Genomic DNA, 48349 nt, shown 5'->3' on the forward strand with positions numbered 1-48349 from the left:
ATTGGGACTAGGCCCCTTCTCCGCCAGTCTGGTCGAGCTGTATTGGGAGTGGGAACAAGACCCGAGTGTATTGGTCGGATACGGTCGTCAGACTCCGGACTCACTCGAAAACCGGCGAGAAGGAGTCCAGCATCAGGCACGAGGTACCGACGATCAACTACGATTCACCGTCTACGACATAACGACAACCCCGCCAACCMCTGTGGGGACCACTGCCGTACTCATCGATCATCACGTACGGACCGGCGAGTTTATAATCCAGCTCAACCCGTCCAGCCGAGGCAAAGGTATAGGAACCGAAGCTACCCGCCTAACACTCGATTACGCCTTTCATATTTCCAATCTTCGATGCGTCTACCTGTCGGTGCTGACCCCGAACACAGGAGCAATCCGCGCCTACGAGAAGGCCGGATTCCGGAAGATCGGGGAACGGCKACAGTCCGGGTATTGGCTCGGCCAGTCTGCCGATGAGACCCTCATGGACGCTATACCGGCAGAATTTCCCGGACCCTCCCTCGTGCGACAACTAGTCAATCCGGATTCGTAACAATCGCGCCGTTTCCGATCTAGCTTCGCTGCGCGTCCGACTGGCCGCGACGTCGACCGTTCTCGCCGTACCCGCCCGGAACCTTGAGGACTTCGGGCGGAGGTACGGCGTTGTCCAGTTGCAGGATGCTTACAACCGGTGAAGACTCTCGAAAGTGTGGGACGGCTGATCTCGAATCGTTGCGACCAGGGATATTGTCATGGTCGGAGGTCCATGAAGTCGGCCATCTCGCTAAGGCCACTACTCTTTGCGGTGCGGACGCCGGTAGCATCCAACAATGTGCCGACCAATGAATGCGCCGTCCGTTGATTTCTCAGCCATTCGGGAGCAGACTTTCGGATGCTCACCAGAGTTCTCGTTGCACCCGGGTAATTATGCGTAGAGACCTGCGCTTCGGCCACGGTCAGTAGATGGCGAGACCACCTACCCGAAGACATCTTCTTCGATGGTCGGACGGACCGAGCCAGGTGGAGTGCTAGAGACGGATCGCCACCTATAAGAGTGTTTTCAACGGATGCCGTCTCGACCACAGTCGGCCCGAAAGAGATCCATGCATGCGGCCCGTAATCTATCCTGTCGGTCTCGACCCGAACAGCCGCCATGCGAGCAAGTTGGATCAGTTCGTGCGATGTATCAGGCCGGTTATTTCGGGATGCCGCGCTACTACCTCGAAGAAGCAATGTTCCCCACACCGAGAGATGCTGAGGTGTGGCCTTGGTCATCGAAGGTTCGATGTTTTCGGCAGCGCGTACCGCGATTTCTTCCGCTTCATCGAAGCGCCTTTGTCTTAGTAGATACCATGACAGCACGCCGGTGGCGGTCGCATCTAGGATTTCGCTACCCGCACGGGATGACGTCTCCTTTGCCTTCATCACAGACCAATAGCCGAGGTCTTCGTGTCGAAGGTAGATGAGTACGGCCCCTGCAAGGCGGTACGCCTGAGYCAGATAGCGCAATGCGGTTAGTTCATCGTCGCCGTCATAGTGCGACACTGCTACTTGTGCCGCATCGAGTATCCCGGGCAGCTCTGTAGCGGCGAGCTGATAGCGAGAACTGTTGTAAGCGCGCCCCGCCCGAGCCAAGGTTTTGCCAATTTCGTCTAGCGCGGGTGGTTCGCTGGCGGGGGCAGAATTCAGGCTATCCGACGAAGGCATTAGCGTCTTCCGCAGTGCCCAGAGACTAGGTTCCTGAAGAGAGTCCCGCGGCGCCACAGATTCGCCGTTATCGAAAAGCTCAGAGGTCTTAACGTTCAGACCACGGGCCAACGCATGAAGCGTTTCTATTCGAGCCCCCGCCCGTCGATTCTGCTCTAGCTTTCTGATTACGGCGACGCTGACACCAGAGCGTGCGGCTAGCTCTTCCTGTGAGAGAGAGCGCCTACRCCGTATCTGGGCAATCCTGTCACCAGGCATTATGTCGGGCATGCCGTCACCTCCGATGCGGAGCGTAGCAGAGGCCCGCAAGAATTCCCACCGACTGCTCAGGACGTCCCGCAAGTTCGTAGGCCCGGGATTGACTTTCTGAGGCCCGAAATCGKCCAGACCCCATGACGACTTTCGGAGCCGCGCGAGAGACACGACACATGGCCCCCGGCTCCCGTCATGCTGACGGGCTAGATCCACTGGAGGCTGACTCCCGGTGCTCCGCGCGTAGGGGACCGCCCGGCGGTAGATCAAATAGAGCAATCAGCTACTTCAGTTGCGGGCTTGCCGGCCCCGTTGGGCCCGACGAATCCGGCGACGACCCCCTCGGGAATCGTGAGGTCGAGACCGGTGACGACGGTCCGGCGCCCGTAACGCTTGGTCAGACCCTGGACGTCGACGGCGGCCGGCCGGTCTGTCTCAGGTACCGGCCGGGYGGTGCCGGGCCGGGTGGCGCCGGGTGATGGCGAACCGGGCCCGCCAGTGGTTGTCATCATGGGAATCAGACTGGTGTGGCCGCCCCCTCACGTCGTCCGTCCAGCGGCGGCATCGTCGTACGCAATGTGACGCAGCACCGGGTACGCCCAGCCGGCTCAGACGAGGCCGGCCTGGTGGGCCAGGACGGCGAGCTGGGCCCGGTCCCGCGCCGCCAGTTTCACCATCACCCGGCTCACGTGGGTGCGGGCCGTCGCCGGACTGATCACCAGTCGGGCGGCGATCTCGTCGTTGGACAGCCCGTGGCCGACGAGGCTCATCACCTCGCGTTCCCGCACGGTCAGCCCGCGCAGGTCCGGGGCGGCGACGGCGGCTGGCCGGCGGGCGAAGGTCTCGATGACGAGTCGGGTCACCGTCGGGGAGAGCAGAGACTCGCCCGCGGCGACGACCCGGATCGCTCGCAGCAGGTCGGCGGCCTCGGTGTCCTTGAGCACGAAGCCCGAGGCGCCGCCCCGCAACGCCTCGAAGACGTATTCGTCCAGCTCAAAGGTGGTGACCATGACGACCCGGGTAGCGGCCAGGTCGGGATCCTCGACGATCGTCCGCAGCGCCGCCAGCCCGTCGAGGACCGGCATGCGGATGTCGAGCAGCACGACGTCGGGTCGGGTGGCGCGGACGAGTTCGACCGCGGCCCGACCGTCCTCGGCCTCGCCGACGAGCTCCAGATCGTCCTCGGTCTCGATGAGTACCCGCAGCCCGAGCCGCACCAGCGGCTGGTCGTCGGCCACCGCCACCCGGATCACGAGCGGGTCACCCAGCTGGGGAACGTCCGGCCGCCGCCGGTATGCACCGGAAGCTCGGCCCGGACCTGCCAACCGCCGGCCCGGACCGGTCCGGCGGTGAGGCTTCCGCCGAGCTCCGCGGCCGTGCCCGGCTGGTCGGTGACGTCGACGACGAGCCGGCCGTCGATGATCCCCATGGTGACGCGCACCCGTACTCCGTTCGGCTCCCCGTGCCGGAGCACGTTGGTCAGCGACTCCTGAATGATGCGGTAGGCCGCCAGATCGAGGTCCGCCGGCAGGCCCGTGAGATCCTGGGAGTCTCCCTGCGTGACGAGCTCGACGGGCACCCCGCAGAGCCGGACCTCGCGCAGCAGGCTCGGGAGTCGGCCGAGTCCCGTCAACGGGGTCCTGGGCGGCTCGTCAGGCGCCTCGCGGGCCCTGCCGGTCCCCCCTCCCGGGTATCCGTCGAGGACGCGGCGGCGGCGCTGGTGGTGGCGGCGGCGCTGGCGGCGGCGGTGACGGAGTCCGCGGCCGCCGCCGGGTCCGCCCGCCGGCCGGCCCGGGTGAGCGCCAGGGTGGCCCGCAGCTCGTCCAGCGCGTCGACGCTCGTCCGGCGGATGGCCTCCAGGGCCACCTGGGCCTGCTCGGGACGCCGGTCCAGCACATGCAGCGCCACCGCGGCCTGTAGGGAGATAATGGACCGGCTGTGGCCCACGACGTCGTGGACCTCGCGAGCCATCCGCAGCCGTTCCTGTTCGATCCGGCGGCGGGTCGCCTCCTCCTTGGCCTGCGCAGAGGCGATGCGGTTGAGTCTGATCAGGGCGCCCACGAAGGCGGGGACGGTGCAGGACGCGACCGTCCCGATCATCGTGATGCCGAACTTCCAGCCGCCGTCGGCATATCMCCGCAGTAGCGCGACGACCGAGCCGAGGAAGATCAGCAGAACGCAGACCCCCACGGCTCGGCTCGTCGTCCGCTGGTCGTGGCGCAGCCCGACCGCGAGCCCGGACACGATCACGGGAAAGAAGGCGGGGCCGTGCGGGTAGCCGGTGCCGAGGTAGCCGCCGAGGAGCAGGCTCGTGGCCATCAGCATGGCCAACGGAGCCCGGCGGCGCAGGGGGATGGCGGCGGCCAGCAGGGCGAGCAGCACGTAGGCGAAGGCATCCAACGGCCGGGAGGGGGGCACCTGGTCGGCACCAACCTCCCCGGAACCGCGGAGCAACGCCGCCGCGGTGAACGCGGTGAACAGGAGGTCACCGATCACCGGGAAGATGCCGCGCCTGGCCTCTACCATCTCTCCGACGGTAGCGAGCCGCCGTCGTGCCGACATCCGCCACTGGACGTATCCGGCGTACGGGCCGGGACGCAGCCGGGAGCCGGGACGCAGCCGGGAGGAGGAAGCGCCCGGCCGGTGGTCGACCGGTTTCGACGTGTCCTTGCGATGCCCTTGTTACGGATTGTCTCCTTGTTACGGTTACGCTGCGGCCTGAGGGTGGCCGTCGCGGCCCGAGGGCTCACGACGGCCGGTGGCGGGGAGGTGCCAGGAGGATGATCCTCGCGATCGAAGGCGTTGACGGCGCGGGCAAGAACACGCTGACCGGGCGGCTGGTCGCCCGCCTCACCGCCGCCGGCCGCAGCGTCGCGACGCTCGCCTATCCCCGCTATGCGACCGAGCCCCTCGGCCCGGCGGTGCGTGGCCTGCTGGCCGGCGATCCGCGGCTTGCGCCGCTCGCGGCCTCCCCCCGGGCGAGCGCGATGATGTTCGCGCTCGACCGGGCCAACTCCCGTCCCGAACTCGACGCTCTCGTCCGTACGCACGATCTGATGATCATCGATCGTTACGTGGCGTCGAACGCGGCGTACGGCGCGGCGCGGCTGCCGGCCACCGAGCGGGAGAGCTTTCCCGCCTGGATCGCCGAGCTGGAACTCGGCGCGCTCGCGCTGCCGGTGCCCGATCTCCAGGTCCTGCTGCGGATCCCGGTGGGGACGGCGCGGGCGGGTACGCTCGCCCGCGCCGGGGCCGACCGGGGGCGGGCGCTGGACACCTTCGAATCCGACGACGGGCTGCAGGAGCGGTGCGCGCGGATGTACGAGGAGCTGGCGGCCCGGAGTTGGGTCTCCCCGTGGCTGGTGGTGGACCGGGAGACTGGTGTCGACACGATCTGCGAACACCTCGCCACCCGGTAGGGACGCTACGGACAGTGAGACCATCCCGGGTTTTCCGGGTTTTCCGGGTTATGCAGGTTATGCGTTAGGCCGAGGCCAGCGCCTTGGCTCGCCGGGTGGCACGTTCCGTGGTCCGCRCCAGCTTCGCTTCCTGCTGCGTCGCGAGGGCGTCGAGCCCGGTGACGAAGGCGGAGACCTCCTCGCGGGCCTTCTCAGCCTCGCCATTCAGGCCCTCCAGGTCGAAGAACCGCCAGTGACGCAGGACCGGCAACACCACGTCGTCGTGGTGGATGCGCAGGTTGTAGATGCCGGCCCGGGCGATCTGGATCGCCTTGCGGCCGAAGTCACGGATGCCGGTGCCGGGCATCTGGAAGTTGACGAGCTCGTCGCGGATGGCCACCACAGTACGCGAGGGGTCGAGCTCCAGCGCCCCCGCGATCACGTTCCGATAGAAGATCATGTGCAGGTTCTCGTCCGTCGCCACCCGCGTGAGCAGCTTCTCGGCGATCGGTTCCCCGCAGAAACGGCCGGTGTTGCGGTGGCTCACCMGGGTCGCCAGTTCCTGGAAGGAGACGTACACCGTTGCCTCCAGCGGGGACTTGTTCCGGCTGTCGTAGCCCTTGCCCATCTGGTACATGCGGTTGCGTTCGAGGGCGATCGGGTCCACCGCCCGGGTGACCAGGAGGTAGTCGCGCATTGCTATGGAGTGGCGCCCCTCTTCGGCGGTCCACCGGTGCACCCAGCTTCCCCAGGCGCCGTCCTGGCCGAACGCGTCCGCGATCTCTCGGTGGTAGCTGGGCAGGTTGTCCTCGGTCAGCAGGTTGACCTCGAACGCGATCTGCGCGATCTGCGAAAGCTTCGACTGCCCGGGCTCCCAGGGGAGGCTGTCGAAGTCGCKGCCCTCGCCCCAGGGTACGTACTCGTGCGGCATCCATTCGGCAGCGACGCCGAGATGCCGGTTCAGGTTGGCCTCGGCGACGGGCTCCAGATCGCGTATCAGGTCGATGTCCGTGAGYGATTTCATTGGGGAACTGTTCCAGAGGGATCATGTGTTAACCATGTCCCGCGGGTGTGGATTACCGAGCGTGGAACTGTTCCGCCGAGGCAGTCCCGCTGCGGGACCGGGCCTCCTCGCCAGGCCCGGCGAGGAGGCCCGGGCGGACAGTCCCGGCGCGCCCGGTCGGCATCCGGCTCACACCGAACTCTCATGATGCTCGGATGAACTCGATGCGGACGATGCCGGCATCGCCGTTCGCATCGCCGTCCACCCGCCGCATCGAGGTCGCGTCCAGGGAGCCGGACATGTCCACTGCCCCGCGTGTGCTGGTCGTCGACGATGAGCCGAACATCGTCGATCTGCTGCGGATGGCGTTACGTTTCCATGGTTTCGACGTCCTGACCGCGACCACCGGTCGGGCGGCGCTTGAGTTGGCCGTCGCGGCCCGGCCGGATCTGATGATCCTTGATGTGATGCTGCCCGACATCGACGGCTTCGAGATCTGCCGGAGGTTGCGCGCGGACGGGCACCCGGTACCCGTCGTCTACCTGAGCGCGCGCAACGCTCACCGGGACAAGATCGCCGGCCTCACCTACGGCGGCGACGACTACGTCACCAAGCCGTTTGCCGTCGACGAGCTCCTCGCCCGGGTCCGGGCCGTGCTGCGCCGGACGTCACCTCCGCCGGCCGAACCGGCACCCGCGCCGCCGTCCCCGCTGCGGTTCGCCGACGTGGAACTTGACCCGGACGCCCATCTCGTCCGCCGCGCCGGGGAGCCGATCGACCTGTCGCCGACGGAGTTCTCCCTGCTGCGGTACTTCCTGACCAACCCTAACCGGGTGCTGTCCAGGACCCAGATCCTCGACGCGGTGTGGAGCTACGACTACGGGGGCGAGTCGACCATCGTGGACCAGTACGTCAGCTACCTGCGGCGCAAGCTCGGCCGGCACGGCCCGTCCCTCATCCACACCCAGCGCGGTTTTGGCTACGTGCTGCGCCTTCCGGTGGCGGGGTCCAACCGGTGACGCTCCGCCTGAAGCTGATGTCCGGCCTGATCGCGCTGACCGCACTGGGACTGGTCATCGTGGGTGGGGCGAGCGTGTTCGCGCTGCGTGCCTACCTGGACGACCGGATCGAYCAGCAGCTCACCCGCGCGCGGGTGCTGGGCGGCCTGCCGGCCGCTGTCTATCTGTCCCGGTGGGAGGCGCTGGGCCGGGCCGGGGTGGAGCGGGCCGTGGCGCCGACCGACTACCTGGTGGAGATCCGGCGGACGGACGGGACGGTGCTGCRCATCGCGGGTTCGGTGACTCCCACGCCGCCGGCCACGCCCCTGCTGGACGCCGCCGGGGACCGGGGTGCCACACCGTTCACCGTCATCGCCGACCGGGAGCGGTACCGAGCGGTCGTCCGGGACAGTCCGCGCGGGCCGCGGGTCCTCGTCGCGCTGCCGCTGAAGCCGGTCACGGAGACGGTCCACCGACTGGTGATGATCGAAGTTGCGGTGGGTCTCACGGTGCTTGCCGCGATCGCCGTGCTCGCCTGGGTGTGGCTGACCCGTGGCCTGCGCCCACTGCGTCAGATGATCTCCACCGCGTCGGCGATCGCCGGGGGGGATCTCGACCGGCGGGTGCCGGCGGGGTCGGCCCGTTCGGAGACCGGTCAGCTCGCCACGGCCCTCAACACGATGCTCGGCCAGATCCAGGCCGCGTTCGCCGCCCGGGTCACATCCCAGGAGCAGCTCCGCCGCTTCGCCGCCGACGCCTCCCACGAGCTGCGGACGCCGTTGACCTCGATCCGCGGCTACGCCGATCTGCTGCGCGGCGGAATGGTGACGGCGGTCGACGCGGATGACGCGCTACGCCGGGTCCAGGAGGAGGCCGCCCGAATGAGCACCCTTGTCGACGACCTGCTGTACCTGGCCCACCTCGACGAGCAGCGACCGATGCGGCGGGCCGGGATCGACCTCGCCGGGCTCGTCCGCGACGCCGTCGCCGACCTGCGGGTCGCGGCCCCCGAGCGCCCGGTGAGCGCCGAGCTCCCGGCGAGCTGCGTCGTCCTCGGCGACGAGAACGCGCTGCGCCAGCTCGCCGGCAACCTCCTGACCAACGCCCGCGTCCACACCCCGCCCGAGACGCCGATCGAGGTGTGGCTGCAGGCGCTGCCAGCGGACGCCGCGCCGACCGGCCCCGCCGGCCCCGGGACCCCCGGGGGCGCGGAGCTTCACGTCATCGACCACGGGCCGGGCATACCACCGGAGGTCGCCGAGCACGTGTTCGACCGCTTCTACCGGGCCGCGGACAGCCGGGCCCGGGGGCATGGTGGCAACGGATTGGGGCTGTCCATCGTCGCGGCGACCGCCRCCGCCCACGGCGGCCGGGTCGAGGTGTCCAGTGCCGTCGGCGCCGGCACGGTCTTCCGGTTCCTGCTGCCGGTGCCGGTGCCGGAGGCGGCATCGTGGAGCCGGTAACGGACATCATCTTCGTGTGCCGTAGTACTACAGTCGTAGTGATCTCTATGTGGTCTCTTTCCGGCGAATCGGTCTTCAGCACTGATACGGCCAGGGAGCAGGCCCGCGCCTATCTGGAGGGCATGCTGTCGCGTAYAGAGCGTACAGTCAGGGTGCCGGCAGGTTGTGGTTCCCGGCGACGGGCCTGCGACTTCCGTCGTTGCCCGGCGCCGGTGCGCCGTATAGCGCGGCGAGCGCGCCCACGGCGCGCGTCACCGCCTCGCGTAGCTCCGGGGGGTGGAGCACCTCCAGATCCGGGCCGAGTACGAGCAGCTCGCGCTCGGCGTGCCGGACGGACTCGATCGGCACGACCGCGCGTACCCAGCCGTCCTCCTCCGGTGCGCTCGCCGTCTCCCGGACGGCGCGGGCGACCGMCGGGGGTAGCCGGAAGGGGGCCATCGTCACGCCGGTCGGGGAAAGCCGCACGGTCGCCCGCGTCCGGTAGACCTCGGATTCGTAGCGGGCCGTCCAGCCGGCCCAGTAGGCGCCGAGGTCGAAGCTATGCGGCCGTTCGAACGTCTCGGTGGTCGTCTCAAGGCTGAGGATCTTCGCGACCCGGTACACCCGGGGCAGAGTGGCCGGCCCGCCCGCCGGTTCCGTGCCTCCGCTGCCGTCCGCACTCTCGGTGGCGCCTGCGGCTCGGGTGCCGTCAGGGTCTCGGGTGCTGCCAGCGTCCTCGGCCAGGCCTACGCCCTGGGTGCCGTGTGCGACGTTGGCGACCAGGTACCAGGTGCCGCCTTTGAGGACCACGCCGAGCGGTTCGAGGTGGCGGATGATCTCGCGGGGGGCCCGCCAACGCCGGTAGGTGACCCGGACGCGGCGCTGCTCCCACACCGCCGCTGCCACCTCGGTCAGCAGCGGCGTGTCCTCGGTGGCCCGGAACCAGCCGGGCGCGTCGAGATGGAAGCGCTCCCGCACCCGGCCGGCCCGTTCGCGCAGCTGCTCGGGCAGCGCCGCCATCAGCTTCAGTTCCGCCGCCGCGAGCATCGTGCCGAGCCCCAGCTCGCCGGCGGCCGCCGGCATGCCGGCGAGGAACAGGGAGTCGGCCTCGCCGGAGGTCAACCCGGTCAGCCGGGTGCGGAAGCCGTCGAGCAGCCGGTACCCGCCGGTGGCACCGCGGTCTGCCAGCACCGGAACCCCGGCCTCGGCGAGGGACTCCAGATCCCGGTAGACCGTCCGCACGGAGACCTCGAGCTCGTCGGCGATCTCACGCGCCGTGAGCCGCCCACGGGTCTGCAACAGCAGCAGGACGGAGAGGAGCCGGCTGGCACGCATGCCCGATTCTCCCCGGGCCATACCTGCCAGGAGAAGTCAGGTATGGCTTCGAGGATGGGATCCGACGCATCGACACCGGAACGCGAAGGAGATCGCCATGGCGGGAACGGACCCGGCTCGGGAGACGGGTGTGGACAGGACCGGGGACACGGCCGCTACCGGTGCGGCGGCTGGGTCCGCAAGTGCTGGCTTCGCGAGTGACGCGGCGGTGACCTGGGCCGGACTGATGCTCGACTGTCCGGACGCGAAGGAGCTCGCGACCTTCTACGGCACGTTGACCGGCTGGGGCGTCGCCGGCGCCGACGACGAGGGGGCCTGGGCATACCTCACCCCACCGGGGACCGAGATCATGATCGGTTTCCAGCGGGTGGCGGGCTACCAGCCGCCGCGCTGGCCGGACCAGGACGCCCCGCAGCAGTTCCACCTGGATTTCCGGGTCGCCGGCCTGACGGCCGCCATCGCCCTGGCGGAAGGCCTCGGGGCGAGGCAGGCCGAGTTCCAGCCGGGCGGGGACCGGTGGCGGGTGCTTCTCGACCCGGTCGGTCACCCGTTCTGCCTCTGCCCGCCGGCCGCCGCAGGCTGACCGCCTAGCCGCCCGTGCTGGTCAGGGCGGGTTGTACAGGTTGTAGACGCGGCGGGCGTTGTCCGCGCAGATGAGCCGGGCGACCCGCTTGGCGTCCGCCGCGGTCCAGGCGTCGTCGGCGACGCCCGCCGCGAGGAACGCCGACAGCCCACGCCGGAACAGGACGGCCCCGAGCAGGTACAGCTCGCCGAGCGCGAAGGCGTCGGTGGAGAAGAGGAACTTGCCGAACGGGGCGAGTTCGAGTGCCTGCGCGAGCAGGCCGGCCGAGCCGCGGCCGCAGTTGTGGATGGCGAGCCCGAGGTCAAGGTAGATGTTCGGGAACACCTGGGCCAGGTAGCCAGCCTCCCGGTGGAACGGGTAGCAATGCAGCAGCAGCACACTGACCTCGGTCGGTGCTATCGCCCGCAGCAGGCCGGTGAGTAGCAGTGGGTTGCCCCGGCGCAGGTCGATGTCGCTGTCCCCGTATCCGACGTGGATCTGGATGGGGAGCCGCGCGTCGACCCCGCACCAGATGAGGAAGGCATGCAGGGTGGGGTCGGTCAGCCGGATCGGGGCGCCGGCGCGGATCTCGTGGATCCAGCCGCGAKCGGCGGCGGCGACCTCGCGGTCGGTCGGTCGCTGTGCGGGCAGCTCCAGGCCGCCGCGGTAGGCCGCGACCGACTTCACCGCGACCATGGTGGGGCGGGTGGACTCGAGCCGGGCCCGCACGGTGTCGGCGAGGTGGGTCATGCCGATCTGCCCGGTGATGACGTCGACCGCGGCCTGCTCGGCGACCCGCTCCAACCGCACCACGTCCACGCCGCGTCCGCCGGCGAGCTCGGCCAGCTCCGCGGCGCTGGTCAGCGGCTCCGGTTGGAATCCGGCGTCAACGCAGAACGTGGTGATCCCGCAGGCACGCAGCAGCCGCCGGTGCACCTCGGCGTGGCCAAGCTCCGCCCGGCGTTCGAGGTAGTCTTCCGGCGCGGCATGCGCCGGCAGGTCGAGCACCGGCGCGCACCAGCGCCGCAGGGCGAAGCCGATCTGGCTGTCGAACAGCGTCGTCCCCGGTGGTCCGGGGTGTTCCGCCTCAGTGATCATGCTTTCGAATTCCKGGCGAGTCAGATCGCGGCCGACCAGACCATGGCAGTGATGGTCGACGAGCTCGTGATCTACGAACGGTTCCACCGGGCGGCCCACCCATCGATGATCCCCCCTGGAAGGTGGGGTCATGCCTGACCGTACTGGACACACTCGGTCAYCCCCAAGTCCACGGCGGCCCTGTGGATAACTTGTGGATTACTCCTGGCTTCCTGGGGACAGTCGTTCCGAAAGTCGATGATGTTGCCGTGTTTTCATCTCTTCTTGCGTCGGCGGCAACTGTGGACAACGCTCGGAGCGCTTGTTATGAACAGCTGGCTTCTCCTTCGATCCGGCCGAATTTTGTCGCTCTCCGTAACATCGCGGGAGAGTGAGGCGCCGCCGTGCCGTGCGCCCCGCCCGGCGTCCGGCAGGCGTACGCGCGACCATGGGGACAGGGGAGACCCGTGGGGAAGGTGAGGATGAACGAGCCTGCGTTGGACGAGTTCGCCCCTCGGATCATCGCCGGAGAGGATCGTAGGCGTGATCGGCTCGCCTCGGCGGCCCGGCATGCGGCGACGAACCTGGAGGTACGCGGCGTCGTCTGTGTTGCGGTGACCTACGTCGACAACAGCGGCATCACTCGGATGAAGGGGGTGCCGATCGGCCGACTCGACGCGGCGGCGGTGTGGGGCGTCGGCGTGTCGCCGGTGTTCGACGTGTTCGGCGCCGATGACTCGATCACGACAGGGCGCTACGCCGGGGGTCCCGTCGGGGATCTGCGGCTGCATCCCGACCTTGAGCGGCTGACACCCCTCGCCGCCCAGCCCGGCTGGGCCTGGGCCCCCGCCGACCGTCGCGACCAGGACGGCCGACCGCACCCGCAGGACGGCCGGGAACTCGTCCGCCTCCAGACGGCCCTGCTCGCCGAGCACGGCCTGACGGCGATGATGGCGTTCGAGGTCGAATGGGCCGTTTCCCCGGCCGGTTCCGACGAGTTCGCCCCGGCCGCTTCCGGGCCGGCGTACGGGATGATCAGGGTGGCCGAACTCGGTGACTACCTGCGGGATGTGGTCACCGCGCTCACCGAGGAGGGGCTGGTCGTCGAGCAGATCCATCCCGAGTACGCGGCCGGTCAGTTCGAGGTGTCCGTCGCCGCGCAGGATCCCCTCGGCGCCGCCGACACATGCGTGCTGGTCAAGGAGACGGTGCGCGGCGTCAGCAGGCGCCATGGCCTGCGCGTCTCGTTCGCCCCCAAGGTTCTCGTCGACAACGTGGGCAACGGCGGCCACGTGCATCTGAGCCTGTGGAGCGACGATCCCGACCGGCCGCCGGCCCCGCCCCGGCCCACGGCCTCGGGCGGAGGCCCGGGCGGGGCGAACTCCGGCGGCCCGTACCCGGACGGCCCGTACCCGGACGGCCCGTACCCAGGTGGCCTGGCCCGGACCGGTGGGGGCTCCGCCCGCCCGGGCCGGATCAACCTCATGGCGGGTGGCAACGGGCCGCTCGGACTGACCGCTGCCGGGGAGGCGTTCGCCGCCGGGATCCTCGGCCGGCTGCCGGCGCTGATGGCTCTCGGCGCCCCGAGCGTCGCCTCCTACCTGCGACTGGTGCCATCGACGTGGGCGGGTGTCCACGCCTGCTGGGGTCGGGAGAACCGGGAGGCCGCATTGCGTATGATCCCCGGGCCGCCGGCCGCGGTCGGCCAGGCGGCGAACCTGGAGGTGAAATCCTTCGACCTCACCGCGAATCCTTACCTTCTGGTGGCCGGTCTGCTGGCCGCCGGGCAGGCGGGGCTAGCGGCGGCGGCCACGTTGCCGGAGCCGGTGGACGTTGACCCGGCCTCGCTCGACCCCGCCGAACGGGCCCGCCGCGGCATCCGGCGCCTGCCCACCAGCCTGGGCGAGGCGGTCGCCGCCTTCGAGGTCGACGAGGTGTTGCACCGCGCCCTGGGACGGGAGCTGCACGACACGGTCGCCGCCGTCCGGCGCGCGGAGATTGACCGGTTCGCCGAGGCCGCCCCGGCCGCCGTCGTCGCGGCGACCCGCTGGCGGTACTGACCTGCCGGCGGTGCTGACCGGGTATCAGCCCACCCGGCGCAGTCCGGCCGCGGCGGCGGCCCGCTCCAGGTCCTCGACGCCGAAGGCGTCGACCGGGCCAAGCGCGCCGGCGCGGGCGACGGTGCCCGCGGCGAGATGTCCCGCCATCCATGCCATGATCCGAGCGGTGAAGGCATAGGGGTCGCGACCTTCCAGCCGCACGGTGGCGAGTTCCCGGCCGGCGGCGTCCCGGGCGAGCGCGAACACCTGCGCCCCGGCGCGGGCCCGCGCCGCCCGGTCCGGTCCGCGGCCGGTCGTCCGCAGGGCGGACCGGGCGGCGGCGGCCAGCAGCGCCCGGCTCGGCGGGAAACGACGCAGCCCGGACAGGGGGAACGACAGTGCCTGCCCCACGCGGATGCCGCGGTCGACGCCGCCGATGTACGTCGCGACGTCGGTCAGCGCCGGTGCGAGCCGGGGCAGGGTGAACGGCTCCCCTCCCGACCACAGCACCGCCGGGTGTCCCCGCCTGCCGCCCGACCCGCCGGTGACCTTGCCGGACGACCGGAAGGACCGCACCTCGCGGGCGAGCGGGCGCTCGACCAGGACGCCGCCGCGCAGCACGATGACGGGCTCGGTCAGCGCGGCCAGCAGGGTCGCCCGCGTTCCGCTGCTCATCCCGAGAGCGCCCATGACGAGGTAGCCGACGTCGAGGCGGCGGGCTTCGCCGCCGGCCGCCTGCAGGGCCAGTGCTCCGGCGAGGTTGCCGGGGACGAAGTCGAAGCCGGCGCCGGGGATCAACGCCGCCCCGGACGCCGCCGCTCGCGGGCCGACCTCGGTGAAGACGTGCCGCAGGAACGCGCCCTCCCCGGAACAGTCCAGGTAGTGCGCGCCGACCGCGGCCGCCGCCGCCACGACCGGTCGCCCGAACCGGCGGAACGGGCCCACCGTGGAGACGAGCACGTCCCCGGTGCCGAGCCCGAGCAGGCGGGCCAGCGACGCGCCGCCGGCCGCGTCCCGAGCCTCCGTCCGGTCGGCCGCGTCAACCACGTCGGCCGCGTCAACCACGTCGGCCGCGTCAGCCACGGTGGTCTCCAGGCCGTCGTAGGCGGCGGCGAGGGCACGGACCCTGGTCTCCGTGCGGCCGGCGAGGACAGGTCGGTGCCCGGCAGCCACGAGTTCCGCGGTCACCAGCCGGCCGGTGTAACCGGTCGCGCCGAACACTACGATACGGGCCGTCATGGGTCCCGACGTTATGCCCATCTGTCGAAGGTGGCCCTTGAGACGTTACTTTGGCACGTAGGGGCCTGCACACCCCACAATGATGCGCACCCGTCCGAGGAGGCGCGTGTGCGTAAGGTACTGGTTGCAAATCGTAGCGAGATCGCCGTCCGTGTTTTCCGAGCCGCTCAGGAACTGGGCCTGCGCACGGTGGCGGTCTACACGCCCGAAGACGTTTCCGCGCTGCACCGGACAAAGGCGTCCGAGGCCTACGAGATCGGTGGCCCCGGGCACCCGGTGCGCGGATACCTGGACATCGATGCCCTGCTCACCGTGGCCAAGCAGGCGGAGGCCGACGCGCTGCACCCCGGCTACGGCTTCCTGTCGGAGTCGGCGGTGCTCGCCGATGCGTGCGCCACCGCCGGCGTCACCTTCGTCGGACCGCCCCCGGCGGTCCTGCGGCTGACCGGAGACAAGGTCGCCGCCCGGGACGCCGCGCTGGCCGCCGGGCTGCCGGTGCTGCGCGCCTCGGTGCCGCTGCCGGAGGGCGCCGGGGCGCTCGCCGCCGCCGAGGAGGTCGGCTTCCCGCTGTTCGTCAAGGCCTCCGCCGGTGGTGGGGGGCGCGGCCTGCGGCGGGTGGAACGCCCCGCCGACCTCGCCGACGCGGTGGCGAGCGCGTCCCGGGAGGCCGCCGCCGCCTTCGGGGACGGCACGATCTTCCTGGAGCAGGCGGTGGACCGGCCGCGCCACATCGAGGTCCAGATCCTGGCCGACGCCTACGGCAACATCATCCATCTGTACGAGCGGGACTGCTCGGTGCAGCGCCGGCACCAGAAGGTCGTGGAGATCGCCCCGGCGCCGCAGCTCGACGAGGCGGTCCGGGCGAGCATCTGCGCCGACGCGGTGCGGTTCGCCCGGCATGTCGGCTATGTCAATGCGGGCACGGTCGAGTTTCTTCTCGGCGCCGACGACCGGTACACGTTCATGGAGATGAATCCCCGGATCCAGGTCGAGCACACGGTCACCGAGGAGGTCACCGGGGTTGATCTGGTCGCGGCGCAGCTGCGGATCGCTGATGGGGAGAGCCTGGCCGGCCTCAACCTCACCCAGGAACAGATCGTCCTGCGCAGCACCGCCATCCAGTGCCGGGTCACCACCGAGGATCCCTCGGATGGCTTCCGGCCCGACATCGGGACGATCAGCTTCTACCAGTCACCCGGCGGTCCGGGGGTGCGCCTCGACGGCGCCACGTACCCGGGGGCCGAAGTCAGCCCGTACTTCGACTCGTTGCTGGTGAAGCTGACGACCCGGGGTAACACGCTGGAGAAGGCGGCGCGGCGCGCCCGGCGGGCGCTGAACGAGTTCCGGGTCCGCGGGGTGCGCACGAACATCGACTTCCTGGTGCGGCTCCTCGCTGACCCCGGCTTCCTCGCCGGCGGGGTGAGCACGTCGTTCATCGATGAACGGCCGGAGCTGCTCGCTCCCGGCAAGGGGGCGGACCCGACCAGCCGGCTGCTGGCTCGCCTCGCCGAGAGCACGGTGAACGGATTCCCGCGCCCGGCGGTCGCCCTGACCGACCCCCGGGAGTTGCTGCCGCCCGCGCCCGCGCAGGTGGCGGCGTCCGGCGGCACGGCGTCCGGCGGCACGCAGCCGCCGGCGGGATCCCGGCAGCTGCTGACGGAGCTCGGGCCGGCGGGCTGGGCGGCGTGGCTGCGCGCCCAGGAGGCGCTGGCCGTCACCGACACCACCCTGCGTGACGCCCACCAGTCGCTGCTGGCCACGAGGCTGCGCAGCTTCGACATCCTGGCGGCCGCCCCGTCGTACGCCGCGCTGACGCCGAACCTGCTGAGCCTGGAGGCCTGGGGCGGGGCGACCTACGATGTCGCGCTGCGCTTTCTCGCGGAGGATCCGTGGGAGCGGCTCGCCGCGCTGCGCCAGGCCGCGCCGAACATCTGCCTGCAGATGCTGCTGCGGGGGCGCAACGCGGTCGGGTAMACCCCCTACCCGGACGACGTCGTCCGGGCGTTCGTCGCCGAGGCCGCGGCGACCGGCGTCGACATCTTCCGGATCTTCGATGCGCTGAACGACATCGAGCAGATGCGCCCGGCGATCGAGGCGGTGCTCGGTACCGGGGCGATCGCCGAAGGGACGCTCTGCTACACCGGTGACCTCTCCGACCCGGCGGAGCGGATCTACACCCTCGACTACTACCTGCGCCTCGCCGAAGAGCTCGTCGAGACGGGTGTGCATGTGCTTGCCGTGAAGGACATGGCGGGACTGCTGCGCCCGGCGGCGGCGGCCACGCTGGTGACGGCCCTGCGGGAGCGTTTCGACCGGCCCGTCCACCTGCATACCCACGACACCGCGGGCGGCCAGCTCGCCACCCTGCTCGCGGCGTCCGCGGCCGGGGTGGACGCGGTGGATGCCGCCGCCGCGCCGATGTCCGGCGGCACCAGCCAGGTCAACATGTCCGCGCTGGTGGCGGCGACCGACCACACTCCCCGGGCGACCGGCATCGCGCTGTCCGCGCTGTCCGCGATGGAGCCGTACTGGGAGGCTGTGCGCGACCTCTACGCCCCGTTCGAGGCGGGGCTGCGGGCCCCGACCGGGGCCGTGTACCGGCACGAGATTCCCGGCGGCCAGCTGACGAACCTGCGTCAGCAGGCGATCGCGCTGGGACTGGGGGACCGGTGGGCCGAGGTCACCGAGTGCTACGCGATCGCCAACGAGCTGCTCGGCAAGCCCATCAAGGTGACGCCGACCAGCAAGGTCGTCGGTGACCTGGCTCTGTTCATCGCCGGCGGATCCGTCGACGTGGACCGGTTGCGTGCGCATCCCGAGGAGTTCGACCTGCCGGCCAGCGTGCTCGGCTACCTCGCGGGTGAACTCGGCACGCCGCCGGCAGGCTTCGCCGAACCGTTCCGGGAACGGGCGCTGGCCGGGCGCCGTCCGTCGCCGCCGTCCGTCGACCTCGACGCGGCGGACGCCGACGAGCTCTCCTTCCCGGGGGCCCGGCGGGTGGCCCTGTCCAGGCTGCTCTTCCCCGGCCCGTGGAAGGACTATCTGCGGGCGGTGGACGCCTACGGGGACTCCTCCGTGGTCCCGACCGACGGCTTTTTGTACGGGCTGCGGCCTGGCGTTCCGCTCACCGTCACCCTGGAGCCCGGGGTAGAGATCATCGTGGAGCTGGAGACGCTCTCCGAACCGGACGACTCCGCGATGCGCACCCTGTACCTGCGGGTCAACGGCCAGCCCCGGCCGGTGCGGGTCCGGGACGCGTCCATCACGGCCACCACCACGGCGGCCCGTCGGGCGGACGCCGCCGATCCGAACCAGGTGGGCGCCGGGCTGCCGGGCATCGTCACGTTCAGCGTCGCGGTGGGCGACACGGTGACGAAGGGCCAGCGGCTGGCGGTGGTGGAGGCGATGAAGATGGAGGCCGCGGTGACCAGCCCGGTGGGCGGGACCGTCGTGGAGCTCGTCCGCTCCAGCGGCGACTCCGTCGAGGTCGGCGACCTGCTGCTTACTCTGCGTTCCTGATCTCGCCGGTCGGGGCCCGCCTCCGCGGGGGTGTCGTGGCCGGGGGCATCCCGGCCACGTTCCTCGCCTCCCGGTCCGGGCGGAAAACCCAGGCGCGTAGCAGAAGGAACCGGATGACCGTGGAGGCCAGGTTCGCCAGCACCAGCACGGAGAGTTCGAGGCCGCGGCCGGGGTTCGTGCTCGCCGCGTGCAGGAGCGCGAGCGAACCGCTGGTCAGGCCGAGGCCGACGGCGAACACCACCAGGCCCTGCAGATGGTGGCGACCGGCGCGCCGCGGACCGGTGAGACCGAAGGTCAGCCGCCGGTTCGCCGCGGTGTTCGCGACCGCCGTGAGAAGCAGCGACAGCAGGTTCGCGATMTGCGCCCCGGTGACTGTCCGCAGCAGGACGAAGAGCACCAGATAGGACAGCGTGCTGGCGACCCCGATCGCGGCGAATCGCAGGAGCTGACCGGCGAGTCCCTTCGGTACCCCCGGGACCTCGACGACCTTGCCCTCCTCGGCGTGGCCGGCGGTGAGCGGACCTCGGCCGAACTCCTGGTGCAGCTTGGCGAGCGGCAGCTTTCCGCTGCCGAACGCCCGCAAGAGGCGGACCACACCCTTCAGGTCGGCGATGGCCGTGGCGAGGACGTCGACGCGGCTGTCCGGATCATCGATCCAGTCGACCGGGACCTCGTGGATGCGCATCCCGGCCCGTTCGGCCAGGACGAGCAGTTCGGTGTCGAAGAACCAGCCGCTATCCTCCACCAGGGGTAGCAGGCCCGCCGCGGCGTCGGCGCGGATCGCCTTGAAGCCGCACTGCGCGTCGGAGAACCGGGCCGCCAGGGTCCTGCGGAGGATCAGGTTGTAGCAGCGGGAGATCACCTCCCGGCGCGGTCCCCGCACGACCCGGGAGGCGGGGGAGAGCCGGGTGCCGATAGCGAGATCCGAGTGGCCGCTGATGAGCGGAGCCACCAGGGGCAGCAGCGCGGCGAGGTCGGTCGACAGGTCGACGTCCATGTAGGCGAGGACCGGTGCGGGCGAGAGGCCCCAGGCCGCCCGCAGTGCCCGGCCGCGGCCCTTGGCCTCGAGGTGGATCGCGGCGACCTCGGGGAGCTCCTTCTCCAACGCCTGGGCGATGGCCAGGGTGCCGTCGGTGCTGGCGTTGTCGGCGATCGTGATCTGAAAGGGGTACGGGAACGTCCCGGTCAGGTGGGCGTACAGCCGTCGGACGCAGGGGGCGAGGTCGTTCTCCTCGTTGTACACGGGGATGACGACGTCCAGCACCGGGCGCGGACGGCCGCCGTCCGGCCCGAGCCACCCGGGCTGATGATGTTGAACGGGAATGCTCTCTCCGGTGCTCCCGGTCGTCTCGAAGGTCCCGGTCATCACGGTCATCCCGGAGATCACGGTCGTCCCGGAGGTCTCGGTCGTCCCGGAGATCACGGTCGTCGAGGAAGGCATCCGTGTCATCGTCATGCTCTCCACCCTCGGTTCGGGAGCTGTGCCGCTCGTGTGCCGATGCTGTGCGCCTGCTGTGAGCGCCGGCCGGGCTGAGGACCGTCTCGGTGGTTGTGGTTGTGGTGCGGAGCGGATTGGAACCATAACTGTGAGGCATCGCGTCGGTGAGGCATCGCGCCAACGCGGTGACGCCCACCAGGAGGATCGCGACGGCGATCGCGGCATCCTGGTGGGCGTCGCGTTCACCCGTGGCCCACGGGCTGGACGCCCGTCCGCGTCAGGCCACCGCAGCGTCAGGCAGTGACGCCGGTGCCCGTCGTGGAGCCGGTGGTGGCGCCGGTCTTCGGTGCGGTCAGGTCGTAGAGGGTCACGCCGTCGACCGTCTTCGAGGTGAAGTTCTCCGTCACCCAGCTGGAGATCTCCCGTGAGGACGAGCTACCGCCGTTGGCCTGACCGAAGCCGCCGCCGCCGATGAAGTAGTGGATCTTTCCTTCGGCGACGTACTGCTTGAACTGCGCCAGGGTGGGCGAGGGGTCGCTCCCGTTGAATCCGCCGACCGGCATGACCGGGTCCTGGGTCGCGAGCTGGTATCCGGCCGCGCTGTTCGAACCGACCGCGGCGGCGACCCAGGTGTAGGAGTCCGCGTTCTGCCTGAGCAGCTTCACGATCGTGTTGCTGGGAGTGACGGCGCTGAGTAGACCGCCTGGGCCACCGCCCCGGCTCTCCCGCCCGCCGAGGATCCCGTTCCCCAGCGTGGTGGTTCCGGTCCCGGCACCACCACCGGCCTGGCCGGGCATGCCGCCCTGGCCGCCGGGCATCTGCTGCCCATCRCCGGGGAAGGCCCCGCCGGGGAAGATTCCACCACCCTGTGGGCCGCCCTGTGCCCCGCGGCCCATCCCCCGCGGCGGGAAGCCCCGCTGACGGCCGGCCTGCAGGCCGCCCTGGCCCATGCGGAAGAAGCGGCCGCCACCCGGCCCGCCGAAGCCGGCGCCGGCGGGACCCGCCGCCGGGATCGAGCCGGTGTGCGGGGTCGCCGCGGTGGCGATGGCATACGAGCCGGGTCCGAGGAGCCCGGCGACCAGCGCCACGGTGGCGACACCGAGCGCGGCCCGCCGCGGCAGTCGGATGGCCGCGAGGAACCCGAGCGCCGCGATGATCCCGGCGACGAGCACGGCGTACCGGATCCATGGATGCCACTGGGGGGTGCGGTTCAACAGGGTGTAGCACCAGGCGGCGGTGGCGGCCATCGTGGCAGCCGAGACCACGGCGGCGGCGGGATGCCGGCGATGACGCCAGAGCAGCGCGCAGCCCATCCCCACCAGGGCACCGACCGCCGGGGCGAGCGCCACCGTGTAGTAGGCGTGGAAGATGCCCTTCATCTGGCTGAAGACGATGCCGGTGACGAGCAGCCAGCCGCCCCAGAGAAGGAAGGCGGCGCGGGCGCGGTTCGTCCGCGGGGCGCGCCGGGTGATCCACAGGCCGGCGACGAGCAGGATCAGTGCCGTCGGGAGCAGCCAGGAGATCTGACCGCCGACTTCCGAGCCGAACATGCGGGTCCAACCGGCCTGGCCCCACATGCCGCCCCCGTGGCCGCCCGGACCCCCGGGGCCGAAGATGACCGTGCCGCCGCCGGGAGYGGCGCCTGCCGCGCCGTTCCCGATGGATTCCGGCAGGCCGCCCATCCGGCCGCCCCGGCCACCGCCAACGCTGCCGGTCTCGTTGCCGGTAAGTCGGCCGAGTCCGTTGTAGCCGAGGGTGAGCTCCAGCAGGCTGTTGTGCTGTGAACCCCCGATGTAGGGGCGGGAGGACGCCGGAACGAGCTCCACGATCGCGATGAAGAGGCCGGCGGGGATCAGCAGTCCGAGCCCCGCGGCCAGGGTCTGCCGGACGCGCCGCCAGAACGAGGTCGGCGCGGTCACCAGGTACACCAGCGCGAAGACGGGGACGACGAGCAGTGCCTGCAGCAGCTTCGTCAGGAAGGCGAAGCTGACCAGGACCCCGGCGAACACCAGCCAGCGGGTGCTCGCCTGCTCGATCGCCCGCAACGTCGCGTAGGCCGCGGCGACCAGGAGCAGCACGAGCAGGGCGTCCGGGTTGTTGAACCGGAACATCAGGGCCGCGACCGGGGTCAGGGCCAGCACCGCGCCGGCGAGCAGGCCCGCACCGGCGGAGAACTGCCGCCGCACGGTCTGGTAAAGCAGGCCGACGGTGGCGACACCCATCAGCGCCTGGGGCACGAGGATGCTCCAGGCGCTGAGGCCGAAGATCCGGACGGACAGCGCCATGACCCACAGGGAGGCCGGCGGCTTGTCGACCGTGATTGAGTTGGCGGCGTCCGAGGAACCGTAGAAGAACGCCTTCCAGCTCACCGAGCCGGCCTGGACCGCGGCCGAGTAGAACGCGTTCGCCCACCCCGACGCGCCGAGGCCCCACAGGTAGAGCACACCCGTGCCCACCAGCAGGGTGACCAGTGCAGGTCGGACCCAGCGGGCGTCCTCGGCGGATACGTCTTCGGCGGATACGAGGCCACCGGAGCCGCCGACCGGGAGCCCGGTCTCGGTGGGGGCGTCGGGGGAGGGCACGTGGTGGGGCTGGTCCCTGGTCCACGGCATGCGCCGCCGATGTCCAGGGGCCCGACCGCCTCCGGAGAGGGGCACCGGGTCGGTGAGTATGGGCGACATGGGGATCACTGTCGACCGCGGACCTTTCGGCTTCTTGTGATCTACCTGTGCGCAGGCTGTGAAGCTCGGTCGGGGTGCGTCGGGCCGGTCAGGCGGGCAGGCTCGGACGGGACCGTCYCCGAGGGGGGGAGGCATCGGGGCAGCTCGACCATGAAGGCGGTGCGTCCCGGCTCGCTCGTGGCCCGCACGTGCCCGTGATGTGCCTCGACGACGGCGGCGACGATGGCGAGCCCCAGCCCGGTGCTACCGGCGGCGCGGGACCGCGAGCTGTCGCCGCGCGCGAAGCGTTGGAAGACCTCGGGGAGCAGATCCGGAGGGATGCCCGGGCCGTCGTCCACGACCGCGAGGATCGCCGTGGGGCCGCTCACGGTCAGGCTCGCCGTGACCTGGGTGCCAGGCGGCGTGTGGGTGCGGGCGTTGGCCAGCAGGTTCGCGAGAACCTGGTGCAGGCGGGCCGGGTCCCCGGTGACCGTGACCGGCTCCTCGGGCAGGTCGAGAGCGAAGCGGTGGCCCGGGGCAGCCACGTGCGCGTCGTTGACCGCGTTGACGATCAGCCGGGAGACGTCCACCGGTTCCCGGACCAGGTCCCGACCGGAGTCGAGCCGGGCGAGCAGCAGCAGGTCGGAGACCAGCGCCGTCATCCGCGCGCTTTCGGACTCGACCCGGCTCATCGCGTAGGTGACGTCCGCGGGGACGTGCTCGCGGGTCCGGCGGGTCAGCTCGGCGTACCCGCTGATCGCCGCGAGCGGAGTGCGCAGTTCGTGGCTGACGTCGGCGAGGAACTGGCGCATCCGCATCTCGCTCGCGTGGCGGGCGGCCAGCGCGGCACCGATGTGGCCGAGCATCCGGTTGAGCGCCGCCCCGACCTGGCCGACCTCTGTGCGCGGGTCGGTGTCTACCTGCGGCACCCGCACCGACAGGGCCACCTCACCCCGGTCGAGGGGTAGCTCGGCGACCCGGGAGGCCGTCGCTGCGACCCGCCGCAGCGGTCGCAGCGTGACGCGGACGATCGCCGTGCCGGCGATCGCGGCGGCCGCGACCCCCACCAGCGCCACCACCCCAGCGATCATTGTCATCCTGGTGAGGGTCGCGTTCACCTGTTTCATCGGCAGCCCGGTGACGACGATCATATCGTCATGGGTGGTCCTCGCGAGGAGCCGATAGTCACCCTGATCGCCGAACGCCCGGGTATACGGCCGCAGGTAGGCGGGAATGCCCGCGACGACGGCGGTCTCGGCGGTGGTCAGCTCCTTCCCCTCGCCGGCGGTATCGATGAAGGCCCCGTAGGTTCCATCCTCGCCCACGACGGCTCCCAGCGTTCCCGGATCGACCGGTCCACGGAAGAACCGGCGGACCCGCAGCTGCTGCGGGCTGAGGCTGGACGGCTGGTCGGCGGCAGCGGAGTCGGCGGCAGCGGTGGCAGCGGAGTCGGTGGCAGCGGAGTCGGTGGCAGCGGAGTCGGCGGCAGCGGTGGCAGCGGAGTCGGCGGCGGCCGGGGCCGGGAGGGCCGGCAGGGCCGGGAAGGACRGGAGGTTCTGGAGAAAGGTGGGTTCCGGCCGGTCCCATCGCCCGCTGGCCTCCCGCAGCCGCCTGTCGAGCTGGTCGACGAGGACTCCTCGCAGCGCGACGGCGGTGACGAACACGATCACMAGCGAGACGGTCGCCAGCAGGAGCATCAGTAGGGCGAGCAGCCGGGTGCGCAGTGACCAGCGCGAGGGCGCGACCGGCACGATCCGGACCCGGTGAGCCGGGGAGCTCATGCCGGGCCCGGCGAGGTGCCCCTCGATGACGGGGTGGCGGAGGTCCTCGGTGCCAGCGCCGGATCGGCCGGCCGCAGGACGTACCCGGCCCCGCGCATCGTGTGGATCATCGGGGGGCGGCCGGCGTCGATCTTCTTGCGCAGGTACGAGACGTAGAGCTCGACGACGTTCGCCTGGCCGCCGAAGTCGTAGTTCCAGACCCGGTCGAGGATCTGGGCCTTGCTGAGCACCCGGCGTGGGTTGCGCATGAAGAAGCGCAGCAGCTCGAACTCGGTGGCGGTGAGGTGCACCGGCTGGCCGGCGCGCTGCACCTCCCGGCTCTCCTCGTCCATCGTGAGATCGCCGACGACGAGCCGGGCGCCCTGCAACGCCTCGGTGGTGCGCGCGGCGCGGCGCATCAGTCCGCGCAGCCGCGCGACGAGCTCCTCGAGACTGAACGGCTTCGTGACGTAGTCGTCGCCGCCGGCGGTGAGCCCCGCCACCCGGTCCTCGACGGCGTCCCGGGCGGTCAGAAACAGCACCGGTACGTCCGGGCTCTCCGCCCGCAGGCGCCGAAGCACCTCCAAGCCGTCCATGTCGGGCAGCATGATATCGAGAACCACCGCGTCCGGCCGGAAGTCGCGGGCGAGCCGCAGCGCTCCGCGACCATCCGCGGCGCTGCGCACTTCCCACCCCTCGTAGCGCAGCGCCATCGACAGCAGCTCCGCCAGTGTTGTCTCGTCGTCCACCACGAGGACCCGCACCGGTTGCATGGTGTCAGCTTCGCCTCCTTGGCTGGCTGTTACCTGAGGTCTTGCTGTGAGCCTGCTGTGAATGCCGGGTCTGTGAATGCCCGGCGGGGCCGCGGAATCGTAGGCGTGCCACTCGCCGCGATGTCCATCGACGAGACGACCGGGACCCCCTCGAATGGCAGCCTCTCCCGGGGTGGCGGGCCCGACGGCTTGGATGGGATGRACACCACGCTCGATCAAGTATTGCACCACATTTTGCCAAGATTTTATCTTGGTGAGACCAATGAGGGCGAGAGTAGTGAGGGATGGGTGAATCTCAACGAGATCACGATGTGATCTGTCGTCGGGTTGACCGTCGGAGTATCCCCCTTCAGGGGGTTCACCTGCGCAAACTGGGTAGGTGCACAGCATGGCTCGCCACAGTCGTCCTCGGTCCGCCGTCCGCGGTAACCGTCCCCGTATCGTGCGCCGGGTGGTACTGCCCACCGCAACTCTGGTCACCGCGGGAGTCGTGACCGTGGGTACGGCGTTTGCCTGTTCCAGGTCGTCCTCAGTGGCGTCGGTTCCCGGGGAAACCAGCCGCGTCGTCGCTGCCGTGGCTCGCGGCGCCGGCACCTTCCCGCCGTCGGCCGGGGATGCGGACGCGATTGCCGAGGCGGTCCGGACGAGCTCGTTCACCGCGAATGTTCCGCCGCAGAACTACGAGGTCACCGGAACCACCCTGGCCGCCAGCGACCCGAGCTGGGCACTGACCGAGCTGCGCCCGACCGTGGCCGATCTCGACCGGGCCGAGGGTGTACTGCATCACACGGGCTCCGGGTGGGAACTGGTCCAGCTCGGTACCTACGAGGTCGGGTGTGGCGTCGCGCCCGAGGCGGTGCTGGACGACCTCGGCCTGCAGTGCCCGCCACGGGACGGCGCGGTCTTTCCGACCTGATCTCCGGGAGTTCCGGGATCTCCGGGAGTTCCGGGATCTCCGGGAGTTCCGGGATCTCCGGGAGTTCCGGGATCTCCGGGCGGCGGCTGTGCCTGCCGGGACGGCCGGAGCGTCAGGGGGTGTAGATGATGTCCCAGAGCCGAGCGGTCATGTCGGTACTGGTGGTGGCGAGCAGGAGGCCGTAGGGGGCGAACGCGCAGCTCATCACCGTGCTGCTGTGCCCGGTGAGGGTGGCGATCGCGGACCCGGTCGCGACGTCCCACAGTTGCGCGGTGTCGTCGGTGCTCGCCGTCGCCAGCAGGTGGCCGTCCGGGGAGAAGGCGCAGCTCTGCGCCGAACCCGGCAGAGTGAGCACGGTGGTGCCGCTGGAGGCGTCGGTGAGCCGGGTGCCCTCGTTGCCGCTCGTCGCGAGCAGCCGGCCGTCGGGGGAGAAGGCGCATCCGCCGGCGAAGTTCGTGTGCCCCGGCAGGCTCATGATGATCTCGCCAACCGTGACGTYCCACAGCAGGGTGGACTCCGCGCCGGCGGTGACCAGCAGCCGGCCGTCGGGGGAGAAGGCGCAGCCGTAGACCGAGCCGCGATGGCCGTTGAGGGTGGCAAGGTTTTTCCCGGTCGACGAACCCCACAGCCGGACGGTGCGGTCGGTACTGGTCGTGGCGAGCAGGCTGCCGTCCGGGGAGAAGGCGCAGCCGTACACGGGTCCCCGGTGCCCGGTCAGGGTCACCGTCTGGCGGGCGGCGTCAACGTCCCAGATGCGGGCCGTCTTGTCGCTGCCGGTGGTGGCGAGCAGCTTGCCGTCCGAGGAAAAGGCGCAGCCGTGCACGACCAGGCTCTTGCGTCCGCTGAGTGTGACCGACGTTCGGCCGGTGGCGACGTCCCACAGCCGGGTGCCGTCCTTGCTGGTGGTGGCGAGCAGCTTGCCGTCCGGGGAGAAGGCCGCCGAGGTGACGTCGCGTTCGTGTCCCTTGAGGGTGGCCCGCGCGGTGACCTCGACGTGGTGGGACGGGCGGCTGCTGCGCTCGAAGCCGCGCAGGTCCGCCGGCACCGCCGACCCCATCGGCACCGGCCCGGACGGAAGTGTGGTCGCCAACCAGTCGGCGTCGCGGACCGGAGTGCCGGGTGCCGCGTGGGTGTGGATGAGGCTACCCGGCGCCTCGGCGGCCAGGTCGAACAGGGAACCGTCGGTGAGGCGGACCCGCGCCAGCACGGCGCTCGCGTCGAAGCGCTCCCCGGGCTCGACGAGCCAGCGCACCATCGTCGCCCGCCCGCCGGGGATGTCCCAGCGAGCCGGTTGCAGGACCGGATTCGGGCGCGCCGCGGTGGTCCGGCGGGTGGAGACCGAGCTTGCCCAGGCGGCGGCGCCGAGCACCACGGCGAGCTCGGGATCGGCGGGGAGGTAGATCTGCTGCCCCGGCCAGTCGGTGCCGACCCCGAGCCGACCTTCGAGGATGTCGGTGACGACCGGGATCCGGGAGCTGCCACCGACGAGGAGCACCCCACTCAGCTTGTCCGGTCCGTAACCGGAGGACTTCAGCAAGTGCTGGCAGCAGGCCATCGTGCGGGCCAGGATGGGGGAGGCGAGCTGGGCGAACCGGTCACGCTGCATGCTGACCAGCAGGCCGGCCGGGCTGAAAACATCCTCCACCACGGCGATGTCGGAGAGTTGATGTTTCACTGCCCGGGCGAAGTCGAGCAGCTCGTGGCGGGTCCGGTTGGCCGTGGTCTGGAACGTCTCGCCGATCCCGGGCGGATTCAGTAGCGGTTCCAGCCCCGGCCCGTACAACCCCAGGATCTCGTCGAACAGAATCTGGTCGAGTTCGCGGCCGCCGCAGTCGTGCAGAGCCGAGTGGGAGAGCATCTCGTGCCGGCCGTCCTCACCGACCGCGACCAGCGCCCCCTCGAACGTCCCGCCGCCCAGGTCGTACACGAGCATGAGCGAGCCGGGCTCGGGCGCGACGCCGACCACCGGCGACCAGGCCGCCGCGACCGGCTCGGCGAGCAGGTCCACGTCGACGAACCCGGCGGCCTCCGCTGCGGCGATCATCGTCCGGCGCAGCGGGCCGGCGGGATCGTAGCTCGCCGGTATCGTGACGACGGCCCGCGACAGCGCCGCACCACCGAGCTGCTGTTCGGCCTCGGCCTTCAGCGCGGACAGCACCGCGGTCACCAGCACGTGCGCCGGATAGCTGCGGCCGTCGAGTGACACGGCGCTGTCCCGGGCCAGATCGCGCTTGACCTCGCCGCGGTACGCCGCGGGCCAGATCCGCTTGCGCCGCTCGGCGAGCGTGCCGACGATCAGGCTGCCGCCATCCACGAAGACCGACGCGGGCCAGCTCGCCGAGCCGCTCGCGGGCTCCTTCACCGGTTCGATGCGACCGTCGACGGCCAAGGCGGCCGAGGCACTGCAGGTGCCGTAGTCGATGGCGAGGATCGGCTCGCCCACAGCACCCCCTGTCCACGTTTCCAGTGGGCAGATCGTAGCGATGTCGACAAAGCCACCAGCGACACCCTCATCAGTGGGGCGAACGCCGGGACCGAATGTTTGTGACCGGTTGCCCCCCGTGGCGGCTTTCACCGGTGCGGACAGCGGCGGCCGGCGCTTGCCGGTATGAACAGGCGGACTGCCGACCTTCCCCGACGACCGACAGTCCGCGGAATCACGCCGGTGCGCCCCCGATTCGGCACCAAGCCATCTCGCTCCCCCCGACGATCCGGCCCGAACCCGTCGCACCGGCGCGGTCCCTACCCTCGATCCTGGTAGTTCCGATGGGCCGACACCATCCCTCAATCATCGGGGGAAAGCGGATGATCCCCGGCCGTTACCGATCCGTCCGGGTAATCCATCGGCTGGGGCGCCAGGGCGCGCGACGCAGGTCGCCCATGGCTGCCGCCAGCCCGGCTACCTGCTCGGCGGCCTGCTTGCCGAGATCAACGGCCACGGTGCGCGGTAGCGAGGACCCCTCGCCCGGGATCGTGCGCAGCCGGGCGACCACCGGTCCGAGCCGGATGATCTGAAGGTAGCCCGCGAGCGAATCGCCGGTGACGAGATGCAGGTGGGCGGACCCGGCCGTGCCGTCCGTGACGGGCCTGGCCCGGGCGACCAGGCGTCGGGTGAGTGCGGCGGCCCGCCGGTTGTTGCGCAGCAGCCACCGCGAGTCGTCCAGCCGGTACAGATCCGCGTCCGGGGTACCCAGCCAGATCGCRTGCCCACGGTGCACCGCCTGGATCTCACGGCCGTCCGCCTCGGGATTCGTGCCGTCACCGGGGATCGGTTGGTCAGCCGGATGGGCCGTCGCGACGTCGGGAGATCTGATCCGCCACATGCCGACGGGGAGCGCCTCCGGTCCCAGGAACGACCCGCGGAAGGCCGCCCAGAGACGACAGGACCGCGGATGACCCTCATCCTCGCCGCCTCCCCCGCCCATCCTGACGAGGGTGTGACCGAAGCCGGCGCAGGGCAATCCCTCGAAATCAAGGGGCCTCAATCGAGGGGGCTCAGCCGAATCCGAGCTCGCGGGCCCAGAGGGCGGCCGCGGTGCTGGGCGGGATCGTCGCCGGGGCGTCGGGATGGCTCGCCACGTACTTCGCCTTCGCCGTGCGCAGATAGTCGGCGACGACACTGGCCTTGACGTTCATCGCCCGCGCCGCTTCCCGGTGGGACATACCCCGGCAACCGACGAGGACCATCACCTCGGCCTCCCGCGGGGAGGGCCGGTGCAGGCGGCGCCGTCGGCGGGCGGCGTCGAAGATTCGATCGAGCAGGTCGTGCACGGCGGCGGCGGTCATTCCCCACTCGCCGCGCAGCTCGTCAATGAGGTCGCCCTGGGCGAGTCCGCGCAGCAGGTTCCGTTCCCCGGGGCCGATCTCGCCCCGGGACAGCGGTCGCCGGTGCGCATCCTCCAGCAGAAACCCGGCGAGGCGGGCGGAGACGTGGAAGCTACCCCCGGCGACGGCGGTCACCGCCGCCACGAACTGCTGGGCCGGGGCGGTCTTCTCGACGAAGCCGCGAGCCTGCGCGGCGACCGCGTCGAGGACCTCGTCCGGTGTCGCAACCCCGGAGGTCGCCAGCACCCGAAGACCGCGTCGATGCAGGTCGGCCACGGCGGCGGCCCCGGACACCCCGGGCAGGTGCAGGTCGCACACCACGATCCCGGGCGTGGTGTCCCGGTCGAAGGTCTCCAGGCTCGGGGCCGGCGCCAGCACGGAGAACCCCGCGCCGGCGAACCTGGCGGCCAGCGATTCGGTGGCGATYGGATGATCGTCGATGATCGCCACCGAGACCGGCCGGCGATCGACGCTCATCRGCCGGTCCCGGGCGCGCCGGCTCCGGTCGGCTCGGCGGCGGGCCAGCGGAAGGTCACCTTCGTCCCATCGCCCGGCCAGGCGGTCACCAGGGTCTCCCCGCCATACCGGCGCAGGGCGGAATAGCTTCCGGTCATGCCCCCGCCCGCTCGGACGGAGCCGGGATCGAACCCCACGCCCCTGTCCCGGACGACCACCAGCACCGAATCCGCGTCGCCCTCGACGAAGAGGTGGACCTCGTCGGTGCTGGCGGAGTGTCGGACCACGTTGCGCAGGGCCTCCCTCGTCGCGGCCACCAGTGCCTCGCGGACCTCCGCGGGCGGTTCGCCCTTGATCGACACGAAGGGCACCAGGGCGAGCCCCTCGTCGGCCAAGGCGTCCACGACCGCGGACATMATCTCCTCGAGGCCGTTCTGGGTGGAGTCCGGTGAAGCCGTGCCGTCGACGGCCAGGGCCCGCGGGTCCATCCCGCGTGGATCCATGATGATCCGACGCGCCCGCTGTGCCCCGCGCCGGGCCTCCCGGACGAGTGCCGGTGAGGGCACTCCACCGGCGGCAACATGATCGACGACGGGGAGCAGGTAGTCGTGGATCTCCCGATGGGTGATCTCACGCTGGCGCAGGCTTTCGGCCTCCTTCTCCTGCTCGATCGCGAGCCGCCCGGYCGCCGCGGCCTCGTCCTGGGCGGCCGCGGTCGCCGCGCAGAGCGCGCGCAGCTCGCGGGCGATGAGCATGGCGACGACGTACCACAGGGCGAAGCCCAGCAGGTCCGAACCGAGCTTGAGGGAGACATCCGGCAGCACGGCCAGGCTCCATGCCGCCATCAGGACGGCCACCGCACCGACCGCGAGCAGCGTCAGCCCGAGGCCGAAGCCGATGCCCGCGGGTGCGACGAGGCTGAACGGCACGAGCTCAGTCATGATCTTGTTGCGTTCGTCGGGTTGCGCGGCTCTGGACCCGACGAGCATCAGCGCCACGCAGAAGGCGACGTCCGCCAGGACCAACCGGGGGGACAGCCGGCCCGGCCGCCGCCAGACCCGCCAGGTGAACCAGGATGCCTCGACGGCCGCGGCAGCCACGATCAGCACGGCGATCCACGGGTGGCGCAGGCGAGCCCAGCCGAAGAGCGGGATGATCACGAACGTCGCACAGGCTGCTCGGGTGTAGCCGAMCATCCGGGACATGCGTTGCTCGGTACGTTGGATGACGTCGCAGGAAGAAGCCGCCGATCCAACCAGCCCGGTCATAGTGCGCAACGGTAGCGAGCCAGCCACAGATCGACCAGCGTCTGCCAGCGCCTGACCAGAAGGAGCGGGCATCTGGTCGTCCCGGTGTGTGAAGAGGGCCATCCGGGCACCGCAATCAGATGCAGACCACGTATCCCGTCATCGTCACGGTCGCGCCGCCGGGTCCCGGCCCGACGCCACCCGAGCCCTCGCCGCCCTCGCCGATCCCCGATCCTGTTCTGCCCGGTCCCGAGCCGACGCCACCCGAGCCCGCGCCGGATCCGGTACCACCGCCCGGCCCGGGGCCGGATGTTCCGATCCCGCCGAACCTGCTGGTCCTCCCGCCAGCCGGGAATCGCGCCGCCGGAATGGGTAGACCGAGGGCATGATGCACCGACCAGCTGGAATTCCCGCGCAGGAGCTGACCGACGTCGATCTCGTCCGAGAGCTGCGGCACCTGCATCGTACCCGGCACGATGCCTTCATCGCGGGGAGCGAGGACGCCTTCGAGACCCACACCGCACGGATGCTGGAGCTCGAACGCGAATACCTGCGGAGGTTCCCGGACGCCGCGAGTCCCGATCCGCGCCGGACCCGAGCCGGCAGACGGCGTGCCGCCGGAGTTCCCGTCTGAGCGGTTTCAGGGGCGCGGTTTCAGGGGCGCGTGGCTTCAGGGGCGGACGCGGGTGAGCGCGTCGAGGTAGATGTCGACCACCTGGCTCGGGTCCGGCCGGAGGTAGGAGCGTCCTGCGGTCGCCGCGGCGATGCGCGACAGCGCGGTGAGGTCGGCGTCGTTGCTGTAGGCGATCATGATTATGGCGACCGGCCGCTTCGGGTCGTACTCGGCGTGCAGCTGTTCGATCAGGCTGTCCAGGCTCGGCGCGGCCGCACCCCGGTTCGTGTCGCGACCGTCGGTGAGGATGACGACCTGGTTGAGCCGGCCGGGGACGTAGTGCTGGGTCAGGAAGCGGAAGGCCGCGAGCGTGGTGGCATACAGATCGGTGGCTCCGCCGGGGACGATCCCGGCCTGCGCGGCGATCAGCTCGTCCCGATGGGTGCCGCCTCGTCCGGGTGCGTTGAGCGCAGCCATCGGCACGAGATCCCGGTAGCCCTGGACTCCCTGGGCGCCCTGCTCGCCGGAGAACCGCCAGAGACCRACCTGGCTGTCGGGTGCGAACAGGCGCAGGCCGGCCAGGGAGGTCTCGACGGCCGCCTGCAGCCGAGTTCTTGACGGGTCGGTGCCCGGGACCGGTTCGGCCATCGATCCGGAGCTGTCGAGCGCCACGAGGGTGGCACCACGCTGACGGGCATGGCGGAAGAACCGCCGAGCCGTGCCGAGCGTGCTGTCGGAGGCGTCCGTGCTCGCCAGCTTCGGCGGGACGGAGCGCACCCCGTCGGTCGCGTTKAGCGTCCCGGCCAGCCCGCCTGGGTCATCGTGGCCCGCCAGCTCGGTGGGTGTGCGGAAACCGGCTCCGCTGAGAGCCGCGCGGCCCGCGTCCCCGCGCAGGAACGCGGCGAAGGCGTCCGCCGCGGCCCGCCGGGACGACGAGCTCGCCGTCTTCTTCAGGACGATGTACGGCACCGTCGCCGTGAACATCCCGTCCGAGGGGTAGGACGCCACCAGCGTCGTGGTCGGGGGGTTACCGTTCTGGCTTGTCAGGGACCGGTTGTAGGCGATGACATCGGCCTCCAGAGCCGGGAAGGCCGAGGGAGCGGATCCGGCCGCGCCGTTCTCCGTGCCGCCGGTGCGCACCGAGTCGAAGAGTTGCTGGTCATACTCTGGCAGCCAGTCGATGGAGCGTTCCTGCCGGAGCACGGTGAGCTGGGCCGCGCGATCCTGGTCGAACGTGCCGGTGGTCATCTCGGCCGCGGTGAGTCCGCGGGCGGCGCCCACCGTTGCGATGACGGCCCGCAGCGCGGCGGCCGAGTGCTCCGGATTGGCCATGGCGAACCGGAAGTCCCCCCACTGGGGCTCGCCCCGGTGGGTCCAGAAATCGGCCTCGCCCGCGGCCGCGGCCAGTTCGGCCCAGGTCACATGATGTTCGGGCCAACCGAGGCGCTGTGCCATGAGTCTCGGCATGGCGATGACGACGGGCGATCCCGCGATCGTCGTGGCCTTCGCCGGCAGTTTCGCCGTGACCGGGTCCGATTCCTGGCCCAGCTCCAGCCAGTCGGCCGACTCCGGGATCCAGACGTCGGGCGGCCCGGGGGAGTCCGGCGACTCCGGCCGGGACAGCGTGTCGAGCACCCGGTCGGAGGCGACCACCGACACGGCGAGGGTCACGCACGGGCCCGCCGAGCCCTCGGCACCGGCGCGCTGACGATCGAAGTCGGCGGCGAGCCGGCTGATCGGCGCCGCGAGTGCCGGCGCGGTGGTGATGGTCAGGGTGGCCCGTTCGCCGCCGTCCGCGCATTCCCCGGCCGATCCGGCATCCCAGGCGGCGCGGGCCGCGAACCCGATCCCGGTGGCGGTCAACGCGCCCAGTACAAGCAGCGCCGCGCCGCTGACGATGCCCAGGCCGACGGTGACGGCACGGCCGCGGCCACCGGCCCGGGACCCRCCATACCGGGACGCGCCGTGATGGGACGCGCCACCACGAAATCTGTTGCGGCGGGATCGATGGCGGGCGTCGGACACGGAGACGTCCTTTCCGCGAGCGAGCGTCGTGTCCGTCCCTGACCCGCCACCAGCACGATGGTCTGCGTAACGTTTCCCGCCGAGCCCATCGCGCAGCGCCCGACACCATCCCCGGGTGTCCGGCCAGCCTCAGATGGTGATGGTATGGTGCCCCGCGCCGGTTCCCGTGCCGCCGATACTGCCGGTGGCCCGGTTGGGCGTCATCCTTTCTTGGAATACCGGGGTTCGCTGTTGTTCTTCCGTTTCTCACGTCGTTGCGGCGGTGTTCCTACTCATGGGTCCTTAGCGTTCTACCCGGGCTGGGTGTGCGTGTCGCCGCTGGCGAGGTCGGCGGGGGTTTCGAGGTCGGCGGGGGTTTCGAGGTCGGCGGGGGTGTTGACGTCGGCGGGTGAGCCGGTGCCGTCGCAGGGCACGCCGGTGACCTCTCCCGGGTGGGCCCGCAGCCACGCCCGGGCGCCGGCCTCGCCGCGCGCGAGAGCCGCCACCTCGGGCCAGACCGAGCGGCGTAGCAGGACGGGATGGGCCGGCCGGCCTCCGTAGGTGGCGGTCATCGCCGGATGGGCCGACCCCGGGTCGGCCGCGGCGGAGATCAGACGTTGCACCGCCGCCGCGCCGAGGGAAGGTTGGTCCACCAGGGTGACAACCACGGCGTCGGTGTCGGTGCCGACCAGGGCGGCGAGACCGGCCCGCAGCGACGCGCCGACACCCTCGGTCCACCGCGCGGCCGATACCAGGCGAACCTCCGGTATCAGGCCGGCCGTGGGTTCCAGGCCGATCTCGGGCGCATCCCAGCCCGCGGGCGCCGGCCCGGCGACCCGGCGGGTGGCGAGGCGTCGCACGACGATGCCCACCTCGTCCGCGGCGGCGCCGGTGACGACCACGACCGGCCGGCAGCCCCCCGCCGTGAGCAGGCGGACACCCCGCTCGACCAGCGTCACACCGCCCAACTCGACCAGAGCCTTGGGGCGTCCCATCCGCCGTCCTGCCCCGGCAGCGAGCAGCAGACCGGCGACGTTCACCGGATTCGCGGCGTGGATGCCCCACGAGAGATTCGTGAAGTCACATTTTCACCTTCGTGATCTGGACAGGCATCGGGCTGCTTCTGGTCGGTGATGCCTGGCCATGCTAGGCGGAGCCGTCCCACGCTGGCTGGTCGCGGTTCGTCGGGATGCTGGAGTACAAGGCCGCCCGGTACGGCCGGACCGTGGTGAAGGTCGACCGGTGGTTTGCGTTGTCGCAGGTCTGTTCGGCGTGCGGGGTGAAGGACGGGCCGAAACCACTGACCGTCCGGTCGTGGACGTGCCCGGCCTGCGGGGTCGTCCACGACCGGGATGCGAACAGCGGCGTAGCAGGCGGGAATCTCCACCCTTCAGGGCGGAGAGGACGTCAAGAGGCGGCGATACCGAAGATGCCGACCGTCATCGACCTCGGGCGATACGTAGCGACCCCGCATCGTRTTAATGGGGCCTATCCTGGTCGACGATGCGGGCCAACATCGACAACAGGGCGGTCTGTTCCTCCTCGGACAGCGGCGCCAGCAGCTTGTCGTTCATCTGGTCGATGCGGTCCGCCACCTGACCGTGGGTCGACTCTCCCCGCTTGGTCAGCCGCAGGACGTTGCGCCGGCCATCACGCGGGTCACGGACCCGGCGGATGAGCCCACGCTGCACGAGCCTCGCCACCACATCGGCCACCGTCGACCGATCCAGGGAGGCTCGTTCTCCGAGCGTGCGCTGATCAATATCGGGATCAGCGAGCAGGCTGTTGAGGACCACGAACTGCGGAGGTGTCGTCTCGGTCGAGACAGTGGTGGTCCAGAGCTGATAGGTCACCTGCTGGAGCCGGCGGGCCAGCTGGCCGGGATGGCTGGACAGGTCGACCACGCCGTGGCCGCCCGGGGCGGCCGGCCGCGAGGTCAGGGTGGCCGGCCCAGTGGCGCGTTGTTCAGGGAGGCGTTCGCCGGAGTTCTCCGGTGCGGCTGTTTCCCCTCCGAGGGCCCTGGCCAACTGGTCGGATCGTGTGCGCGTGTTCAGGGTTCGCTTCCAATCCGGTGTCGAAGTAGGCGGGCGACAGGTTTGCCGCGAAGGTCATCATCGCTCATGTCGACGCTCGGTGTCGTCAAGCCGTGAGATTCAGGTGTCTATCAGGCGTCGAAGTGGTAACTCTTGTGGCATGTAGTGAAATTATAACTACGGATAGCCGGACGGCGCCATGCTTCTGTAGTAGTCCTGTCACCGCTTCGAGGTAGTCATTTAGAGGTGTCGCAATCGCGACAGCCACCTGCCGCCCGACTCCGGTGGGGTACGCGAGGTGCATCACATGGTTCCCGCGGGTACGGGCAGCGGTATGGAGGATGCGCCCAGAGGCCTGCGGGAGAGTCTGAAACGCGTGGCTGTGACCCTGAAGGAGGCGGGCATCCCGTTCGCTCTCGGGGGCAGCTACGCCTGCTGGGCCCGGGGCGGCCCCGAGCCGGTCCACGACGTCGATTTCATGCTGCGCGAGGACGACGTGCCGCGGGCGGTCGAGGTGCTTGCGAACGCCGGCCTGCGCCCGGTCGACTCACCCGAGGACTGGCTCACCAAGGTGTTCGACGGCGAGGTGCTGGTCGATCTCATCCACCATCCGGTGGGTCGGGCGGTGACCCAGCAAACGCTGGAGCGGTCCAGTGAGATGTCGGTGGACTCGGTGCGCATGCCCGTGCTGGATGCCACCGACTGGTTCGAGATGACCCTGTTGGCCCTGGAGGAACGGTACTGTGACCTCGCTCGCGTGATACCGATGATCAGAGCGATGCGGGAGCAGGTCGACTGGGATCAGGTACGTCGCGCGACGGCCACCTCCCCCTTCGCCGAGGCGGCCCTGCTCGTGGCCACCCGGCTCAACCTGATCCCGGCCGCCGGTCGTGCAGTGTCGGCCGAAGGTGCTCCGTCTACCGAAGGTGCTCCGTCGGCCGGGGGCACCCCCACGGGTTCACGTCCGCACGGCCCGTTGGTGCCAGCGGGTGGGGCGGTGCCAGCGGGTGGGGCGGTGCCAGCGGGTGGGGCGGTGCCAGCGGGTGCGGCGGAGCAGGCCGGGACCGCGAAGCGGATCGCCGACACCGCCGGGTACGGGGCACTGAACCTCACCGAGGCCGATGAGTATCTTGCCGGTGACCTGCACGAACGCCTCGCCGAGGATCCAAGGGTGGCCGAGCTCGGGCTGGAGGTGGTGGTGGATGGCCAGCAGATCCTGGTCGAGGGCGAGGTCRCCACGGACGCCCGCCGCCGGGCCGTCGCGGATGTGCTCGCCGAGGCGCTTCCCGGACGCCTGGTGAGTAACGAGGTCACCATCGCGGATCGGGGGATGCCGACCGAGGCGCCGCCGAACGTGGAGACCATCTCATGATCAGAATTGCCGCCGTCGGCGACATCCACCTRGGCGTGGACAGCCGCGGAACCTTCGCACCGCTGCTGCGTGGACTCGCCGGTCGGGCGGACGTGCTGCTGCTGGCCGGTGATCTCACCCAGCGGGGGCTGCCGGCCGAGGCCGAGATCGTCGCGGCCGAGGTGGCGGACGCCGAGGTGCCCGTCGTCGCCGTCCTGGGTAATCACGACTACCACGGCGGTGCCGAGAACGAGATCATCGAAATGCTGGCCGATGCTGGCGTGACCGTCCTCGAAGGCGGCGGCACGGTCCTCGACATCGACGGCCGCCGTCTCGGAATCGCCGGCGTCAAGGGATTTGGCGGGGGGTTCGCCGGGGCCAGCGGAAGCGACTTCGGCGAACCACTGATGAAGGCGTTCATCCGGCACACGAAGGACGCCGGATCCCGGCTGCGCGGTGCGCTGGAAAGTCTGGATTGCGAAATCCGTGTGGCTTTGATGCACTATGCTCCGGTACCGGACACGCTCATCGGCGAGCGAACCGAGATCTTCCCGTTTCTCGGCAGCTACCACCTTGCCGAGGCGGTGGACGCGGGGGCCGCCTGCCTTGCGCTGCACGGTCACGCCCATGCCGGTTCGGAGCACGGGATGACGGCCGGTGGGGTGCCGGTCCGTAACGTGGCCCGGCCGGTGATCAGGAAAGCCTATGCGCTTTACGGGGTGGGCGAGATGGCCACCACCGGGCGCCCGGGCTCGGACCGCGCGGGCCTACAGCGCTCGGCTGGCGCCGCCAGCCCGGCCGTCGTCCCGCCAGCCGTCCCGCCAACCGGTCCGGCAGCCGGGACGCCCCGCTCCGCGGCGGACAGCCCCTCGACGCTGTCCCGCCCCAGTTAGCTATTCCGCGGTAGCTATCCCGCCCCAGGCAGCCGTACCCGGACCTCACCATCGGAGATCCACACATCGAACCGCGGCTGGGGCGCGGTCGCGGGACCATGCACCACCGCGCCGTCCGTCACCCGGAAGGTGCTGCCGTGCCAGGGGCAGCGCAGGCAGGTGAAGCCGTCCCTTCGGATGATCTCTCCCTTGTGCAGTGGTCCGGACAGGTGGCTGCACCGGCCGGCCAGTACGTCGACGTGGTCTCCCTTCCGGAGGAGGACGACCGGCACATCCCGCAACAGCCGCGCCTCGGGTCGGCCGTCCGCCAGTTCGTCCAGAAGGGCGAGCGGATGCCAACCGGGCGGCAGCAGGTGGGGTACCTCCTCGGTGTGGTTGGCTCCCGACGCCTGCCGGTGGGCCAGATGACCGCCGAGGTAGGCCGACGTGCTGGCCGTGGCGAGGCCGAGCAGCGCGAGACGACGGCCGAGGCGGCCGTTGCCACGCCATCGGATGCCGAGCGAGGCGGCGTAGCAGCAGGCCGCCAGACTGTTCGTCGCGGCGTGCGCCACCCCGACCCGCAGTTGGCGCTCATGCAGCTCGGAGTAGTCGGCGAGGCCGCTGGCGGCGGCCGAGACCGCCGCGAGCAACCCCGTGGCGATCAGTACCCGGGCCGCCCGTTCGGACCCCTCGTGACGTCCCGCGAGCAGGTCCACGATTCCCGCGGAGATCCAGGTTCCGATGGGGAGCGCAGCGAGCGCCGGATGCAGCGGGTGACCGAGCGGCACGCCGTGCAGGGTGTCCCGGATGGTCCCGTCGTGCAGGGAGCGGCGGACCATGTCACGGATCTTCACTGCCACCGGGTCGAGAGCTTCGGCCCGCTCCAGGCGTTCGGCGGGTCTGACCAACACGTTGTGGGGTATCCGCACCATGGATGCCGGTGTTCCCGCCCATCGCTGGCCGTGAACATCTGCTGACCGGAGAAGCCGGGTGGCCCGATCGCGGGTTTGCTTCGTCCGTCAGCGCGCACCACTGAAACAGCGGAAAGGAACGAGAACATGGCAGTGGATCGCGGAAGCACCAAGCACGGCCCTGTGCGCGACGACATCTTGGCGCACGAGGTCGAGGGGCTTGTGCGGGCCGGGCGGGACACACGGGCGGAGGAATGGCGCTCCGCTGAACCGTTCCCCGAGGAAGCGACCGGTGGCCCGCAGAACCTGGATGCCGCTGGGTCGCGGGTCGGTGTGCCGGCTGGGATGACGCCGGTGGACGTCGAGGAACGCTCCGAGCTCGCCCRCTGGCTCGGCCGGGCGGTCTTCCCCGCCAACCGTGACGAGATCATGGATCATCTGCGTCATCAGCACGCCCCGGACCGGGTGGTTGACGAGGTCGCCGGTGCGCCGCCCGACATCCAGTTCACCTCGTTGGGCGCGCTGTGGCGGGTACTGCGACCCGGCCCTCCTCACGTGGAGTCACGGCGTCACTGAATCCGTCCGATGATCCATAATATGACCAACATCATGAAGTAGTCGGTATGACGCCGTAGCCGGCGGGGTACGGAAACACCCGTGGGTGGCGGGCTCGCCGCGAGCGTTCTGCTGCTCGTCGGCTTCGCGATGATCGGAGCGTTCAACGTTTTTGCCTTCGGTGCCCTCGCCGGCCTGTGGGCGTTGGGTATCGCATGGATCATGGTGCTCGGCCCGCGGGCCATCGATCGCCGGGTCGTCCGCGCTCGGCTGCGGGAGGCGCTGCGGGGGGTGCGGCGGAGACTCCGGTGGCCCGGTGCCTTGTTCCCGTGGGCCCGGGACTGCGTGACACGCCGGTGGCCTGGGTAGGACAYGCCCATGGGTACGAGTGGGTTCGGCTATGGCGACCAACGACCCGGATCAGGTGATCTGCTGCAGACCCTCGTAGCCGGTCTGGATCAGACGGAGCGGGAAGATACCCTGCGGCTGTTGCGACGGCGGCTGGTGGAGGACCGGGCCGCCGCGTGCGGCGGCCAGCGGGACCGTCAGGTGGATGTCGGCCCGCGGACCCGGGCGGCGCGTGGGCCGACGAAATCGCAGGCCGCGGGCATCCATCGTCACCGCGGATGAACGGTGGCGTCAGGATGAACGGTGGCGTCAGCCGCAGCAGCCGCCGCCGCAGCACGCGCCCCCGCCGGCGGACGGCGAGGCCATAGCCGGAGYCGGCGTGGCCGAGCCGCGGCTGACGGCGATCGCAGAGAAGATCCGCGAGGTCTCGGTGTGTCCGGAGGGGCAGCTCACCGCGCTGTCCGGCACGGACTCGTGCATGCTGCGGCGAACCTCGAACGATGCGTCACATACCCGGCAGCGGTAGTCGTAGGCAGGCACGGCACCAGGATATGCGGCCGCCGTGAGGCGAGCGTCGGATTCGGCGGATGGCGAGAACGGGTGAGCGGGAGAAGGCCCGACGTACGCTGGCTGTATGCAGCCGCCGGAGGGCCCGCAGGTGGTCGCCGAGGTTGTCCGGGGGCTGCGCGGCGGTGCGCCGTTCGTGGAGAGTTGCCATCACGGCACCGTCATCGGCCTCGGTCGGGATGGGGACAGCGCGCTCACCGTCGGCGTGCCCGACCACCCGATCTTCCCCCGATCGGCGGTCAAGCCCCTTCAGGCCGCCGCGATGCTTCGTGCCGGGCTGGACGGCATCTTCCTGAGCCGGGAGATCCCCGGTGACCTGCTTGCCATCGTGTCCAGTTCCCACAGCGGCGAGCCGGTGCATCTCGCGCGGGTGCTGGAGATCCTCTCGGTAGCGGGCGTCTCCGTCGACACCCTGCGCTGTCCCGCCGATCTTCCGTTGGGCCCGGCCGCGGCCCAGGCGCACCTTCGCGCCGGGGGCCGCGCGGAGCCGGTGCTGATGAACTGCTCCGGCAAGCATGCGGGGATGATCGCCTGCTGCGTGGCGGCCGGCTGGCCGATCGAGAACTACACCGACCCCGATCATCCGTTGCAGCAGGTGATCCGGCGCACGATCGAGGAGCTGATCGGCGAGGAGATCGTCGCGACCAGCGTGGACGGGTGCGGGGCCCCGTTGTTCGCGTTCTCGCTCACGGGCCTGGCTCGCGGGCTGCGGGCGATGGTCCGGGCCGCGCCGGGCGGCCCCGAGCGGCGGGTCATCAACGCCATGCGGGCGCATCCCGAGCTGATCGGGGGTGTTGGCCGGTCCGACACCGACCTGATGCGGGCGGTACCCGGCGTCGTCGCGAAGAACGGCGCCGAGGGTGTCACGGTGGTGGCGACGTCCGAGGGTCACGCGGTCGCGGTCAAGATCGCGGATGGGAGCGGGCGGCCCGGCGTCCCGGTCGCGCTGGCCGTGCTGACCCGCCTGGGTGCTCTTCCCGGTCCGGACGCCCCCGGGCACCAGGAGCTCGACTTCGCCCAGCTCGCCGTGCTCGGGGCGCCCACGGTGCTCGGCGGCGGGCGCCCGGCCGGTTCCCTACGCGTGCGGCTACCGGTCTGATCCGGGCGGGGGAGTGCGGTCGGCGCGGACGCCCCGGTCCTCGCCTGCTCGGGGACGGGGGTCGGAAGGCGCCCGACGGGGACGGCTCGCCACGGTGACCGCGACGGGCGGGATCATCGCCGCGACCACCATCATGATCATGGCGGCGGTCACGGAGTACAGCCGCACCACGGTGCCTGCCGAGATGAACAGGGTCAGCGCCACCAGCATCAGGGCGAGGTAGCGGCGACGGACCATCGGATCGGCACCCGGGCCCGGTGCACCCGGGCCCGGTGCGGATGGGCCCGGCGCGGATGGGCCCGGTGATGATCGGCGCGGCGCGGACGGGTGAGGCGTGCCGGCGGCGAGGCGCAGGTCGTAGCGGCGCCGCCGGTCGGGGTCGCCGAGAACGCGGTAGGCGAGGGTGACCCGATCGAAGGCCGGTGACGAACCACCGGCGTCGGGATGGGTGCGGCGGGCGGCCACGCGGTAGGCATGCCGGATCTGCTCGGCGGTGGCGCTGGGCGGTACGTCCAGCACCTCGTACAGCGAGCGTTGCACGCGCATCGGGGTGTCTCCTGCSATTGCCGACCACCCGACCGGGCGGCCGCGAGCCCGGTGTCATGGCGAAAGTACCTACACATGACCAGAATGGGCCTTGGACGGCCCGGGGCGAGCGCGAGTCGGGAGGCCGGGACAGCGGCAAAATAGGATTTTCTGTGCGTTGTGGCTCTTGGCTCTCAGGATCGTCTTATCKGGCGTGCCGGCCTCATTCCGGTTCGGCCGACGGCGCGCTCGGGGCRCCGCGTGCACACCAGGGTGGGACAGGATGGGTGGATGGGGCAACGGCAGAACTCGGAGATTGTCACCGAGGTCGCGTCGCTGGTACAGGATCCGGACATCGCCGAGCGGCTGACCGTGACCGGACCCGCCGACGTCCTGCCCAGCCTCTACCGGGTGACGACGGTGGCGACCGCGTCGGTGGCGGCCGCGGCCGTCGGGGCTAGCCGCCTGCTCGCGGCCCGCGGCGGCGGGGCCCCGCCRGAGGTCACCGTGGACACTCGTCACGCGAGTGCGGTCTTCCGCAGCGAACGGTACCTGCGAGTGGCCGGCAAGCCACCGCCGAGCCCGTGGGACCCGATCTCCGGGTACTACCGCACCGGGGACGACCGGTGGATCCAGCTGCACTGCAACTTCCCGCACCACCGCAACGGGATCCTGGATCTTCTTGGGACGCCGGGCGAGCGCGCCGCCGTCGAACGGGTCATCCGCCGTTTCGAGGCCGAGCCGCTGGAACTCGAGCTGCACGCCATGGGTCTGTGCGCCAGCATGGCCCGTAGCGAGCGGGAGTGGCGCGAGCACCGGCAGGCCCGGGCGGTTGACGAGCTTCCCCTCGTCGAGGTGCGCCGGCTCGGCGACGGCCCGGCGCTCGCCGCGCCCCCGGCCGAGACGCCGGCCGCGGGTCTGCGGGTGCTCGACCTGACCCGGGTCATTGCCGGTCCCGTCGCCGGTCGCACGCTGGCCGCCTACGGAGCCGACGTCCTGCGGGTCGGCGCCGCCCACCTGCCGGAGGTGCACACGGTGCTCGTCGACACCGGGTTCGGCAAGCGCAACGCCTTCCTCAACCTGCGGGTGACCGCGGACGCCCGCCGGCTGCGCGAGCTGATCGCCTCGGCGGACGTGGTGCTCCAGGCTTACCGGCCGATGGCCCTCGACCGGCTCGGCTTCGGCCCGGAGGCGGTCGCCAGGATCCGGCCGGGCATCGTCTGCGCGACCATCACCGCGTATGGACGGCAGGGCCCCTGGAGCGGTCTGCGCGGGTTCGACAGTCTGGTCCAGACCGCGTCCGGCATCGCGACCGCCGCCGCGGCGGTGACCCGGTCCGACCGCCCCGTGCCGCTGCCGGCACAGGCCCTTGATCATTCGACTGGCTACCTCACCGTCTACGGGGTGCTGGACGCGCTGGCGCGCCGGGCGACCGAGGGGGGCAGCTGGCACGTCGGTGTGTCCCTGACCCGGACCGGTCGTTGGCTGCAGGGGCTGGGACACCACGACACGCTCGCGCTCCCCGACCCGACCCGGGAGGAGGCCGAGGAGTTCTGCGCCACGATGAACAGCGAGTTCGGACCCCTGTCGTACATCCGCCCGGCCGCCACCGTGGCCGGCGTCGCGCCGAGCTGGAGCTCCCCGCCGGCACAGCTGGGCACCAGCCCGGCGGTCTGGGCATAGCCATGCTGAGGTGCCGGGTTCCGCGGGATCGTGCCGGTGTGTAACCGTGCGCCGCCCCGTCCATCCGGGGGGGTGGTGCGAATTGATGCTGGTCAGCACGTCATTCTCTATGCGGTGGCGCACCGGCTCGCGGGCCGGGCGCGTCGGGGTGACTGGGCCGGGCCATGGCATCGGAGTCGGGTCTGGCGGGACCGGAGGAGGAATTGCATGGGTAGGCGCCCGCTCCTGGGAGCGATAGCCCTTGCCGCGACCGTGGCGTTGACCGCGGCGGCCTGTGGAAGTGACAGTGGTTCGTCCTCGAACGGGAAGCAGACCATCACGATCGGCTTCCAGGGAGTTCTCTCGGGCGACAGCCAGCAGCTCGGTCTGAACGCCCTCTACGGCGTCCGGACGGCGATCGCCGAGGTCAACGCGGATGCGAGCGCGCCGTTCCAGCTCAAGCTCGTCGAATCCGACGATGGCGGCTCGCCGGATCAGGGCCCGACGGCAGCCCAGAAGCTGATCGATGACTCCAAGGTCGTCGCGGTGGTCGGCCCGATGTTCTCCGGCGCCACCAAGGCGAGCGAGCCGGCCTACACCCAGGCCGGGCTGCTGTCGGTGAGCCCGTCGGCGACGAACCCCGCGCTCACCACCCTGGGCTTCAAGACCTTCTACCGGGTCATCGCCCCGGACACCGTGCAGGGCAAGGCCGCGGCCGACTACATCGCCACGGTGCTCAAGGCGACGAAGGTGTACTCGCTGGACGACAAGAGCGAGTACGGCACGGGCCTGTCGGGTGCGCTGGAGGCCGAGCTCAAGGCCAAGGGTGTCAACGCGACCCACGACGGCATCAACCCGACCAAGGACTACACCTCCGAGGCAACGAAGATCATCGCTGCCGCGCCCGAGGTCCTCTACTACTCCGGCTACTACCCCGAGTTCGCGCTGCTGTCGAAGGCGCTGAAGGGCAAGGGCTTCACCGGAAAGATCATCAGCGGTGACGGCTCGCTCGACCCGCAGTACGTCGCGCAGGCCGGGGCCGCCGCGGCCGAGGGTGCCTACCTCACCTGCCCCTGCGGCGACGCCAACACCGACCCGAAGGCCGCGTCCTTCGTCGCGTCCTACAAGAAGGTCAACAACGGGACGAAGCCCGGCACCTACTCCGGTGAGGCCTACGACGCCACGCTCGCCCTCGCGGACGTCTTCAAGAAGCTCGGCAAGGACGTCACCCGGGAGTCCGTGACCGGCGCGTTCGGTTCCGTGAACTTCCCCGGCATCACCAAGACCGTGGTGTTCGAGCCCAACGGCGAGGTCAAGGGCTCCAACGTGTTCGTCTACCAGGTGAAGGGTGGACAGATCACCGTTCTCGGCAACATCGCGAACCTGGTCAAGGCCTGATGTCGGTGCGGGCGGTGGYCGGGGGTGGGACGTCCGGCCACCGCTTCGCCTGGTGGTGAACGAGGCACACGGATGGGTTTCCTCGACCAGTTCTGGCAGCTGACCGTCGACGGTCTGACGGTCGGCTCCCTGTACGCGGTCATCGCGCTCGGGTACACCCTCGTCTACGGGGTCCTCCAGCTCATCAACTTCGCGCACAGCGAGGTCTTCATGCTGGGATCCTTCGGCGGGCTGTTCGCCGCCCGCGCCCTGCTGCCCGGGGACGGCTCGGTCCCGGGCGGCCTCGAATCGGTGGGCCTGGTGACCATGGGCCTCGGCGCCGGCGCGATCTGCGGCGGGCTCGCCGCCTTCACGCTCGAACGGGTGGCGTACCGGCCGCTGCGGCGCCGTTCCGCCCCCCGGCTGGCCTATCTCATCAGCGCCATCGGGGCCTCGCTGTTCGCGGTGAACCTTGCCGGCAAGGAGTTCGGCCGGCAGAATGTGGCCCTGCCCGACCTGTTCACCGACGGAACGGTGTTCACGCTGTTCGGAGCGGACGTCTCCACCCAGTCGCTGGTCATCTTCGCGGTCGCGATCGCGATATTGGTCGGACTGGACCGGCTGGTCGCGGGGACCCGGCTCGGGCAGGGCATCCGCGCGGTGGCCCAGGACGCCGACACCGCGGTTCTCATGGGCGYGAACGTCGAACGCATCATCATCGTCACGTTCGTGCTCGGCGGCCTGTTGGCCGGGGCCGGTGGCTTCCTGTACGCGATGACGTTCAACGCCTCGTACAGCATGGGGTTCGTCCCCGGGGTGAAGGCGTTCACCGCCGCGGTCCTCGGCGGCATCGGCAACGTGCGCGGGGCGATGCTCGGCGGCCTGCTCCTCGGATTGGTGGAAAGCTATGGCGGATATATCTTCCAGGCGTCCTACAAGGACGTGATCGCTTTCCTGGTCCTGGTCGGCATCCTGATGATCCGACCGTCCGGCCTGCTCGGGGAACGTCTAGGGAGGGCAGCGTGAGCGCTGCGACGTCGTCCGCCCGCCCGCCGAGGGCCGGGGCGCCGCTCCCACCCGCCGGGCCGGGTGGCGGGTCTGGTGGCGACCCGGCGGGCGCATCGCTGCGTCCGGCCGTGCTGTTCTCCCCGGCCCGGCTGCGCCAGCTCGGGGTGCTGCTGCTGGTGGGTGTGCTCGCCGCGGTGGTGACCGGTCCGGCCGGGGGCTCCGACAAACCGCTGAAGGCATTTCAGGATTCGGTGCTGGACGCGCGGATCCTGCCCTACCTGGGGCTCGCCGTCGCGTTGTGGATCGTCCTGGCGCTCGGCGTCGAACTGCGGGGCGCGGCGGGCCGGCTGACGGCCGGCATCCGGGGGCCGGTGAGCGCGGCCTACGCCACCCGGGGCGGCCCGATCGCGCTGAACCTGGCGCTTCTGGCGGTCGCGATCATCGCCCCGCTGGTCGTCTCGACCGCCGCGCAGCAGTCGATGGTCAACGACATCGGCATCTACGCGCTGCTCGCACTGGGCCTGAACGTCGTGGTCGGCTACGCCGGCCTGCTCGACCTCGGCTACATCGCCTTCTTCGCCATCGGTGCCTACGCGACGGCCTACTTCACCTCACAGACCGCGATGCCGTGGCACGCGCCCTTCGTGCTCAACCCGTTCTTCGTCTTCCCGATCGCGCTGGTCCTTGCCGCGCTCGCCGGCGTCGTCCTGGGCGCGCCGACGCTGCGGCTGCGGGGTGACTACCTGGCGATCGTCACGCTCGGTTTCGGTGAGATCATCCATTTGATCGCGAACAACGCCGACAACATCACGAACGGTGCCCGGGGGGCCTTCGGCGTTCCGCACCTGTCGATCAACCTGCTCGGCCTCGGCTACGAGTGGGGCATCGATCCGCTGCCGTATTACTACCTGCTCCTGGCCATCATCGTCGGAGTCATGATCGCCTTCGGTCGGCTGGAACGGTCCAGGATCGGCCGGGCCTGGGCGGCGATCCGCGAGGACGAGATCGCAGCCGAGGCGACCGGGGTCGCGACCCTGCGGATGAAGCTGCTCGCCTTCGCTATCGGCGCCTCGGTGTCGGGCTTCGCCGGCGTGCTCTTCGCCTCCAAACAGTTCTTCAACCCGCAGAGCTTCAGCCTGCAGGCGTCGTTCTTCGTCGTCGCCGTCGTCATCTTCGGCGGGATGGGTTCCCGGCTCGGGGTGGTGGTCGGTGCCGTCGTCCTCCAGGGCATCGCCTTCTACCTGCGCGACAAGGTCCCGCCCGCGGACCGGTACATCTACTTCGGCGCTGTCATCGTGATCATGATGATCTTCCGTCCGCAGGGACTCGTGCCGTCGCGCCGGCGGCGTCGGGAGATCCAGCTCGCGGAGGCCGGCATCGGCGCGGCGGACTCCCTGGGCGCCGCGCCCACGGGGGGCAAGCCGTGACCAGGGGCGGAGCGCACCGCGTCTCCCCGCCGGGACACCGGCGCTCCCGGGACCGGCAGCGCGGGAGCAGCCAGGGCCGCGGGAGCAGCCAGGGCCGCGGGGACAGCCAGGGCCCGGGGGAAGCCGGGCGCGGCGGAGGCCCGGAGGACCTAGTGGTGGAGGCCCGCGACCTGGCGCTGCGGTTCGGGGGTGTGACCAGCCTCGACGGCGTCTCACTGCGCCAGCGCCGGGGCGAGATCCTGGCGGTGATCGGACCGAACGGGGCCGGCAAGACCTCGCTGTTCAACTGCCTCACCGGGGCATACCGCCCGCAGCAGGGATCGGTCACCTTCTGGCCCCGGCCCGGCCGGCAGGCCG

Annotated in this window: 42 protein-coding genes and 2 pseudogenes; 21 read left to right on the forward strand and 23 right to left on the reverse strand. The window is 70.8% G+C overall.

All coding sequences use genetic code 11. From position 1 onward, the window contains the following. Position 1: 1 nt before the first annotated feature. On the forward strand, positions 2-547 hold the full coding sequence (locus tag CcI156_RS11660) for a GNAT family N-acetyltransferase (RefSeq protein ID WP_076805646.1): 546 nt from the start codon (positions 2-4) through the stop codon (positions 545-547). Positions 548-744: 197 nt separating this feature from the next. Here the strand turns inward: CcI156_RS11660 and CcI156_RS11665 are convergent, their stop codons facing one another. The 5 genes and pseudogenes from CcI156_RS11665 to CcI156_RS11685 form a co-directional block, all read right to left on the reverse strand. After that, positions 745-1701, reverse strand: coding sequence for an XRE family transcriptional regulator (locus CcI156_RS11665; protein ID WP_254847381.1), 957 nt, complete (start codon positions 1699-1701; stop codon positions 745-747). Between the two features lie 81 nt (positions 1702-1782). Next, positions 1783-1971: pseudogene (locus tag CcI156_RS27725) on the reverse strand (helix-turn-helix domain-containing protein); the annotation flags it as partial. Positions 1972-2561: 590 nt separating this feature from the next. Continuing rightward, positions 2562-3206 carry a response regulator transcription factor gene (locus CcI156_RS11675; RefSeq protein WP_011434768.1) on the reverse strand — a complete coding sequence of 215 codons (645 nt, stop codon included), beginning with the start codon at positions 3204-3206 and terminating at the stop codon, positions 2562-2564. Continuing rightward, entirely contained in the window at positions 3203-3586 is a 384-nt protein-coding gene (locus CcI156_RS11680) for a sensor histidine kinase (protein WP_011434769.1), read from the reverse strand. The genes CcI156_RS11675 and CcI156_RS11680 overlap by 4 nt, the downstream gene beginning before the upstream one ends. Further along, the gene (locus CcI156_RS11685) at positions 3583-4479 is read right to left on the reverse strand and encodes a histidine kinase dimerization/phosphoacceptor domain-containing protein (protein ID WP_076805653.1); all 897 of its coding nucleotides are present in this window, start codon (positions 4477-4479) and stop codon (positions 3583-3585) included. The genes CcI156_RS11680 and CcI156_RS11685 overlap by 4 nt, the downstream gene beginning before the upstream one ends. 254 nt (positions 4480-4733) lie before the next feature. On the opposite strand from CcI156_RS11685, the gene CcI156_RS11690 reads away from it, so the two are divergent. After that, the gene (locus tag CcI156_RS11690; protein WP_011434771.1) at positions 4734-5372 is read left to right on the forward strand and encodes a dTMP kinase; all 639 of its coding nucleotides are present in this window, start codon (positions 4734-4736) and stop codon (positions 5370-5372) included. 64 nt (positions 5373-5436) lie between these two features. Here the strand turns inward: CcI156_RS11690 and CcI156_RS11695 are convergent, their stop codons facing one another. Beyond that, complete coding sequence (locus CcI156_RS11695; RefSeq protein ID WP_076805655.1) at positions 5437-6375, reverse strand: acyl-ACP desaturase; 939 nt, start codon at positions 6373-6375, stop codon at positions 5437-5439. 278 nt (positions 6376-6653) lie between these two features. Here CcI156_RS11695 and CcI156_RS11700 point away from each other — a divergent pair, with 278 nt between their 5' ends. Beyond that, a complete protein-coding gene (locus tag CcI156_RS11700; RefSeq protein ID WP_011434773.1) occupies positions 6654-7373 on the forward strand; it encodes a response regulator transcription factor in 720 nt (239 codons plus the stop codon). After that, entirely contained in the window at positions 7370-8815 is a 1446-nt protein-coding gene (locus CcI156_RS11705; RefSeq protein WP_076805657.1) for a cell wall metabolism sensor histidine kinase WalK, read from the forward strand. The genes CcI156_RS11700 and CcI156_RS11705 overlap by 4 nt, the downstream gene beginning before the upstream one ends. Before the next feature lie 147 nt (positions 8816-8962). On the opposite strand, the gene CcI156_RS11710 is transcribed toward CcI156_RS11705, so the two are convergent. Next, positions 8963-10129, reverse strand: a complete 1167-nt coding sequence (locus CcI156_RS11710) for a YafY family protein (RefSeq protein WP_076805676.1) — start codon at positions 10127-10129, stop codon at positions 8963-8965. Between the two features lie 97 nt (positions 10130-10226). Here CcI156_RS11710 and CcI156_RS11715 point away from each other — a divergent pair, with 97 nt between their 5' ends. Continuing rightward, positions 10227-10712, forward strand: coding sequence for a VOC family protein (locus tag CcI156_RS11715; RefSeq protein ID WP_011434778.1), 486 nt, complete (start codon positions 10227-10229; stop codon positions 10710-10712). Between the two features lie 21 nt (positions 10713-10733). Here the strand turns inward: CcI156_RS11715 and CcI156_RS11720 are convergent, their stop codons facing one another. Further along, positions 10734-11789 carry an amidohydrolase family protein gene (locus tag CcI156_RS11720; protein WP_371681799.1) on the reverse strand — a complete coding sequence of 352 codons (1056 nt, stop codon included), beginning with the start codon at positions 11787-11789 and terminating at the stop codon, positions 10734-10736. A gap of 461 nt (positions 11790-12250) precedes the next feature. On the opposite strand from CcI156_RS11720, the gene CcI156_RS11725 reads away from it, so the two are divergent. Next, positions 12251-13828 (forward strand): glutamine synthetase family protein, encoded by a 1578-nt coding sequence (locus tag CcI156_RS11725; protein ID WP_023840878.1) that lies wholly within the window; start codon positions 12251-12253, stop codon positions 13826-13828. 24 nt (positions 13829-13852) lie between these two features. Here the strand turns inward: CcI156_RS11725 and CcI156_RS11730 are convergent, their stop codons facing one another. Then, the gene (locus CcI156_RS11730; protein ID WP_023840877.1) at positions 13853-15046 is read right to left on the reverse strand and encodes a saccharopine dehydrogenase NADP-binding domain-containing protein; all 1194 of its coding nucleotides are present in this window, start codon (positions 15044-15046) and stop codon (positions 13853-13855) included. 108 nt (positions 15047-15154) lie between these two features. Between CcI156_RS11730 and CcI156_RS11735 the strand changes: the two genes are divergently transcribed. Beyond that, a complete protein-coding gene (locus CcI156_RS11735) occupies positions 15155-18565 on the forward strand; it encodes a pyruvate carboxylase (RefSeq protein WP_076805660.1) in 3411 nt (1136 codons plus the stop codon). Here CcI156_RS11735 and CcI156_RS11740 read toward each other — a convergent pair. The 4 genes from CcI156_RS11740 to CcI156_RS11755 form a co-directional block, all read right to left on the reverse strand. Further along, positions 18549-19931: a bifunctional glycosyltransferase family 2/GtrA family protein gene (locus tag CcI156_RS11740; protein ID WP_076805678.1), complete on the reverse strand. Its 1383-nt coding sequence runs from the start codon at positions 19929-19931 to the stop codon at positions 18549-18551. The genes CcI156_RS11735 and CcI156_RS11740 overlap by 17 nt on opposite strands. Positions 19932-20296: 365 nt before the next feature. Next, on the reverse strand, positions 20297-22684 hold the full coding sequence (locus CcI156_RS11745; protein ID WP_076805662.1) for a glycosyltransferase family 39 protein: 2388 nt from the start codon (positions 22682-22684) through the stop codon (positions 20297-20299). Positions 22685-22725: 41 nt separating this feature from the next. Further along, entirely contained in the window at positions 22726-24444 is a 1719-nt protein-coding gene (locus tag CcI156_RS11750) for a cell wall metabolism sensor histidine kinase WalK (protein ID WP_254847382.1), read from the reverse strand. After that, positions 24441-25196 (reverse strand): response regulator transcription factor, encoded by a 756-nt coding sequence (locus CcI156_RS11755; RefSeq protein ID WP_023840873.1) that lies wholly within the window; start codon positions 25194-25196, stop codon positions 24441-24443. The genes CcI156_RS11750 and CcI156_RS11755 overlap by 4 nt, the downstream gene beginning before the upstream one ends. A 388-nt stretch (positions 25197-25584) precedes the next feature. Here CcI156_RS11755 and CcI156_RS11760 point away from each other — a divergent pair, with 388 nt between their 5' ends. After that, positions 25585-26112 (forward strand): hypothetical protein, encoded by a 528-nt coding sequence (locus tag CcI156_RS11760; protein WP_023840872.1) that lies wholly within the window; start codon positions 25585-25587, stop codon positions 26110-26112. Positions 26113-26224: 112 nt separating this feature from the next. On the opposite strand, the gene CcI156_RS11765 is transcribed toward CcI156_RS11760, so the two are convergent. The 4 genes from CcI156_RS11765 to CcI156_RS11780 form a co-directional block, all read right to left on the reverse strand. Continuing rightward, positions 26225-28555, reverse strand: coding sequence for an Hsp70 family protein (locus tag CcI156_RS11765; protein ID WP_076805664.1), 2331 nt, complete (start codon positions 28553-28555; stop codon positions 26225-26227). A 376-nt stretch (positions 28556-28931) separates the two neighbouring features. Next, positions 28932-29537: a hypothetical protein gene (locus CcI156_RS11770; protein ID WP_011434788.1), complete on the reverse strand. Its 606-nt coding sequence runs from the start codon at positions 29535-29537 to the stop codon at positions 28932-28934. A 70-nt stretch (positions 29538-29607) separates the two neighbouring features. Beyond that, complete coding sequence (locus CcI156_RS11775) at positions 29608-30414, reverse strand: response regulator transcription factor (protein ID WP_011434789.1); 807 nt, start codon at positions 30412-30414, stop codon at positions 29608-29610. Further along, positions 30411-31589 (reverse strand): sensor histidine kinase, encoded by a 1179-nt coding sequence (locus tag CcI156_RS11780; protein WP_254847383.1) that lies wholly within the window; start codon positions 31587-31589, stop codon positions 30411-30413. The genes CcI156_RS11775 and CcI156_RS11780 overlap by 4 nt, the downstream gene beginning before the upstream one ends. Before the next feature lie 436 nt (positions 31590-32025). On the opposite strand from CcI156_RS11780, the gene CcI156_RS11790 reads away from it, so the two are divergent. After that, positions 32026-32274 carry a DUF6158 family protein gene (locus CcI156_RS11790; protein ID WP_011434791.1) on the forward strand — a complete coding sequence of 83 codons (249 nt, stop codon included), beginning with the start codon at positions 32026-32028 and terminating at the stop codon, positions 32272-32274. 36 nt (positions 32275-32310) lie between these two features. Here CcI156_RS11790 and CcI156_RS11795 read toward each other — a convergent pair whose 3' ends face one another. Both CcI156_RS11795 and CcI156_RS11800 read right to left on the reverse strand, forming a co-directional pair. Continuing rightward, positions 32311-34278 (reverse strand): substrate-binding domain-containing protein, encoded by a 1968-nt coding sequence (locus tag CcI156_RS11795; RefSeq protein ID WP_011434792.1) that lies wholly within the window; start codon positions 34276-34278, stop codon positions 32311-32313. Between the two features lie 290 nt (positions 34279-34568). Then, a complete protein-coding gene (locus CcI156_RS11800; RefSeq protein ID WP_082456696.1) occupies positions 34569-35297 on the reverse strand; it encodes an NTP transferase domain-containing protein in 729 nt (242 codons plus the stop codon). A gap of 125 nt (positions 35298-35422) precedes the next feature. Here CcI156_RS11800 and CcI156_RS11805 point away from each other — a divergent pair. Beyond that, positions 35423-35626 (forward strand): annotated as a pseudogene (locus CcI156_RS11805) (zinc ribbon domain-containing protein); the annotation flags it as partial. Between the two features lie 109 nt (positions 35627-35735). On the opposite strand, the gene CcI156_RS11810 reads toward CcI156_RS11805, so the two are convergent. Further along, the gene (locus CcI156_RS11810; RefSeq protein WP_049761037.1) at positions 35736-36197 is read right to left on the reverse strand and encodes a MarR family winged helix-turn-helix transcriptional regulator; all 462 of its coding nucleotides are present in this window, start codon (positions 36195-36197) and stop codon (positions 35736-35738) included. Positions 36198-36624: 427 nt separating this feature from the next. On the opposite strand from CcI156_RS11810, the gene CcI156_RS11815 reads away from it, so the two are divergent. Continuing rightward, entirely contained in the window at positions 36625-37662 is a 1038-nt protein-coding gene (locus CcI156_RS11815) for a nucleotidyltransferase (protein WP_076805668.1), read from the forward strand. Beyond that, a complete protein-coding gene (locus tag CcI156_RS11820; protein WP_011434797.1) occupies positions 37659-38534 on the forward strand; it encodes a metallophosphoesterase in 876 nt (291 codons plus the stop codon). The genes CcI156_RS11815 and CcI156_RS11820 overlap by 4 nt, the downstream gene beginning before the upstream one ends. A 14-nt stretch (positions 38535-38548) precedes the next feature. On the opposite strand, the gene CcI156_RS11825 is transcribed toward CcI156_RS11820, so the two are convergent. Further along, positions 38549-39424 (reverse strand): Rieske (2Fe-2S) protein, encoded by an 876-nt coding sequence (locus tag CcI156_RS11825; RefSeq protein WP_236707297.1) that lies wholly within the window; start codon positions 39422-39424, stop codon positions 38549-38551. Positions 39425-39571: 147 nt separating this feature from the next. Between CcI156_RS11825 and CcI156_RS11830 the strand changes: the two genes are divergently transcribed. The 3 genes from CcI156_RS11830 (at position 39572) to CcI156_RS11840 (ending at position 40609) form a co-directional block, all read left to right on the forward strand. Next, positions 39572-40000 (forward strand): DUF2795 domain-containing protein, encoded by a 429-nt coding sequence (locus CcI156_RS11830; protein ID WP_076805670.1) that lies wholly within the window; start codon positions 39572-39574, stop codon positions 39998-40000. Positions 40001-40081: 81 nt separating this feature from the next. Next, complete coding sequence (locus tag CcI156_RS11835; protein ID WP_023840865.1) at positions 40082-40348, forward strand: hypothetical protein; 267 nt, start codon at positions 40082-40084, stop codon at positions 40346-40348. Between the two features lie 9 nt (positions 40349-40357). Beyond that, entirely contained in the window at positions 40358-40609 is a 252-nt protein-coding gene (locus CcI156_RS11840; protein ID WP_011434801.1) for a hypothetical protein, read from the forward strand. A gap of 27 nt (positions 40610-40636) precedes the next feature. On the opposite strand, the gene CcI156_RS11845 is transcribed toward CcI156_RS11840, so the two are convergent. After that, on the reverse strand, positions 40637-40867 hold the full coding sequence (locus tag CcI156_RS11845; protein WP_076805672.1) for a zinc ribbon domain-containing protein: 231 nt from the start codon (positions 40865-40867) through the stop codon (positions 40637-40639). Between the two features lie 94 nt (positions 40868-40961). Between CcI156_RS11845 and CcI156_RS11850 the strand changes: the two genes are divergently transcribed. Continuing rightward, positions 40962-41993 carry an asparaginase gene (locus tag CcI156_RS11850; RefSeq protein ID WP_035941548.1) on the forward strand — a complete coding sequence of 344 codons (1032 nt, stop codon included), beginning with the start codon at positions 40962-40964 and terminating at the stop codon, positions 41991-41993. Here the strand turns inward: CcI156_RS11850 and CcI156_RS11855 are convergent. Then, positions 41982-42539 (reverse strand): J domain-containing protein, encoded by a 558-nt coding sequence (locus CcI156_RS11855; protein WP_023840863.1) that lies wholly within the window; start codon positions 42537-42539, stop codon positions 41982-41984. The genes CcI156_RS11850 and CcI156_RS11855 overlap by 12 nt on opposite strands. Before the next feature lie 270 nt (positions 42540-42809). On the opposite strand from CcI156_RS11855, the gene CcI156_RS11860 reads away from it, so the two are divergent. The 5 genes from CcI156_RS11860 to CcI156_RS26845 all read left to right on the forward strand — a co-directional run. Further along, entirely contained in the window at positions 42810-44201 is a 1392-nt protein-coding gene (locus CcI156_RS11860) for a CoA transferase (protein WP_011434805.1), read from the forward strand. 207 nt (positions 44202-44408) lie between these two features. Next, positions 44409-45578, forward strand: a complete 1170-nt coding sequence (locus CcI156_RS11865; RefSeq protein WP_023840862.1) for a branched-chain amino acid ABC transporter substrate-binding protein — start codon at positions 44409-44411, stop codon at positions 45576-45578. A 72-nt stretch (positions 45579-45650) separates the two neighbouring features. Beyond that, a complete protein-coding gene (locus CcI156_RS11870; RefSeq protein WP_076805674.1) occupies positions 45651-46583 on the forward strand; it encodes a branched-chain amino acid ABC transporter permease in 933 nt (310 codons plus the stop codon). Then, positions 46580-47992 carry a branched-chain amino acid ABC transporter permease gene (locus CcI156_RS11875; RefSeq protein WP_023840861.1) on the forward strand — a complete coding sequence of 471 codons (1413 nt, stop codon included), beginning with the start codon at positions 46580-46582 and terminating at the stop codon, positions 47990-47992. The genes CcI156_RS11870 and CcI156_RS11875 overlap by 4 nt, the downstream gene beginning before the upstream one ends. Beyond that, on the forward strand, positions 47989-48349 hold a 361-nt coding region (locus CcI156_RS26845), incomplete at its 3' end, for an ATP-binding cassette domain-containing protein (RefSeq protein WP_254847384.1). The genes CcI156_RS11875 and CcI156_RS26845, both read left to right, overlap by 4 nt.

This window comes from Frankia sp. CcI156, assembly GCF_001983015.1.
In the GTDB taxonomy this organism is placed as follows: Bacteria; Actinomycetota; Actinomycetes; order Frankiales; family Frankiaceae; genus Frankia; species Frankia casuarinae.

What these genes read in the sequence shown, in the direction of transcription:
- CcI156_RS11690 (WP_011434771.1), top strand. Translation starts at nt 4,734, where the DNA reads ATGATCCTCGCGATCGAAGGCGTTGACGGCGCGGGCAAGAACACGCTG.
- CcI156_RS11700 (WP_011434773.1), top strand. Translation starts at nt 6,654, where the DNA reads ATGTCCACTGCCCCGCGTGTGCTGGTCGTCGACGATGAGCCGAACATC.
- CcI156_RS11715 (WP_011434778.1), top strand. Translation starts at nt 10,227, where the DNA reads ATGGCGGGAACGGACCCGGCTCGGGAGACGGGTGTGGACAGGACCGGG.
- CcI156_RS11725 (WP_023840878.1), top strand. Translation starts at nt 12,251, where the DNA reads ATGAACGAGCCTGCGTTGGACGAGTTCGCCCCTCGGATCATCGCCGGA.
- CcI156_RS11730 (WP_023840877.1), bottom strand. Translation starts at nt 15,046, where the DNA reads ATGACGGCCCGTATCGTAGTGTTCGGCGCGACCGGTTACACCGGCCGG.
- CcI156_RS11755 (WP_023840873.1), bottom strand. Translation starts at nt 25,196, where the DNA reads ATGCAACCGGTGCGGGTCCTCGTGGTGGACGACGAGACAACACTGGCG.
- CcI156_RS11760 (WP_023840872.1), top strand. Translation starts at nt 25,585, where the DNA reads ATGGCTCGCCACAGTCGTCCTCGGTCCGCCGTCCGCGGTAACCGTCCC.
- CcI156_RS11790 (WP_011434791.1), top strand. Translation starts at nt 32,026, where the DNA reads ATGATGCACCGACCAGCTGGAATTCCCGCGCAGGAGCTGACCGACGTC.
- CcI156_RS11840 (WP_011434801.1), top strand. Translation starts at nt 40,358, where the DNA reads ATGGGTACGAGTGGGTTCGGCTATGGCGACCAACGACCCGGATCAGGT.
- CcI156_RS11850 (WP_035941548.1), top strand. Translation starts at nt 40,962, where the DNA reads ATGCAGCCGCCGGAGGGCCCGCAGGTGGTCGCCGAGGTTGTCCGGGGG.
- CcI156_RS11855 (WP_023840863.1), bottom strand. Translation starts at nt 42,539, where the DNA reads ATGCGCGTGCAACGCTCGCTGTACGAGGTGCTGGACGTACCGCCCAGC.
- CcI156_RS11865 (WP_023840862.1), top strand. Translation starts at nt 44,409, where the DNA reads ATGGGTAGGCGCCCGCTCCTGGGAGCGATAGCCCTTGCCGCGACCGTG.